This is a genomic window from Mesorhizobium sp. CU3 (genome assembly GCF_006442965.1).
In the GTDB taxonomy this organism is placed as follows: domain Bacteria; phylum Pseudomonadota; class Alphaproteobacteria; order Rhizobiales; family Rhizobiaceae; genus Mesorhizobium.
The window spans coordinates 109,774-167,444 of the sequence record NZ_VFWX01000003.1 but is presented as its reverse complement, the minus strand read 5'-3'; the positions used below and the strand labels follow the sequence as shown (position 1 = coordinate 167,444).

Here is a 57,671-nt window from a genome sequence, read left to right as displayed (position 1 = left end):
GCGCTCGCTCAACCTGTCGCCCAGTTACTTCTATGCCAGGTTCCTGAAGATAGGGGCGCTGATGCGAAGCGGTCGCAGCGACGAGGCCGTGCGGGAGCTTGCCATTTTCACGACCAGGCACCCCGATTTTTCAGAACAAAGGATACGCTGGATACCGTTCGTCGACCCGGTACGAAACAACGTGCTCATCGCCAATTTCGATCAGGCCAAGTCGGCCGCGTGATGATTGCCGTCGACGACAGATAAACGTGAGCGAATTCACATACGCCGGAGCGATGCAAACATAGGCCAGACAATCCGGCACTATAATCGACGTGGACAGCCGGGGGGCTAGAACGCGCATGATCAAGTTGAAGTATTTCGATGCTGTTCGGGCAGCCCAGAAAGCCCAGCGTCCGGTGGTCGACATGCCACCCTTCGACCTCAACCGGCTCGGCGGCTCCAAGGGCTTTGCCGCGCGTATCGCCGGCTATCTTCTCGGCGACCCGCGCTGGCTGCTGACGCTTTTGCGCCGTTTCAAGCCGAATGTCGGCTTCGGCAATTTCCTGCTCGTCACCAAGGGCGCCGACGTGCGCGACATCCTCGAGCGCGGCGACGAGTTCGAGACGCCCTACGGACCCGAGATGGCCGAGTTGGCGCGCGGCTCGAATTTCATCCTCGGCATGCAGGACGGCGCCGCCTACCGGCAGATGAAATCGGCGGTGCTGAGCGCCTTTCCGCCGGCGGAAGTCGAAGCCGCCGTCAGGCCGATCGCCGAGCGCCATTCGCGCGATCTAATGACCCGCGCCAGCCCCGGTTTCGATGCCATCGCCGGGTTGATGAAGATCGTGCCGGTGCGGATCTGCCGTGACTATTTCGGCCTCGAGATCGACGACGAAAGCGAGTTCGCGGACTGGTCGATCGCGCTCAGCGCGCTGTTCTTTTCGGATCCGACGGCGAACCCGACCACGCGCCAGCTTGCGGTTGTCGGCGGCGACCGGCTGATCAAGGTCATCGACCGCTCGATCGCTGCGATCAGGGAGAAGCAAGGCGGGGACGACCGGCCTCTGGCACGTCTTGTCGCCTTCATGGATCAGGGACGGCTGTCGCTGCCCGATATCCATTCCATCATGCTCGGCATGGTCGCCGGCTTCGTGCCGACCAACGTGCTTGCCGGCAGCAATTGCCTGGATGTTGTCCTTTCGCGCGCCGATGCAAGGCAGGCGGTTGACGCGGCGATTGCAGCCAACGATACCGAAAAGCTCGACCGCGCGATCCTGGAGGCGATGCGCTTCAAGCCGATCTGGATCGGGCCGTGGCGCTACACCGCGCGCGACGCGGTCATCGGCAAGGGCACGCGCCGCGAGCGGCTGGTGAAGGCCGGAACCGTGGTGATGCCGGCGACGCTCTCGGCCATGTTCGATCCCGAGATCGTGCAGCGAGCGGACGAGTTCGACACCTCGCGCCCGCAGCGCGACTATATGGTGTTCGGCTACGGCATCCATCTGTGCATCGGCGCCGAGATCGCGCGTATCCAGATCGGCGAATGCATTCGCGCCCTGTTCAGCAAGCCGAAGCTGGCCCGCGCGCCGGGCAGGGCCGGCAAGATGGCCAGTGTCGGCGCCTATCCGGCAAGCCTCAAGGTCGATTTCGAGCGGTCGCCGCTGTGCAGTACAGTCGACCAATCGATGGTGACGGTGGTCTGCCCGATCACGCGCACCGTGCCGCTGGACGACGTTCGTAAGAGGGTCGCAGTGCTCGGCAATCCCACCGCGGGCGAGATCCGCGAGGCGCTCGACCAGGTTGGCACCATTCATTTCACCAGCCTAGCCGTCGCCGCCACCGGCACGGATGAGAAATCGGGCGAGGAGACCGGCGCGCTGGTGTTCGAAATATCCGGCGACGGTACCGCCGAAGATGTCATTTCAGCCGTAGCGCGGGCCATCGGCCACCGGCTGCGGCCGATCTTCAGCGATGTCTGCGACCTGCCCGAAGGCGGCGCGCTTGAGGGCTTCCTGAAAAAGCACAATATCGAGATATCGCCTTCCTTCGGCAGCACCTCGGGGCTGGTTTTCGCCGGCACGCCCGGGCATTCGGTGCGCCGCATCCTGGCGGAAGCCAGGCTTGCAGACAGCGTGCGCGAGATCGCCGAGAAGCCGCGCACCGGCAACGGCAACGCGCCCGATGTGCTTGCTGAGGCGCGAAAGCATGTCCGCTGCCTCGGCCAGTTCGGCTGGGCGTTCGAGCCCGCGGAAAGCCTGCTGGAAAAGCCGCCCGGCAGTTTTGGGCGCGCGCTGATGACGACGCTGCTGGTGCCGCCGGTTTTCGTGACGGTGGCGGTCATTCTGGTGGCGTCCTGGTACATGACCTATCACCTGGTGTTTGGCAGGCCCGTCGACTTCAGCAATATCTCGCTTACCGGCATTGCCGTCGCCATAACCTCGCTGGTGCTGGCATTTGCCGGGTTGCTGGTCCTGGTGGCGCTGCTGGCACTTTTGGGCCTGTGGGCGTTGCAGCGCCTCGATGACAAGGACCAACCGCAAAACACCTCGATCGGCGTAAAAGCGCTGGAGAAGATCCTCGCCCATGAGGACCTCGCCGCTCAAAATCACCTGACTGCGATCTCGACGATGAAGGTGGGTATCTTGCGGCGGCTGGCGCTCAGGTTTTCGTTCTACGTTATCTCGATCGCGGCGCAGAAAGTGTTCCGGCCAGGCTTTCTCGCCACCATCAACACCATTCATTTCGCCCGCTGGGTGCTGTTGCCCGGCACCGACAGGCTGGTGTTCTTCTCCAACTATGGCGGCAGCTGGGAAAGCTATCTGGAGGATTTCATCGCCAAGGCGTCCGAAGGCCTGACCGGCGTGTGGAGCAACACCATGGGCTATCCGCGCACGCGCTGGCTGTTCCTCGACGGCGCGCGCGACGGCGACCGCTTCAAGCGCTGGGCGCGGCGCCAGCAGGTGCCGACGCTGTTCTGGTACAGTGCCTATCCACACCTCAACACCGTGCGCATCCGCATCAATTCGAGGATCAGGCGCGGCATTGCGTCCGCTACAGGTAACGAGGCGCGCGACTGGCTGAGCCTGTTCGGTTCGCTGCCGCGCCCGCAAGCGCGGCCGGCGGATGCAGCCGGTCCGGTCGAGCCGGTATCCACGCCGCTCGAAGAGCTGGAATCCGGAGAGATCCAGTCGATCTTCTTCGGGCCGTTCGGCGCGCTCGGCCATGCGCATATGTTGGCGCTCCAGGTGCCGGAAGGCCTGCCGTCCACCAAGCGCAAGGCATGGCTGGACTTCGTCATCGGCAAGACGAGCTTCGGCGACGGCGTGCCGGCCGGCCGCGCCATGACCGTGGCCTTCGGTCCCACCGGCCTCAACCGGCTCGGGCTGCAAGGCGGCGTCGACGACAATCCGCTCGACACATTTCCGGTCGCCTTCCGCCAAGGCATGGGCGCGCCGGAGCGCGGCCGCATCCTCGACGATACCGGCGCCGACGCCTCATTGAACTGGCAGTGGGGCTCGCCCGACAGACGGGTCGACGCGGTCATCGTCTGCTATGCCGAGACGCCGGCCATGCTGAAGGCCGAGGTCGCGGCAGTGAAGCGGCAGACGACGGGCGCTGGAATGTCCCAGGTCGCCGAATTGCCGCTGGTCGTCAAACGCACCCCGAACGGAGACGGCGCGGCAGCTCAGGCGGTCGAGAAAAGCGGCGACGGCGCCTCTCAAGGCGGCAAGCCGCAGCGCCAGCGTGCCTATGAGCATTTCGGCTTCGTCGACGGCGTCTCGCAACCGATTGTTCGCGGCACGGCGCGCGCCAATCGGGGTGCCGCGCCGATGCATCTGGTCGCGCCGGGCGAATTCCTGTTCGGCTATCGCGACGAGCATGGTTTCTACCCGGCGTCACCCTCGGTCGAGGCGGCGCAGGACCGCACCGGCATCCTGTCGCAGGTGCGGCGCAACCGGCAGGTTCCGGGCCAGCCGCCGCCGCCGCGCGATTTCGGCCGCAACGGCACCTTCCTCGTCATGCGCCAGTTCGAGCAACATGTCGAACTGTTCGACGGCTATTGCCGCAACGCGGCGGCACAGGCGGCCGCCGATACCGGGGATACCGCTATCGACCAGCGCTGGATCGCGGCAAAGATGCTCGGCCGCTGGCAGGACGGCAGCTCGCTGGTGCGCAATCCGAATGGACGCCCCGGCCGCAGCATCGACAATGATTTCGCGCTCGGCGCGGAGGATCCGCAAGGCCACGCCTGTCCGCTCGGCTCGCATATACGCCGCTCCAATCCACGCGATTCGCTCGGCGAGGACCGCGAAACCCAGATCATGATCGGCAAGCGCCACCGTATCCTGCGCGTCGGCCGCACCTATGAGAAGAAGGAGAAAGGCGGCAAGACCGAGAAGGGGCTGCTGTTCATGTGCCTCAACGCGGATATAGAGCGGCAATACGAGTTCATCCAGCAGACGTGGGTCTCGTCGAACTCGTTCCAGGGACTTGTCGGCGAGAAGGATCCGACTATCGGCGCGCGCGACGGCGGCGGCCGGTTCTCGATCCCGTCATGGGAAAAGGTGACGGTGCTCCAGGACATGCCGAAGTTCGTCACGACCAAGGGCGGCGGCTATTTCTTCATGCCGAGCCGTTCGTCGCTGCGCTATCTGATTTCGCGGCTCTGACCGGATCGAGTACGCTTTGGGCGCGGTTCTCGTTGTTTCAGAGGAACGAGGAACCGCACGCTTTTGCTCAGTCGTCGTCCTGCGATTCGGCGATGTGGGTGAGCGCCGCGGCATTGGTGATGCGCAGTCCGCCGCGCTTGATGGCGATCATCTGCCGGTTGCGCCATTCGTTGAGCGTCTTATTGACAGATTCGCGCGTGGCGCCGAGGAACTCGCCGAGTTCCGATTGCGAGATCGGAATCCAACCGGCGGAATCGGCCATGACGCCGCTCAGGAACACCAGGCGCTTGGCCAGGCGGGCCTCGATGCCGAAGAAGGCTTGATCGCCGAGTTCGCCGCTCACCCAGCGCAGCCGGGCGCACAGGAGTTCGATCATGGCGCGCGCCAGCGAAGGATTTTTCTCAATGCGGTCAAAGAGCTGTGTCCGGCTGAGCGAGACAAGCTCGCAGGCGGTGAGGCATATAGCGGTCGCCGTCCGGGGACGTCCGTCCAGTGCGCCGATCTCGCCGACAAGGCTGCGCGACAGCTCGATATTGGCCACCAGCTTCTGTCCGCCCGGCGAATAGATCGAGATCTCGACGGTTCCGTTCATCACGCCATAAATGCGGTCCGAGGCATCCTCCTGAACGAACAGATGCTGGCCGGCGGCGTAGCGTTCGACCTTGCAGCCCGCGAACAGGGTATCGAACTGGCGCGGATCGATGCGCGCCAGGCGCGGCAGGTTCGCGTCGTCCGCGCCGATTGGTGACATGATACGATTCCGCCTCTCGTTAGGCGGAAACTGTAGGATAAGTGCGTGCTCTATCATAGCGTCGTCTCCTTCCGTGTTGGCTAATCCGGACGCGACAGGCAAATGGCGGAGATTTCATGCCACTGCTGTCATGCCGAATTAGTTTAGCCGGCAAATTGCAGGAGACCGGGCGCACTGGCGGTTACGGGCCGATCCTAAGTCAACAGATAGAGCACGATGTCACCCGAAAGTCGCTTCACTTTTCGGCAATCATGCTCTTGAAACGCCGTCCGCGCGCGTGGGAGGGAGGTGCCCATGCGCGCAGACAGCAAATCTGAAAATGGCTAGGTGATCGAAACCCCTTCCAAAACCATAGTCATTCCAGTCCGGTAGCGGCCTTCGAGCCTGTAATCAGGCAGGGGCTTTATGCTGCCGTCGCAATATCTGCGCGCGAATCCGTCCAGGCGTATGTGAAGGTACTCACAGATGCTCAGGCCAGCTGGCGCGATTGTTATTTTCGAGATTTATGAAGCTTATGTCGGAAGCTATTCGGCGCGATTTCCTAGCTGGCAAATAGATCGATCGAAGCATGGCCGGGACCTGGCTTGACTGGTGCTTACAGTCCGCCATGGTTCCACGGGGAGGACATTGCTCATGGTGGCTGCGAAGGGACTCCTGATAAAAGTTCGCGGCGACGGCGCCGGCCTTGCGGCGCAAGGCGGTTCGCCCCGGATCGGCGGGATCGACGCCGAGCCGATCCTTTCCCTGCCGCCGGGCGCTGCCGGCACAAATCCGGCCGCTGCAGCGGATCGCGGCGCCACCTGGCTGCGGCTGGCCGCGCCGGCTTCCGACTCGGGCAATCCCTGGGACCATGCGTATGAGTTGGTAACCGGGAATCCGGGCCTGCTGGCCAGCGGCGCCGAAGTGCTTGCGGTCGAACCCGATATCCAGCAATCCTGGGACTACAAGGACGGCAGCGGCGACCGCGGTATGGCGCTAAGTGCAGCGCCAGCCTGCACTTTCGACGATCAGGATCCGAGCGGCGGGCAGGCGACGGTACCGGGCAAGGTCGCCTGGAATGCGGCCGCGGCCTTCAGCCAGTTCGCCACAGCACGTGCCAAGGTCGGCGCCAAGCAGGCCAACATCACGATTGCGCATCTCGACACGGGTTTCGATCCCGGACACCGCACCTTGCCGGGCGGGCTTCTCACGGCGAAGCAACGCAATTTCGTCAATGACGGCACGGGCCCGAACAACGCGACCGACCATGCCCCGGCCGGCACGCTGACCAGCAATCGCGGCCACGGCACCGGCACACTCAGCCTGCTGGCCGGCAACAAGCTCGACGGCAGCTCGCCGCACTGGCCCGGCTTCACCGATTTCGTCGGTGGCGCGCCGCTGGCAAAAATCCTGCCGGTGCGCATCGCCGACTGGGTGGTGCGGCTGACCACCGGCACCATGGTGCAAGGCATCGACTATGCCCGCCAGCAGGGCGCGCAGGTGCTGTCGATGAGCATGGGAGGGCTTCCCTCGCAGGCTCTCGTCGATGCCGTCAACCTTGCCTATGACAACGGTCTGGTCATGGTCACCGCCGCCGGCAACAACTTCACCATCACGCCAAGCAGCATCGTCTATCCCGCGCGCTACAACCGCGTCTTGGCAGCCTGCGGCGTGATGCGCGACGGGCGCGCCTATGCCGGACTTTCCTTTGGCACCATGCAGGGCAATTACGGGCCGGTCTCGAAGATGAAGACCGCGCTTGGCGCCTATACGCCGAACGTGCCCTGGGCCGAGATCGACTGCCCGAAAGTGGTCGACATGGACGGCAGCGGCACGTCGGCGGCAACGCCGCAGGTCGCGGCGGCGGCGGCGCTCTGGCTGGCGCAGCATTGGGACACCGTGAAGAACTATTCACAGCCCTGGATGCGTATCGAGGCCGTGCGATTTGCACTGTTCAAGGCGGCGCAGAAGACGACGCCGAAGATGAATGCCGCCGAGACGCTGGAGAAGATCGGCCAGGGCGTGGTCCGCGCAGACGATGCGCTTGCGATTGCGCCGCCGGCGGAGAACCAGCTGCAGAAAACGGCGCCCGCAATCTACACCTGGAGCTGGCTCGATCTTCTGACCGGCGGAAACTCCCTCGCCGTGCAGTCGCCGCCGGTGCTTCGGAAGCAATGGATGCTCGCGCTGGAGCTGATGCAGATGGCGCAGACCAGCGCGACGGTTGGGCAGACGATCGCCGACCCGGATGGCGATGCCGGTACGGTCTCTTCGGCCGCCCGCAACCGCTTCCTCGAAGCGGCGCTCGACGCGGGCAATCCCTCAAAGCCGCTCAAGGCCTATCTGGAAAATCTGCTGGGACGGCTCGGCGCCGAGGCCGCAGCGCCTGTGCCAGTCCTCACGCCTTCACCGCCGATCAAGCGCAAGCCGCGGCCGCAGCCGCCGCCGCAGCGGCGGCTGCGCATCTATGCGCTCGACCCCTCGGTCGCCAAGCGGCTGGATTCGGTCTCGGTCTACCAGGCGACGCTTTCGGTGCCGTGGGACGACGAGCCGGCAACCGACAAGCCGCTGCTGCCCGGCCCGATCGGCGAATATCTCGAAGTGGTCGATGTCGACCCGGCGTCCGACCGCGTCTATGACCCGGTCGACCTCAACGACAAGAGGCTGTTGGCGCAGGACGGCCTGCCACCTTCGGAAGGCAATCCGAAATTCCACCAGCAGATGGTCTATGCGGTCGCCATGACCACGATCGGTCATTTCGAGCGGGCGCTCGGCCGGCGCGCGCTGTGGGCGCCGCATTATGCCGAGGCTCCCGGCCGCACCGGCGACATGACGGTGAAGGCGCATTACGTGCCGCGCCTGCGCATCTATCCGCACGCGCTGCGCGCCGAAAACGCCTATTACAGTCCGGAGAAGAAGGCGCTGCTGTTCGGCTATTTTCCGGCGAGCGGCAGCGAGGGCGACGTTACCACTCCAGGCACGACGGTGTTTTCCTGCCTGTCCAGCGACATCGTCGCGCATGAGATGTCGCATGCGCTGCTCGACGGGCTGCACCGCCGTTTCCAGGATGCGTCCAATCCCGATGTGCCGGCCTTCCACGAGGCCTTTGCCGATATCGTCGCCCTGTTCCAGCATTTTACGCTGAAGGAACTGGTGAGCTTCGAGATCGGCAGGGCAAGGGGCGAACTGTCGGCCGCTTCGCTGCTTTCAGGCATAGCCAAGCAGTTCGGCGAAGGCAGCGGGCGGGCCGGGCCGCTGCGCGAATATGGCGGCGCCGGCATGGCCGATCTCGACTATGACAAGACTTTCGAGGCGCATGACCGCGGCTCGATCCTGGTCTTCGCCGTCTACCAGGCCTTTCTGGCGATCGCCGACCGCCGCACCGACGACCTGATCCAGCTCGCCACCGGCGGCACCGGCATCCTGCCGGCGGGAACCCTGCATCCGAGTCTGGTCGAGCGCCTGACCGAAGAGGTCGCAAAGACCGCCAGGCAGATGCTGACCATGTGCATCCGTGCGCTCGATTATTGCCCGGCCATCGACATTACCTTCGGCGAATATCTGCGCGCGCTGATCACCGCCGACCGCGATGCCTACCCCGACGATCCGCTGCATTATCGCCTGGCTTTCCTGGAATCCTTCCGCAAATGGAAGCTGTTGCCGCGCGACGTGCGCACCATCTCGGAAGAGACGCTGGCCTGGAGCGCGCCGGACGACCCGTCGCCGCCCTGGCTGAAGGGGCTGATGAGCAAGATCGATCTCGGCTGGAACCAGAAGCTGAAGCGCGCCGAGATCTTCGCGCTCAACGACAAGAACCGTTACGCGCTGTGGCGGGCGATGCACCGGGTCTTCGCCGTCGATCCGAACCTCTACAAGCAGTTCGGCCTGCTGCCCGACCTGCCGCGCTACAAGGAGGACGGCACGGTCATGCATGCGGCCAAGGCGGGCGAGACGACCTTCGATGTCTACAGCGTGCGCCCGACGCGGCGCGTCGAGCCGGACGGCTCGTTCCGCGTCGAGGTCGTCGCCGTCATCCAGCAGCGCATCCCCGTCGCAATGGACGGCACGCCGATGCCGCAGGGCGTAAACGCCGGCGACGACTTCTTCTGGTTCCGCGGCGGCGCGACGATCATCATCGATCCGCGCGAAGGATTCGAGGAGATCCGCTACGCGATCATCAAGAATACCGGCAGCGCCGACCGCCAGAAACGGCAGGCGCAGACGGCCGCCGAAAACTATTTGTCGCCGCTGAGGGCGCTCTATTTCGGCGCGGAAGTATCGGAGCCCTTTGCCATGCTGCATGCCAGCGAGGGAGACGACGACCATGTCTAGCAAGCCAGCGGCAGCCAGGAAGCCAGCGACGGCCAGGAGGCCGCGGAGCGCGTCTGCGGCCCAGCCGCCAATGTCTCGGTCGGCATTGACGGTACGGCACTATTGCCAGGGCATCGGCGATTGCCATCTGCTCACATTCGCCAAGCCGGACGGCTCGCTGTTTCGCATGCTGATCGACTGCGGCGTCCATGTCTCGATCACCGGCGGACCGGCGCTGATCAACGATATCGTCGCCGATCTCAGACAAGAGACTGGCGGCAAGATCGACGTGCTTGTCGTCACCCATGAGCACTGGGACCATGTCTCTGGGTTCCTGACCGCGAAGGACCTGTTTTCGGGTTTCTCGATCGGCGATGTCTGGATGGCCTGGACCGAAAACGGCGCCGACCCGGAGGCGGGCGAGCTCGACAAATTCAAGGGCCAGGCGCTGGCGGCATTGCAAAGCGCCGGCCAGAAGCTCGACGGCATGCAAGGGCTCAACCCCTACATGGCGGGGATCCGGGATGGCCTGCAGGCTCTGCTCGGCTTCCAGTTCGGCGCCGTCGGCGAACGCGTGCGTTCGGCCCGTGACGCGGCCGCCAAACTGTCGCAAAAACCGTCGCCGACCTATTTCGAGCCGGGCGCCGGGCCGCTGTCGGTCGACGGCCTGCCCAATCTGCGCATCTATGTGTTCGGGCCGCCGCGCGACAGGGCGGCGCTGCGGCTGGAGGACAAAGCCAGCGAAATGTTCCCGCTGGCCGGCGGCGGCCCCCTCGCAAAGGCGCTAGCGAGCGGGCTCAAGATGAACGCCGCTGACGATCCGACCTACATCGACGAGCTCAGCCCGTTCGACCGCTATGTCGGCACGCCGCTATCTGCAGCGCTCAACGGCGACGCAGGCAGCGACCCGACCATCGATATCGGCGCCTATGTGCGCCGGCACTATTCCGGGCCGGTGTCGGGCGCAGCCCCGATGGAGAACCGCGACCAGTCCTGGCGTCGCATCGACGCCGACTGGATGGGCATCGCCGCCGATCTCGCCATGCAGCTCGACCGCGGCGTCAACAACACCAGCCTGGTGCTCGCGTTCGAATTCATCGACTCAGGCCGGGTATTCCTGTTTCCCGGCGACGCCCAGATCGGCAACTGGCTCAGCTGGAAAGACCTGAAATGGCCAATGGGGCAGGGAACCGTCGCCACCGCCGACCTGTTGGCGCGCACCGTCTATCTCAAGGTCGCGCATCACGGCAGCCAGAACGCCACGCCGGAAAAACAGGGCTTCGATCTGCTGACCAGCTCGGACCTGTCGGCCTTCATCCCCACCAACAAGCTCGACGCGGTGAAGGTGCACTGGGGCGCAATGCCCTATGACGGCATCCTGACCGCGCTCGAAACGAAGACCAAAGGCCGCGTCATCCGGGCTGATGATCCATGGCTGGCCGACAAGAACGGTAAGCCTACATTCGCCGCGCCGTCTGGCTCGATCCAGGCCGTGCGCAGCGCGCCGCGTGCCGCCGCGCGCGGTCCGGGCGGGCTGTGGGTAGAGGTGGATCTGGCTTAGACGTCTTTGCAGGGCAAGGATCGCGCTATCCGGCGTCCGCATCGAGCCCGATTGCGAAAAATCCAAAACCGCTCTATGCAGCGGTCGGCTGAATTGAGGGCGGCCGCTCAACGCATCTTACGTCTACAAGGTCGCCCCATGCCCGACGAATTCTCGCGCATCATCGCCTTCCTCGCCGTGGTCACGGCCCTGCTGTTCGCCGGGCTGCATTTCCACCAGGGACACATCATCGCCACTCTCTATTTCATGACCGGTGCCGTGTTGGTGACGGCGGTGACGCGGATGAATGTGAGACGGGGGCTGATCTGAGCGTCGCTATCAAATAAGCCCGGTCAGTCCGCCTCGTCGCCCGCAGGCATTGCGGAAACGTCCAGCCACATCGCGCCCACGGCATGACCATCGGGGTCGGCAAGGTCTCGGGTGTACATAAACCCATGGTCTTCGACTGGATTGATGTCGGCCGTGCCACCGTTCGCGGCGGCTGCGGCGGCCATGGCGTCGACGGCTTCGCGGCTATCCAGGGACAGTGCCAGCATCACCTCGCTGGAGGTTGACGGTGGGATGGGGCGGGTGGTCATCGCTTGCCATTTTTCCCGGCTGAGGAGCATGAAGTTGATTTCTTCACTCCATATCATCCCGGCAGCCGTCTCGCTGGTAAACCGGGGATTGTTCCGGAAGCCGAGAGATTCATAGAAAGCCATGGACGCCTTTACGTCAGTAACTGGCAGGCTCACAAAAATCTTCTTGCTCATCGGTCAATCCTTTCGTTGTCGAGGTGCGGTCCAGCGAGTGACGTCTGCTTGAAGACGGTTGACCGACGGCGAAGCCGACACGGCACATCAACTTTTTTGGATCGCCAGCGCGGCACAGATGATGAGCTCAGTAGCACTTCAGCTATGCGGGCGGCCTGGCCGGCTAACGCACCAGCGGTCTTTTGAGAGCATGCGATTGAGCTAAATCATCTAACCATTTCGAGAGGTTAGATGGTGGGCGATGCAGGGATTGAACCTGCGACCCCACCCGTGTGAAGGGTGTGCTCTCCCGCTGAGCTAATCGCCCGCCTTGGGCCCGAAGGCCGAAGCGAGCCGCGATATAAGGGAGGCGGGTGCGCTAAGTCAAGGCAATGTGCCGGCGATCTTTCGGGATGGTTTCTCCGGTCGGCAGACTGCCAAGAAGCCTTACCACGCGGCCGCGATCAGCTTCTGCGCCAGGGCCGGCGTCAGCGTGTCGAAATGCGAGATCACTAGCGTCGGCTCGAATTCGCGCACATGGCGATCGGTGTAGCCGAAATCGACCGCGACCACGGGAATGCCTGCCGCCTTGGCGGTATCGATGTCGGTTTGCGAATCGCCGACCATCAAAGCGTTTTCCGGGTCGCCGCCGGCCAGCCGGATCGTCTCGGTGAGGTGGCGCGGGTCGGGTTTGCGGAAGGCAAACGTGTCCTGGCCGCAGATCGCGGCAAAATAGTTTTCCAGGCCGAGCGCGCCGATCAGCGCCACGGAATTGGCCTCGTATTTGTTGGTGCAGACCGCCATCAAATAGCCGGCGGCTCGAAAACGGTCGAGCGCCGCAATCACGCCGGGGTAGGGGCGCGACTTGCCGGGTATGTTGAGCGTGTAATGGTCGAGGAAGAGTTTCAGGAGCCGGTCGTGCTCCTGCGTCGCCAGCGCCTTGTTCTGCGCGGCATGCGCGCGCTCGATCATGACGCGGCCGCCATGGCCTACAAAGCGGCGGAAGCCGGCCTCGTCGACGGCCGCCAGCTCGCTCGCCGCCAGGCTGTGGTTCAGACTGTCGAGCAGATCGGGCGCGGTATCGACCAGAGTCCCGTCGAGGTCGAACACGATGATCGGGCGGGTCATGGTCAATCCTGATGCCGTTGAATTACTGCTGCCGATACAGGCTGCATCGGCTTCAAGCAAGAAGGCTCGATCGGTCCACAGCTGAGCCTTTGACGGCGCTGGCAAAAATGCTAGGAGGCGCGCGAAACCGGCGAAATCGGAACCCCGCATGGATGCAAGGCAGTTGAAGGTCGAGGCGGCGCGGGCAGCGCTCGCCCATGTCGTCAGCGGCATGCGGCTCGGCATCGGCACCGGCACCACGGCGGAAGAGTTCGTGCGGCTGCTGGCCGAGAAGGTCGCGACCGGCCTCGAGGTGATCGGCGTGCCGACTTCGGAGCGCACCGCAGCACTTTGCCGCGAGCTCGGCGTGCGGCTGTCGACGCTGGAGGAGACGCCCGAACTCGATCTCACCATCGACGGCGCCGACGAGGTCGATCCGGACCTGACCCTGATCAAGGGCGGCGGCGGCGCGCTGCTGCGCGAAAAGATCGTCGCGGCGGCTTCGCAGCGCATGATCGTCATCGCCGACAAATCCAAGATGGTCGAAACCCTCGGGCGGTTTCCGCTGCCGATCGAGGTCAACAAATTCGGCCTGCGCGCCACCGAGATCGCGATTGCCGCGGCTGCCGCACGCCTCGGCCTGTCCGGCCCGATTACATTGAGGATGACGGCAGGCCAGCCTTTTGTTACAGACGGCGGCCACTTTATCCTCGATGCATCTTTTGGCCGCATTCCGGATACAAGAGCGCTTTCGAATGCTCTCTTCGCCATTCCAGGCGTTGTCGAGCACGGTCTATTCATCGGGCTGGCGTCAACGGCCATCATCGCCGGCGGCGACGGTATCGAAACCGTCCATGCCGCCCGAAAACCAGGGAGTTCTACCGACCATGATGTTGCATAAGCGAGTTCGCCGCCTTTCGATGTTCCTGGCGGCGTCGGCCGTCATCGCGCTGTCCTCGCCGGTATTCGCGCAGGACGTCAGCGAATCGCATTTGAAGGCCGCGCGGGCTGCCGTCGTGGCGATCCACGCAACGGACTCCTTCGACAACATCTTGCCGCAGGCGGCCGCGGCGCTCGAGTCGAACCTCATCCAGAAGAACCCGGACATGCAGGAGCTGATCAACAAGACGGTCAGCGAGAAGGCGATCGCCATGGCCGCCCGACGCGCGGACCTGGAGAAGGAAGCCGCACTCGCCTACGCCAAGGTGTTCTCCGAGAAGGAACTGAACGACATAGCCGCCTTCTACAGTTCGGATTCCGGCAAGAAGCTGCTGGACAGCGGCCCGACCGTGACGCGTGAGCTCGTGAAGGCCGCCGACATCTGGCAGAACGGCATCGCCCGCGATCTCGCCCAGCAGGTGGGCGAAACGCTTGCTGCTGCCGCCAAGGCCGCGGCACCTGCCGCTCCGGCGCCGGACGCGACGGCTCCCGCCGACAACACGGCTCCGGCGGACGGCTCAGCTCCGGCGGACAATTCCGCGAACTGACCGAGTTCAAATCTGCCAAGGTCCCTGGACCAGAAAGCCCGGCTTTGTCCGGGCTTTTCTTTTGGCGCCCGGCAGCCTACCTCTGCCTCGATATCGCTTTGTTTCGACGCAATTCCTGACGAAAAATCGCTTCACACTTTTCCTGGAATTGCTCTAGCTCAGGAGCTCCCGTCATGGCCGGTTACGACTACGATCTTTTCGTCATCGGCGGCGGCTCGGGCGGGGTGAGGGCGGCCCGGGTGGCGGCGGCGATGGGCAAGCGCGTCGCCATCGCCGAAGAGTATCGGTTCGGCGGCACCTGCGTCATCCGCGGCTGCGTGCCGAAGAAGCTCTATGTCTACGCCTCGCAGTTTCCCGAACATTTCGCCGATGCCGCGGGCTACGGCTGGACGGTGCCGGAAGCGAGCTTCGACTGGCCGACGCTGGTCGCCAACAAGGACAAGGAGATCGCTAGGCTCGAGGCGATCTACAAGCGCAATGTCGAGGGCTCGGGCGGCGAGACCTTCCATTCGCGCGCCAGGCTGGTCGATCCGCATTCGATCTATCTGGTTGGCGAGGATCGCACCGTCAGCGTTGACCAGATCCTGATCGCCACCGGCGGCCGGCCGGCTCCACATCCGGCGCTCGCCGGCCATGAACACTGCATCTTTTCCAACGAGGCCTTCGATCTCAAGGAATTGCCGAAGGCGATCATGATCGAGGGCGGCGGCTATATCGCCGTCGAATTCGCCAATATCTTCCATGGCTTGGGCGTCGACACGACGCTGGTCTATCGCGGCAAGGAGATCCTGTCGCGCTTCGACATGGACCTGCGCCGCTCGCTGCACGAAACAATGGAGAAGAAGGGCATCAGGATCCTGTGCCACTCGGTTTCGGAATGGGTGCGCAAGACACCGGAAGGCCGGTTGAACGTGGTGCTTTCCGGCGGCCAGACGCTGACCGTCGACCAGGTGATGCTGGCGATCGGGCGCATCCCCAACACCGAGAATATGGGGCTGGAAGGCATCGGCGTCGAACTCGGCAAGACCGGCGCGATCGTGGTCGACGACTATTCGCGCACCAATGTCGACAACATCTGGGCGATCGGCGACGTCACCAACCGCGTGCAACTGACGCCGGTGGCGATCCATGAGGCGATGTGCTTCGTCGAGACCGCTTTCAAAGGCAACCCGACCAAGCCTGATCACGACACCATCCCGACGGCGGTGTTCTCGCAACCGGAGATCGGCACCGTCGGCCTGTCGGAAGACGAGGCGGTCAAGCGCTTCGCGGACATCGAGATCTACCGCGCTTCGTTCCGCCCGATGCGGCACACGCTGTCCGGCCGCGACGAGAAGATGCTGATGAAACTGGTGGTCGACAGCGCGTCGAGGAAGGTGATCGGCGCCCATATACTGGGGCCGGACGCCGGCGAGATGGCGCAGCTGCTCGGCATTCCGATCAAGGCCGGGCTCACCAAGGACGATTTCGACCGCACCATGGCGGTCCATCCGACTGCGGCCGAGGAACTGGTCACCATGTACAAGCCGACCTATCGGGTGAAGAACGGCGAGCGCGTCTGATGATACAGATCATGGCGCCGCCGGCATTGTGCCAGCGGCGCTGATGGCGCTTGCGATCTACAACAGTGTGCCGCGCAGGATGACCAGCGCCACCGAGAAGTAGATCACCAGCCCGGTGACGTCGACCAGCGTGGCGACGAAGGGCGCCGAGGCACTTGCCGGGTCGAAGCCGACGCGTTTCAGCGCGAAGGGTAGCATTGAGCCCGACAGCGAACCGAAGGTGACGATGCCGACCAGCGCGGCCCCCACCGTCGCCGCGATATGCCCCCAGTGCGGGCCGTAATCGTAGAAGCCGAAATACTGCCAGAGCGTGATGCGACAGACGCCGACGATGCCGAGGATCGAGCCCAGCACAAGGCCGGTCGGCAGCTCGCGCAGAGCCACGCGCCACCAGTCGCGCAAGCCGATCTCGCGCAGCGCCATTGCGCGAATGACGAGCGAAGTCGCCTGCGAGCCGGAATTGCCGCCGGAGCTCATGATCAGCGGGATGAACAGCGTCAGCACGATCGCCTTCTCCAATTCGCTCTCATAGCTCTGCATGGCGTTGGCCGTCAGCATCTCGCTGAGGAACAGCGCGCAGAGCCAGCCGGCCCGCTTCTGGATCATGGCGAGGAAGCTCATCTTCATATAGGGCTCGTCCAGCGCCTCCATGCCGCCGAAACGATGCACGTCTTCGGTCGTCTCCTCGATCATCGTGTCGATGATGTCGTCGATGGTGACGATGCCCAGCAGCTTGCCATGATCGACGACCGGCACGGCGAGCAGATCGTATTTGGAGATGGTCTGCGCCAGGATCTCGCGGTCGGTGAGCGGGGTGACCGTAACCGGCGCGCGGTCCGGCGCCACCGACAGGATCGGATCCTCGGCATTGCCCCTGATCAGGCGGCGCAGGCCTGTCGCCCGCAGCAGGAGATGCGTTTGCGGATCGACAATATAGATCGCGTAGACGGTTTCGCGCGTGCGCTCGACCTTGCGGATGTAGTCGAGCGTGCGGCCGACGGTCCAGTCCGAAGGCACGCTGACGAACTCCGTCGTCATGATCGAGGCGGCGCTGCCTTCGGGATAGCCAAGGATGGAGAGCAGCGTGGCGCGCAGCGGCGGCGCGAGCGCGCCGAGCAGTCCGGAGCGGGCCGGTTCGTCGAGCTCGCGCAAGAGATCGGCGGCGCGGTCGACCGACATGGCGGTCAACAGCTTGCTCGCCTTGGCGCGCGGCAGGGCTTCCGTGAGTTCGGACGCGCCTTCGAGCTCCGGCTGGTCGAATATCTCGACCAGTCGCTCGAACGGCACGACGCAAAGCAGCTCGATGGCCGTCTCGCGGGATTCGTGATTGAGCGCCTCAACCACGTCGGCGACGTGATCGTTGGCAAGCACACGGGCGACGGCGACCGCTTCGTCGTCCAATACGGGTGCGAATTCGTTCATGGCTCACTCCTTGCCGTCGGCAGGACGTGAGCCTTCAGGTCACGTCAAGCGGACGGCGTTTGCGTTCGACTGTGACTGTCGCCAGGCATGGCGGGTTGACCTTTCTGCTCGCGGGTTTCGCGTTATGAATTCTGCGAGCGGCCGCAACATAGGAGCGCTTTTGGGCGTGTCAATCGTGGAGGCGCCGGAAAACGCACAAGCCGTGTGCCAATCGCGAGACTGTGAACGGCGGCGCCTCATGGCGCGGCCGTCACTACCGCAACGGTTTGGTATGGCTGCTATTTCTGCTTTATCCGGCGGAAGCGGAGCCACTTGTCCTCGGGCGGCCGCGGCGGCTGGGCGAGGATCGTCGTGAGCTCGCGCGGCAGGCTGGGGGCGAGCGGCTTCTTGGTGGCGACACCGTCGGCGATCGAGACCACGCTGTGGTAGAACTCCTCGCCGCTGAGCGAGCGCGGCGGCGTCGCTTCGTGCATCACACTGATCACGGTGACGCCGGGGCAATTGTCCTTGATCGCCTGATGGAAGGCGATCTTGCCTTCGGGATCGAGCGCGCCGGTCGCTTCGTCGAGGAAGAGCAGCCCGGGTTGCTGCAGGATGATGCGGGCAACCACCAGCTTCTGCTTCTGGCCGCCGGACAGCACCTGGTCCCAGATCTTGCCTTCGCGGCTTTCATCGGCGAGGTGCTCGATGAAGTCGCCGAGGCCGGCCTTATGCAGGGCGGCCGCGACCTGCATATCGCCATGGTCGTTCTCGGAACCCGGCAAGCAGACCAATTGCTTCAGCGAGACCTGCTGCAGCTTGACCTCCTGGGCGGCATAGAAGCTCGTCACGCCCTCGGGGAACACGATGATGCCGCGGCCATAGGGCCACAGGGCGTTGATCGCCTTGATCAGCGAGGTCTTGCCGCAGCCGGACTCGCCCTTGAGGAATGTCCATTCGCCGCGGCGGAAGCGCAGGTTCGCGGCACTGAGGAAAGGCGTCGCATCCTCGCCCTGATGCGCCAGCTCCAGCTTCTGGATGGTCAGGCCGAAGACAGGGTTCTGGCTGCCGTAGCTGAAGTCCGAGCGGCCGGTCTGCTGGTAGAATTCGCGCGGATGCTGGACGTTCTCGATGGCGTTGGCGAGTTCGGTCACGCGCTGGCTGTTGGCCCTGAGCGTGGCAATGGCCGGCATGACATGAATGAACCACGAGCACTGGCTGATGAGCTGGGCGACCATTTCGGAGCCGGTGATGTAGCCCTTGTAGTCCAGGCGGTTGTGGATGAACGACACAAGGCCCGGTCCATAGGCGACTATACGGGCGCCGATGAAATTGTAGATCAGCTCGAAGGAGGTGTAGCTGGTGTTGACGACATTGAGCCGCCCCCATGTCCTGTCGATATCGACATAAAGCTTGTCATGCATCGACTTCTGCACGCCCTCGCCATGCGAGGCGGCGACGTGGAAGCTGCGGCGCAGAAATGTCGTCAGCTCGCTGCGGTAGCTGCCTTCGGCCTGCTGCATGCGGACATTGAGTCGCTCCAGCAGGCGTCCGAGCTTGACCGCGACCCAGGTGTTCAGGGGCACGTAAGTGGCGACTGCAACGAAAGCCAGCACCGCGGTGCCGTAGCTGCCGAGGAATTCCAGGCCCTTCACCTCGACTGAAGATCCGATCAGGTTTTCGCCGATGAAATACAGCGAGGTCGCCACGCTCAGCACGCCCATGGCGAGGCCGATAGCGCCGCCGGTCATGTCCTTGATCGATTCCTGGATTCGCTGGTCGATATTGTCGGGTGCGACGATACCGCCGGCCGGCGAACCGTGCTGCGCATGGAAATGCGTGTGATTGCCGTCGAGCAGGGCCTTGTTGAACTGGCCGTTCAGCCAGCCGCGCCATTTGCGATGCAGCGTCGTCGAAACGAGCGTGCGCACGCCAGTGAAGCCCGCATCCTTCAGCACGACCAGAAGCACCAATATGCCTGCGTTGGTCAGGATGGTCTGCAGCGGGTGGGGGTTGGCGGCATCGTGGAGGAAAGCGATCGAATTGCCCAACTCGCCCAACGCCATCGCAAACCAGACGCCGGCCTTGCTGGAAAGCGCCGTCAGCAGCGCGATGACGATGGTGAGGGTCCAGGCTTCCTTCCAGCGGTCCGAGAACCAGTAGGCCCGCATCAGCCCCCAGAAGCTACGCATCGACGACACCGGCGTAAGGGGCGAGGGCTTTGCGGCCTCGCCAGTCAGTTCTGCCGGTACTGTACGCCGTGGTCTGCCGACCCGATTCACGATCCCGCCCAAACCTTTTTCTAGTTTTGTTACGGATAGTAACACCAATTGATCATTTTCTGTTAATTTTCATCTCCCGGATGTGAATGCGCCCACTCGCCGTGGCATCGAGGCAACAGAAAGCCTCCCGAAATGGGACTCGCTTCTGGCTGTTTTCCCGTTTTATTCCAGTCGGTTGAGGGTAATTGCGCCAGCTCGGCCGAGCCTTCCCTTAGGGAAGCAAAAAACACGCCTTTGTGAACGAAAAAGAGCTGCCGAACGGTCGAAACGGTTACTGCGCGTTGACCGGAATGCCCGAAAACTTACCGTCCGCGAGCTCTTCCGGCTTGCCCGATTCGTCTTTTCCGGACGCGGCGAAATGGCCGGAGATGGTCTTGGTGGGGGCGTCGTAGCTGTCGATGACGATCTCGCCGCTACTGAAGCGGACATGACCGACCATGGCGCCGGAATCGAGAATGTTGAAGTTGGCGCTGTTGGCGGGATTGCCTGATTTGAGCGGAAAGCTGCCGACCAGGTCGTTTGCATCCTTCAACGTCAGCATCGAATTGAAGGTCATGGTCGGCGAACCTTGCTCGGTCCCCGACAGGTTCAACATCGGCTTGCCGGCCATCTGCATGGTCTGCGCCGAAGTGAAGGACGCTGTCCACGGCTTGCCGTCGAAACTGGCCGACATGACGGCTTCCTGGGCGGACAATTGCTGCGACGATAGCGGTATTGCCAAGACGACGGCGCAAGACAGCAGCACTGCGCGAAGTCTGACGGCCATGTGCATCCCCCGGTTGATCAGCCCCATCGCTACTACTCTAGCGTAAAGTCCAGCTCCAAGCGATTCACCTGATCGTGTTTGTTCGTCGTGGCTGCGCAGGATTTGACAAGACTATCACTGAGGTCGAACCTGTGGGTCTGCAATTGCTCCGGGGGAAAAAAATGTCTGTACGCATGGTTCTGGCTGCATCGATCGCCGGCTTCGCCTGGCTGCCGGCGGCATTCGCCGCCAGTCAGACCATCCCCGCCAGCGCGGAAGGCCAGATCGAGTTCAACACGCCATCGGGCAACATCGGCTGCATCTACACGCCGAAGGGCGGCACAAGTACCTACCAGCCGAAGGATGGCGGGCCGGAGCTCTCCTGCTCACGCGTCGAGCCGAGCTATGTCACGGCGATTTTGGGTCCGAAAGGCCCCGCAACCCTGATCAAGAATCCCGGCGAGCAGGGCTGCTGCGGCGACGTCACCAAACTTAAATACGGCAACAGCTGGAGCAAGGGGCAGTTTTCCTGCCAGTCGTCGACGAAGGGACTAAGCTGCAGCGGCAGCAACGGTCACGGCTTCTTCCTGAGCAAGGCGAAGACGACGGCCAAATAGCTCAGGCTGTTTGTTTGAGCATGATCCCCCAAGCCAAAGGTCCGGGATCCATGCTCAGCCTGCGGCGGTCTCCAACTCGCCGCGCGCTTTGGCCTGGGCGACTTGATGGATGGCGTCGGCAAGCGCGTCAGCTTCCTGCGCGCCCATCACGGCGTATTTGCCTTCGAGCAGGAAGCAGGGCACCCCCGTGATGCCCATGCGCGACGCGGTGGCGATCTCGTTTCGGACGGCCTCGACATCGGCATCGGTCGGCAACAGCGTCTCGACCACAGAGACATCCATGCCTGCTTCGCGCGCGGCCTCGGTGAGTACGGCATGGTCGCCGATATCGGCGCCCAGCTCGAAATTCAGCTGGAACAGGCGGCGCACAAGCCGGTTCTGCAGGTCCTCGCCGGCGGCGCCCGCCCAGCGGATGACGCGATGCGCATTGAGCGTGTTGGGCGCGACCTTGATGGCGTCGAAGGCGAAATGGATGCCTTCGGCCTCGCCCAGCGGCTCGATGCGGGCGTGGATCTGGCGGATGCGCTCCTCGCTGCCGAACTTGCCGAGCATATACTGCCGGCGGTCCATGCCGCCCGCCGGAATGGTCGGATCGAGCTGAAAGGGCCGCCAGCGTACATGCACGTCGATATCGCCGACAGCGGCGATCGCCGTGTCCAGCCGTTTCTGGCCGATGAAGCACCAGGGGCAGACGACATCTGATACAACATCGACGGTGATCGAGCTTTCGGCACTCATGGTCGTCTCCTTCGTCGCGGGGCCGCGAGCTTGCCTCAGTTCGGCTTTCGCCACCAGGTCGGCAGTTGGTAGCCGAATATGGGGGTCTTTTGCGGATGTTCCAGGTAACTCCAGTAAGCCAACCACTGCTGCGTGTTGTACTGCATCGGCACGATGTAGTTGCCGGAGATCAGCAAGCGATCGAGAACCCGGACGGCGGCGACATAATCCTCCTTGGTGCGCGCATTCAGCATCGAGTCGATCGCGGCGTCGACCGCGGGGTCCGCGACGCCGGCTAGATTGAACGATCCTTCGGTTTTTGCCGCCACCGATCCCCAGCGTCCGAGCTGCTCGCTGCCGGGCGACAGTGAATTGCTGAAGCCGCTGGTGCCGATCAGCACCTCGAAATCGTAGCGTTGCTTGCGCGACTGGATCTGGTCGCCGTCGAGTGTGCGGATGCTGACGTCGATGCCGATCTTTTCCAGCGTGCGCTGGTAGATGGTGGCCAGCCGCTCTTCATCCTGCGACGAGGTCATGATCTCGAAGCTGAAGGGATTACCTTCCGGGTCGAGCAGCTTGCCGTTCTCGACATGGTAGCCTGCCCCCTTGAGCAGATCGAAAGCCGCTTTCAACACCTTGCGGTCCTGGCCCGAGCCGTCGGTGACCGGCGGGCGCCAGGTGCCGTCCATCACATCCGGCGGCACGCGGCCGGGGTAGGGGGCAAGCAGCGCCTTCTCCCGTTCGTCGGCCGGATGGCCGAGCGCGGAAAGCTCGGAATTCTGCCAGTAGCTCATGGTGCGGTTGAACTTGCCGCCGAACAGGTTCTTGTTCGCCCATTCGAAGTCGTAGAGCATGCCGAGCGCGCGGCGCACCACCGGATTGGCGAATTTCGGCAGCCTGGTGTTGAACAGAAAGCCGGTCACGACGGGCGGAATGCCGGTGTCGAAATATTCCTCCTTCACATCGCCTTTGCGGAAGGCGGGAAAGTCAATGTCGCGCTCGCGCTTGACCGGGTCGCTCTCGTCATCGAGGGCGCAAATGCCTTTCTTGAAAGCCTCCGTCTTGGCGTTGGCGTTGAGGAAATACTCGATAGTGATCTGATCGAAATTGTCGAAGCCGCGCTTCGCCGGGACATCTTTGCCCCAATAGGCCGGATTGCGCTTGAAGACGATGCGCTGTCCGGGCAGCACCTTGTCCACGGTATAAGGGCCGCTGCCGATCAGGGGTTTCAGGGTGGTCTTGTCGAACGTGTCCTTGTCGAAGGCGTGTTTCGGGACGATGGGCGTCAGCGCGACGATCAGCGGGAATTCACGGTTGGCCTTGTCGTTGAAGGTGAATTTCACGCTGTGTTCGCCGGTCTTCTCCAGCTTGGCGATCATGCTCATGCGATCGCTGTAGGGCGGACGGCCCTTGGCGGCGAAGACATCGTAGGTGAACAGCACGTCTTCGGGCGTGACCGGCTGGCCGTCCGACCATTTTGCCTCGGGATTGAGATGGAACTCGATCGACTTGCGCTCCGGGTCCATATCGGCGCTGTCGGCGAGCAACCCATAGAGGCTGAACGGCTCATCATAGTTGCGCTGCATCAGCGGCTCGAAGACCAGATTGCCGTAGACGGTGTCGATCATGCCGCGCGCCGTGGTGCGCAGGCTTTTCAGGATGAAGGGGTTGAGGTTGTCGAAGGAGCCGACGACGCAATAGGTGATATTGCCACCCTTGGGCGCGGCGGGGTTGGCGTAGTCGAAGTGCTGGTAGTCGGGCGGCAGCGTCGGCTCGCCCTGCATGGCGATGCCGTGCTTCGGAGCCGACAGGGCCGGAAGAAGCGAGAGGGCCAAGAATGAGGTCGCGGCGATCAGCTGGACGAGAACGCGGTCCATGACCGTCTCCTTGCCGGGCGGGCTTTGTGATTCGCCATGCACCCTAGAGCATTTCGCCCGCCGATTGAATCGGCTGACCCCTGGTGCAATGGCGATGATCCGTTCCAGGCAGGCCGATACATCGAAAAGCACCCAGAAAATCGCGGAAAACGGGCTGGATTCGGCGCGGCTGGCAGTGTAACACGCGCTCCGAAGTCATCCTGTTGCCTCATTTCGGCAACAGGTAGCTGGACCACACGGCACGAATAAGCCGGTCCCCGGGATCTTTTGAGAGGAAAGTGCACCATATGACGAGCAACGCGTATCGCCTTTCGGTGCTGGCCGCAGGCGTGGTCGGCGTCCTGGGCGCCGGGCTTTTCACCGCCTCGGCGCAGCAGCAACAGCAACAGCCGCCGCAAGGCTGGTACAAGGTCTGTGCCAAGCAGGAAGACGTCGACATCTGCAATGTGCAGAACAACGTCACGGCCGACAACGGACAGCTCGTCACCAGCGTTGGCCTGATCGAGATCAAGGGCAAGGTGAACCGCAAGGTGTTCCAGGTGACCGTGCCGACGGGCCGCATCATCGGCGCCGGCATCGGCCTGCAGATCGACGCCGGCAAGGCGCAGAAGCTCGAATATGTCGTCTGCTTCCCGGACCGTTGCGTGGCCGAAGTGCCGCTCACCGATCAGCTCGTGGGCTCCTTCAAGAAGGGGCAGCAGATCACGCTCACCTCGATCAACTTCCAGAACCAGCCGAACCCGATCAAGGTTGCGCTGACGGGCTTCAGCGGCGCCTATGACGGCCCGCCGCTGCAGCAGCCCGACCTCGACGACCGGCAGAAAAAGCTGAAGGACTTCGTGGCCAAGAACAACCAGGACTTCGCCAAGAAGCTCAAGGACGAGCAGGACAAGGCCAAGACCGCGAACTGATCGCGAAAGCCTTCACAGGATGACAAAAAAGCGGGGCAATCGTCCCGCTTTTTTGTTGTCCGGAATTGCTCCGGCAATCTCAGTGTTTCGAATGGCGCTTGGGCTCGTAACGGCCGTCCGGCAGCTTGTCGAACATCTCGCCGATCTGCGGATGCCGGACCGGCTCGCCGGAGCGATCCTCGAGCAGGTTCTGCTCGGAGACATAAGCGATGTACTCGGTCTCCGAGTTTTCGGCGAGAAGGTGGTAGAAAGGCTGATCCTTGCGCGGGCGCACGTCTACGGGGATCGCCTCGTACCATTCCTCGGTGTTGGCGAATTCCGGATCGACGTCGAAGATTACGCCGCGGAACGGAAACAGCCGGTGGCGAACCACTTGCCCGATCGAGAACTTGGCCGTTTTCATCGCACTCACCACTTAGCTCCCAAGGCGCCTTCAGTGGCTGCGCACGACGGCGCCTAAGGTCTTGAATTTACACGTCACGCGGCCAAAAATCGACCTCGACCTTCGGCTTGGTGCCTATTTGGCGCAGACATCGTTGCAAATCAATGCCTCGGCGCCCCGGCACCATCAAGCTACGAGCCAATGGCGGCGATGGTTTCGCCGGCGAACGCCTATTGCCCGGCCTGTTTGCGCAGGCCGCCGGCGAGCGCACGGAACCCGCTGCCGGGCCGCAGCCCCTCGCGCATGAAGAAAGCCCGCAGCGGTGCGAAGCTGCCAAGTGCATTGAGGCCGGCGCTGCGCGCGAGCTGAGCCGGCAACATGTCCGACAGCAGCGACATGTTGAGCAGGTTCACCGCGCCGCTGCGCGCCCAAATGTCGGGCCGGCGCCTGGTGTCATAGGCGGCGAGGCTCCTGCGCGAGCCGGGATCGTCGCGATTTTCGCTGGCGATTCCAACGAGATCGTCGATATCCCTGATGCCGAGGTTCAGGCCCTGCGCGCCGATCGGCGGGAACACATGCGCCGCCTCCCCGACAAGCGCCACGCGGTTCTGCGCGAAACGCCCGGGCGAGGCCGCCGACAATGGATAGATCTGACGGCCGGGCTCGACCGCTACGCGGCCGAGCATCGACTGCATCTTATCCTCGACCCGCGCCGATAGGCTCGCGTCGTCAAGGGCTGCAAGCTCTTGCACGGTTTCCGGCTCGGCCACCCAGACAAGGCTCGAGCGCCTGCCGGGCAGCGGAACCTGCGTGAATGGCCCGGTCTCGGTGTGGAATTCGGTCGAGACAAAGCCGTGGTCGCTGCGATGGCTGAAATTCAGCACAAGCGCCGACTGGTTGTAGGGCCGGGCGGAAGCCTTGATGCCGGCGGCTTCGCGCGCCGGCGAGGCGCGACCGTCGGCGGCAACGGCCAGCGAAGCGGAAAGCTCGCTGCCATCGGCAAGCGCGGCATGCGCCCGGTCGTCGTCAAGCCGCCACGTCTCGACCATCGATTTGCGCCACTCGATGCCGGCATGGCCGGCAACGGCTTCGGCGAGCACCGGGATCAGCATCCTGTTGGGCAGATTGAGCCCGAACTGTTCTTCGCCGATCTCGTTGGCGCGGAAGGTGACGGTCGGGCTGCGGATCAGGCGGCGGGTGGCGTCGACGATGCGCATGACCTTGAGCGCTGCTGCCTGGGAGCGAAGCCCGCCAAGCACGCCAAGCCTGTCCAACACCTTCAGCGCCGGATTCATCAGCGCGGTGGTGCGGCCGTCGCCGGTCGCGGCCTCCGGGCCGACCAGCGTGACGGCAAAGCCCGCCTCGGCAAAGCCGAGCGCGGCGATAAGTCCCGCCGGGCCGCTGCCGGCAACCAGGATCCGGGCATTGTCGTTCTGCTGCATGCCAGGTTTCCGCGATTAGAGGTGATCCTGTGGCAGGATAGGTCGGAGCAGCCGGCTTGATCAACGCGGCGATTCAGCCCATTCGATTTTGTATGACCGGCGAGCAGCACGATTTCAGCCATCTCGACCGCGCCGGCCGCGCGGCGGCGGAAGTGGCGCGCAGCCCGCTGCTGACGGTGACGCTGACGATCGCAGCGGGCATCGCGCTGTCCTGGTTCATCCTCCTGGCAATGGCCATCCGCGGCGCCGAAACCCGTATTGCTGGATACGCGGCGGGCGACTGGCTGCTGCGATACCTGCCGCAGTTGCCTCTGCCGGGCTTTCTCTCGCAATTCTTCAGCCTGTGCCTCGCGCCGGCGCCGCTTGCCGGCTCGGTCGGTGCGAAAGCGCTGGCGCTGGTCGCGATGTGGTTCCTGATGGCGGTTGCCGCGATGCTGCCTTCCGCGGCGCCGATGATCCGCACCTATTGCGAGATTGCAGATACGGCCAGGATCAAGGGAGAACCGGTGGTCCATCCGCTGGTGCTGGTCGCCGGATATCTTGCGACATGGCTCGCCGCTTCGGCGCTGTTCGCCGGGCTGACGCTGGCGATCTACGCCGTTGCCGGCTCGGGGCAGATGCTCGATCCGGTCGTCGGGCTGGCCGGCGGCGTCGCCTTGCTCGTCGCCGGCCTCTATCAGTTCAGCGGCTTGAAGCAGGCCTGTCTGGAGAAATGCAGGAACCCGTTCTCGATCCTGTTCGCCAATTGGAGCACCAAACCGTGGCGCATCTTCCGCCTGGGGACCGAGCAGGGCGCCTGGTGCCTCGGCTGCTGCTGGGCGCTGATGCTGGTGATGTTTGCCGTCGGGGCCATGAACGTCTTCTGGATGGCGCTGATCGGCGTCTTCACCCTGATCGAAAAACAGACTGCGGGCAGGGTGGCCAGCCGGGTGGCCGGTGCGATACTGCTTGTGTGGGCAGCCGCCCTGCTATTAGGTTCTGCGTGAGGGGGAAAATCGGATGACCGAACAAAGCTGGGCGATGAAAGGAGAGCTGGTACTCTCCTGCAATTGCACGGTTTTCTGCCCTTGCGTGCTGTCGCTCGGCAGCCATCCGCCGACCGAGGGCTACTGCCAGACCTGGGCGGGTTTCCGCATCGATGCCGGCCATTTCGGCGAGGTCGACCTCTCCGGCCTCAATCTAGGCCTGGTCATGGAAATCCCGGGCTATATGAGCCGCGGCAATTGGAGCGCGGGCCTGTTCATCGACAAGCGCGCGTCGGTCTATGCAGTGAAAGCGCTGACCAAGATCTTCACCGGCAAGGCCGGCGGCACGACCGCGCTTTTGTCGATCCTGGTCGGAAAGTTCCTCGGCGTCGAGCAGGTGCCGATCACCTATGAGACGCGCGACAAGACACGCATCTTCCAGATCCCGAAAATCATCGACGGCGCGGTGACGCCCATACCGGGCAAGGACCGAGACAAGGATACGGTGATCACCAATTCCGAATACTGGATCGCGCCTGAAATCATCGTGGCGAAGTCCGACAAGAGCAAGATGCGGGCCTTCGGCCGCAACTGGAATTTCGCCGGCCGCTCGGCCGAGATCTGCAAGCTGGACTGGCGGGGACCGTGAGCAAGAACACAGCGGCCCGAAAAGCGGCCAAGAAGATCGCGGAGCGGCTTCCGTTGCCGAAGAAGAAGGTGACGTGGCCGCAGGCCCGCGCTTTTTCCGTTCACCTGCTCACCGCATCGGGCTCGTTTCTCGCTTTTCTGTCGCTTGTCGCGGCAAGCGAGGAGCGCTGGACGGCGATGTTCTGGTGGCTTGGCCTGGCGCTCTTCGTCGACGGCATCGACGGTCCGATCGCCCGCAAGCTCGAGGTCAAGGAAATCCTGCCGACATGGTCGGGCGAGCTCCTCGACAACATCATCGACTATGTCACCTATGTGCTGATCCCGGCCTTCGCGCTCTATCAGCGCGGCTTCATGGGCGAGAACCTGTCCTTCCTGTCGGCGGCGATCATCGTCGTCTCCAGCGCGATCTACTATGCCGACACCGGCATGAAGACGAAGGAGAATTTCTTCAAGGGGTTCCCCGTGGTCTGGAACATGGTGGTGTTCACACTGTTTGTCATCGAGCCGGGGCAGTGGGTGTCTTTCGCCGTGGTCGTGGTCGCCGGCATCCTCACCTTCCTGCCAATCAATTTCATCCATCCGGTGCGAGTGGTGCGGCTGAGGCCGATCAATCTCGGTATGACGCTGCTCTGGTGCGCCTTCGGCGCGCTGGCGCTGGCGCAGGCGGCGCTCGCGGCCTTCTATGACAAGATCGGCGTTCTGGGCGAACAGGTCAGCGACTTCACCAAGATAGGGATCACCATCGCCGGTCTCTACCTCGCCTGCATCGGCGGCGTCATGCAGATGTTTCCCAAGCTCGGCGCCAAGAAGTCCTGACCCAGCCCTTTTGTGCAGCAGCATCTTTTCCGACCCGTTTTTCGGGATCATGCTCTGCGCCCCATCACTGTCCCCGAAAGAGTTGAGCGATGTCCAAGGCAATCCGTATCCACGCCCATGGCGGCCCCGAAGTCCTGACCTATGAGGACGCCGATCCCGGACAGCCCGGCGCCGGCCAGATCCTGATCCGGCACACGGCGATCGGCCTCAACTTCATCGACGTCTATCACCGCACCGGGCTTTATCCGCCGCCCGGCGGCTTCCCGCTGATCCCGGGCGGCGAGGCGGCCGGTGTCGTGCTGGCGCTCGGCTCCGGTGTCGACTGGCTGAAGCCCGGCGATCGTATCGCCTATGCGGTCAATGTCGGCGCCTATGCCGAGCAGCGGGTCATCGCCGCCGACCGCGTGGTCAAGCTGCCGGACGGTATCGGCGACGAACAGGCGGCGGCGATGATGCTGAAAGGCATGACAGCCGAATATCTGTTGCGCCGCACCTATCCGGTGAAAGCAGGCGACACGATCCTCTATCATGCGGCGGCCGGCGGCGTCGGCCTCATCCTTGGCCAATGGGCCAAGCATCTCGGCGCCACGGTGATCGGCACCGCGAGCTCCAACGACAAGATCGAGCTCGCCAGGGCGCATGGCTTCGACCATGTCATCAACTACAAGGAACAGGATTTCGTCGCGGCAGTCGCAGCGCTTACCGGCGGCAGGAAATGCGATGTCGTCTACGATTCCGTCGGCGCCGATACGTTTCCCGCCTCGCTCGACTGCCTGCGGCCGCTCGGCCTGTTCGCCAGCTTCGGCCAGTCTTCCGGGCCCATCCCGCCTTTCTCGATGTCGATCCTGGCGCAGAAAGGATCGCTCTACGCGACGCGACCGACGCTCTTCGTCTACAACGCCAGGCGCGAGGACATGGTGGCATCTGCGAATGCGCTCTTCGACGTGGTCCTGAGCGGCGCGGTCGAGATCAAGATCAACCAGCGCTATGCGCTGAAGGACGCGGCGAAGGCGCAAGCCGATCTCGAGGCGCGCAAGACGACAGGAACGACTGTCCTTATTCCATGAGCATTCTATAAGCCGGCTGCCTTGTTTTTCAGCGACTTGCCGTGCCTTCGGGCACGGCTCACCTGAAAAGCACCGTCGATTTGCCGATGTTCTCGACGGGCCTATCTTAGCCCTTGAGTTTCCGCTGAAATTCTTGAAGCTCTTTCAAGTTGGGTGCTGCTTTCCGATGGGAGCCGGCCGCGCATACCATGCTTTCGGGAACACAGAACATATCCGGTAAGCCGGATGGGAGGCACTGTGAGTGCAAATCATGACGGGGCGAACCTGCTGGAGGTTCGCGGCCTTACCAAGATTTTTGGCACGCTGACGGCGTGCAACCATGTCGATCTCAACATCGCCAAGGGCGAGATCCACGCGTTGCTCGGTGAGAACGGCGCCGGCAAGTCGACGCTGGTCAAGATGCTGTTCGGGTCGCTGGAGCCGAACTCGGGCGAGATTTTCTGGGACGGCAAGCCGGTCAAGATCACCAGCCCGGGCGTGGCGAAGAAGCTCGGCATCGGCATGGTGTTCCAGCATTTCTCGCTGTTCGAGGCGCTCACCGCAGCCGAGAACATCGCGCTGTCGTTGAATGACGGCTCGCCGATCGGCACGATCGCGGCGAAGGCGAGGGCGCTTTCCTATAGCTACGGCCTGCCGCTCGATCCGGAATCTCTGGTCGGCGACCTGTCGGTCGGCGAGCGCCAGCGCATCGAGATCATCCGCTGCCTGTTGCAGACGCCACAGCTCATCATCCTCGACGAGCCGACTTCTGTGCTGACGCCGCAGGAAGCCGACAAGCTGTTCGAGACGCTGGAGCGGCTGCGCGCGGAAGGCAAGTCGATCCTCTACATCTCGCACCGGCTGGAAGAGGTCAAACGCATCTGCGACCGCGCCACGGTGCTGCGTCACGGCAAGGTGGTCGGCCATTGCAACCCGCGCCAGGAGACGGCGGCCTCGCTCGCCCGCATGATGGTCGGCAATGAGGTCAAAGCCGTGGTGCGTGCACCGGCCGAAGGCATCGAGACCGCGCCGGCGCTGCTCGAGATCCGCGGGCTGACCCGCAAGCCGGCAACCCCCTTCGCCATTCCGCTCAAGAACATCAGCCTCGCCGTGCGCGCCGGCGAAGTGATCGGCATCGCCGGCGTCGCCGGCAATGGCCAGGGCGAGTTCTTCGAATCCGTTTCCGGCGAAGTGCTGCAGCAGGATGCCGGCTCGGTCCGCATCCGCGGCAAGGACGCCGGTGCGCTCTCGATCACCGGACGGCGGCTGATGGGCGCCGCCTTCGTGCCGGAGGAACGCCTCGGCCATGGCGCGGCGCCGCGCATGAAGCTTTCGGAAAACCTTTTGCTGTCGCGCCACGCCACCGACGGCAAGGCTTTCGTCTCAGGCGGCATGGTCAAGAACGCTTCCGTCTATAGCGCCGCGCAGCGCATCATTACCGCGATGGATGTGCGCAAGAGCGCGCCCGATCCCGAGGCCGCCGCACTTTCCGGCGGCAATCTGCAGAAATTCATCGTCGGCCGCGAGCTCGACCGCAGGCCGAGCGTCATGGTCGTCAACCAGCCGACCTGGGGCGTCGATGCTGGCGCGGCCGCGCATATCCGCCAGGCGCTGATCGAGCTGGCGCGCAGCGGCTCGGCGGTGCTGGTCATCAGCCAGGATCTCGACGAATTGTTCGAGCTCTCCGACGCGATCGCGGTCATGCACAATGGTGAGTTGTCCCAGCCGCTGCCGATCGCCGAGGCGACGTTCGAAAAGATCGGCCTGCTGATGGGCGGCGCCGAGCCCGGCCACGCCGAACACAGAATGGAGGTGGCATGATGCGCATCGAACTGGTCAAACGCCCGCAGCGCTCGGCGCTGTTTTCGGTGCTGTCGCCCTTCATCGCCTTCGCGCTGACTATCGTTGCCGGCGGCATCATGTTCGCCTTGCTCGGCGTCAATCCGTTCAGCGCCTTCGAAATCTACTTCGTCGAGCCGATCAGCCAGCTCTGGCAGTTGCATGAACTGGCGATCAAGGCGGCTCCGCTCATCCTGATCGCCGTCGGCCTGTCGGTCTGCTACAAGGCCAATATCTGGAACATCGGCGCCGAGGGCCAGTTCGTTTTCGGCGCCATCTTCGGCTCGATCATTCCGGTGATGTTCCCTGGCTTCGAGGGGCCGCTGGTGTTGCCGCTGATGCTTTTGCTCGGCATGCTGGGCGGCGCGCTCTACGCATCCATCCCGGCACTGCTCAAGACCCGCTTCAGCACCAACGAGATCCTGACCAGCCTGATGCTGGTCTATGTCGCGCAGCTCTTCCTGGACTGGATGGTGCGCGGACCCTGGCGCGATCCGCAAGGCCACGGTTTCCCGCAGACCATCCAGTTCGGCGACTGGGCCGTGCTGCCTCAGCTGATGCCCGATGACGGCCGCGCCAATTGGGGCTTCGTCTTTGCGCTCGTCGCCGCGGTGGCGATCTGGCTGATGATGAGCCGCATGCTGAAGGGGTTCGAGGTGCGCGTGCTGGGCTCAAGCCCAAGGGCAGGGCGCTTCGCCGGCTTTGGCTTCAACAAGATGGTGTTCTTCTGCTTCCTGCTGTCCGGCGCGCTGGCCGGTTTGGCGGGCATCTCGGAAGTCTCCGGCGCCATCGGTCAGCTTCAGCCGGTGATTTCGCCCGGCTACGGCTTCACCGCCATCATCGTCGCCTTCCTCGGCCGCCTCAATCCGCTCGGCATCGTCGCGGCGGGGTTGGTGCTGGCGCTGACCTATCTCGGCGGCGAAGCGGTGCAGAGCGCGCTCGGCATCTCCGACAAAGTGGCGCGCGTCTTCCAGGGCATGCTCTTGTTCTTCGTGCTCGGCTGCGACACGCTCATCCACTACCGCATCCGCTTGATCGGCCTGGCGCTGACGAAACCGAACGGCGCGGCCAAGCTCGACGCGGCGCCCAAGCTCGAGGAGGCTCGCTGATGGACATCACCATCAACATCCTTTTGACCATCGCGACCGCAGCGACGCCGCTTCTGATCGCGGCGATCGGCGAGCTGGTTGTCGAGCGCTCCGGCGTGCTCAACCTCGGCGTCGAGGGCATGATGATCATGGGCGCCGTCGGCGGCTTCGGCGCCGGCTATCTTACCGGATCGCCCTGGATCGGGCTGCTCGCGGCAATCGTCGTCGGGGCGCTGTTCTCGCTGCTCTTCGCCGTCATGACACTGTCTTTAGCCACCAACCAGGTGGCGACGGGTCTGTCGCTGACGCTGCTCGGCCTCGGCCTCTCCGGCATGATCGGCACCAGCTTCGTCGGCCAACCTGGCGTCAGGCTGCCCAATCTCGATATCCCGGTCCTCACCGACATTCCTGTGGTCGGCAAGCTGATCTTCGGCCAGGATCCGGTCTTCTACATCTCGATCGCGCTGACCGCGGCGGTGATGTGGTTCCTGTTCAAGACGCGCACGGGCCTGACGCTTCGCTCGATCGGAGACAGCCACACATCGGCGCATGCTCTTGGCATCAAGGTGATCCGCTACCGCTATCTCGCCGTGATCTTCGGCGGCGCCTGCGCCGGCCTCGCCGGCGGGCATCTGTCGCTGGTCTATACGCCGCAATGGGTGGAGAACATGAGTGCGGGCCGCGGCTGGATCGCGCTGGCGCTGGTGGTGTTCGCCTCCTGGCGTCCGTGGCGGGTGCTGGCCGGCGCCTATATCTTCGGCGCGGTCTGGATCGGCCAGCTTCATGCACAGGCTTTTGGCATTCCGGTGCCCTCGCAGTTTCTTTCTTCGCTTCCCTATCTGGCAACCGTTGTGGTTCTCGTTCTAATCTCGCGCAACAAGCGTCTGACGATGATGAACACGCCGGCTTCCTTGGGGCAGCCATTCGTTCCGGATCGTTGACAACAAGAAAAAGACGGGAAGCTCCAAGGCTTAAACTCAGAGAGGTAACACAATGAAAAAACTGCTTATTGCGCTGATGACCACGGCCGCGGCCCTGTCGCTGGCGGCAACCGCCCAGGCGGCCGACAAGCTAAAGGCCTGCTGGGTCTACACGGGTCCGATCGGCGACTTCGGCTATTCCTACCAGCACGACCAGGGCCGGCTCGAAGTCGAGAAGGCGCTCGGCGACAAGGTCGAGACCGCCTATCTCGAAAACGTGTCGGAAGGCCCTGACGCCGACCGTGCCTTCGAGCGCCTGGCGCGCGAGAAGTGCAAGATCATCTTCGGCACGTCCTTCGGCTTCATGGACGCCGAGGTGAAGGTCGCCAAGAAATTCCCCAAGGTGATGTTCGAGCACGCGACCGGCTTCAAGACCGGCGACAATCTCGGCATCTACAATGCCCGCTTCTATGAGGGCCGCTACGTGCTCGGCCAGATCGCGGCCAAGGAATCGAAGAAGGGCCTTGCCGGCTACATCGTTTCTTTCCCGATCCCGGAAGTGGTGATGGGCATCAACTCCTTCATGCTCGGCGCGCAGTCGGTCAATCCCGACTTCAAGGTCAAGATCGTGTGGGTGAACTCCTGGTTCGATCCGGGCAAGGAAGCCGACGCCGCCAAGGCGCTGTTCGATCAGGGCGCCGACATCATCGTCCAGCACACCGATTCCACCGCCGCCCTGCAGGTCGCCGAAGAGCGCAAGCTGCACGGCTTCGGCCAGTCGTCGGACATGATCAAGTTCGCGCCGAACGCGCAGCTCACCTCGCTCACCGACGAGTGGGGGCCCTATTACATCAGCCGCGTCCAGGCCGCGCTCGACGGCACCTGGAAGCCTGACAATGTGTGGCTCGGCATCAAGGATGGCGCCGTCAAGCTCGCGCCTTTCACCAACATGCCCGACGACGTGAAGGCGATGGCGGAAGCCACCGAGAAGAAGATCGCCGGCGGCTGGAACCCCTTCACCGGACCGGTCTCCAAGCAGGACGGCTCGCCCTGGCTGAAGGACGGCGAGGTTGCCGACGACGGCACGCTGCTTGGCATGAATTTCTACGTCAAGGGCGTCGACGACAAGCTGCCGCAGTAAGTGGCGGCGAGGTTTCGAAGCGGAGAGGGCGCCTCGCGGCGCCCTCTTTCGTTTGTATAATCGATCGGCAAGATTTCTCGCCAAAGGAAAAGCTGAGCCGGCTATCCGCTTGCTAATTAAGTATTCAGGTCTTGGTGCCGGATTTTAAGATAAATTCATTTCATATTTTCCATAATCTGCGCCTCTGTGAGACATTTCTAGTATTCTTTGCCGTCTCCGTGATCGCTTTCACATACAATAATACCTTTTACTTCCAATCTGATCAGGTAAATCAGGCGAAATTGGCCGACGTGACGAGCGTCCGCAGAAGGGGGTTTTATGCAATTGAATAAAAAACTTTTAGCAATTATCGGAAAACGCATCCCCGCCATTTATGACGTCATTCCGCGCGGTCCGCAGGGGCTGCTTGCGCAAGTGGCGCTCAATCCTCAGCCGCTGCCGCCGCACGAACTGGGCGCCGCGGTTGCCGACGAATTCGTCCGCTCGGCCTGGCTGGCCGAACGGGGCGGATTCGATATGAAGGCGCTGTCTAGCGATCTCGACGATTGGTGCCCGACGCGACCGAAGATCCCGAAGCTGCCGCCGTGGTGGGGACCGTTTCCGCCGGAACCCGAGCCGCGCCCCGATTGGTTCGTGGACTTCCATCTGGGGTTTGCTTCAAGGTTGTCGGTCATCGGGGCCAAGTCGGCGGGCAAGAATCTCGATGCCACCCTCAATCAGGCGATCGACCGTTCCCTGGCCGCAATCGAGGCGGTGAAGCTCTGATCGAGCTGCCAAGGCAGATAAGCCACAACAGTCTGAGGGCGCCATAGTGCGCCCTTTCGACTATTTGGTCCTAACCCTGCCGAAGATGTCGAGGCTAAACCGCGGAACCGTAAAGATCGTAGGCGTCGGCGCGGTCGATCTTGACGGTGACGATGTCGCCGGCGCGCAGCGGGCGGCGCGACTGGATGTGTACCGAGCCGTCGATCTCCGGCGCATCGTACTTGGTGCGGCCCTTGGCCGAGGTGCCGTGCGCCTCGTCGATCAGCACCGGCAGGCGCTTGCCGACCTTCTTGGCGAGCTGTGTCGCCGAAATCTTCTGCTGGCGCTGCATGAAGCGATGCCAGCGGGCTTCCTTGATCTCTTGCGGTACCTGTTCGAGGCCAAGATCGTTGGAACGCGCGCCCTTGACCGGCTCGTATTTGAAGCAGCCGGCGCGGTCGATCTTCGCCTCGTCCAGCCAGTCGAGCAGCATCTGGAAATCGTCTTCCGTCTCGCCGGGGAAGCCGACGATGAAGGTCGAGCGTATGGCCAGATCGGGGCAGACCTCGCGCCAGCCGCGGATGCGCTCCAGCGTCTTTTCGCCATGCGCCGGGCGGCGCATGTTCTTCAGCACCTGCGGCGAGGCGTGCTGGAAGGGGATGTCGAGATAGGGCAGTATCTTGCCCTCGGCCATCAGCGGGATGACGTCGGCGACATGCGGGTAGGGGTAGACGTAGTGCATGCGCACCCAGATGCCGAGCTTGCCTAGTTCCTCGGCGAGGTCGAGGAACTTCGCCCGCACCTCGCGGTCGCCGAACATCGAGGTCTGGTACTTGATGTCGACGCCGTAGGCGCTGGTGTCCTGCGAGATGACGAGGAGTTCCTTGACGCCGGCCTTGGCGAGTTTTTCTGCCTCGCGCAGCACATCCGCCGCCGGCCGCGAGACCAGATCGCCGCGAAGTGCGGGAATGATGCAGAAGGTGCAGCGGTTGTTGCAGCCTTCGGAAATCTTCAGATACGCGTAGTGGCGTGGCGTGAGCTTCACGCCCTGCGGCGGCAGGAGATCGATGTAAGGATCGTGGCTCGGGGGTGCGGCTTCGTGAACCGCGGCCATGACGCTTTCATAAGCCTGCGGCCCAGTGATGGCGAGCACATTGGGGTGCTTCTCGCGGATGACATCCGGTTCGGCGCCAAGACAGCCGGTGACGATGACGCGGCCGTTTTCCGACAGCGCGGAGCCTATGGCGTTGAGCGACTCGTCGCGCGCGGAATCGAGGAAACCGCAGGTGTTGACGACGACGAGATCGGCGCCGTCATGCTTGCGCGCGATCTCGTAGCCCTCGGCACGCAGGCGCGTGATGATGCGCTCGGAATCGACGAGCGCTTTCGGGCAACCAAGACTGACGAAACTGACGCGAGGGGCAGACATAAGATATTCCGGGCTTTTTCGGGATCGGCGGCGCAATACCACACTAATTGCGGCATTGGTATGGGCAGGCGGCTGCTGCGGCAAAACGCAATGCGAGGGCTGGCCGGTTGGGGTCCGGAAACCCGCCTCGGGTGGCGGTGTCAGCTTACCGCGTTGTTGACGTGCGGCCAGACTTCCACTGCTCCCCGGTAGACCATATCGATCGCCACATAGAGGATGATCGCCAGGCCGACATAGGCGATCCAGCGATAACGGTGCAGCAGCCTGGCGATGAAGCTTGCGGCCAGGCCCATCAGGCCGATCGACAGAACCAGCCCGACGATGAGGACCCAGAAATGATCGCGTGCGGCACCTGCCACCGCGAGCACGTTGTCCAGCGACATCGACACGTCGGCGACGACGATCTGCAGCGCCGCCTGGCCAAGCGTCTTGCGCGGCTTGCCCGTCGCCACCGTCTTATCGCCGTCGAGATCGGAATTGGCCAGCGCTTCGGTCGCCTCCTGCTCGTCGGCATGCGAGGTGCGCAGCTCGCGGTACATCTTCCAGCAGACCCACAAAAGCAGGATGCCGCCGGCGAGCAGCAGGCCGACAATGGCCAGCAGCTTGACGGTGATCGCGGCAAAGAAGATGCGCAGCACCGTCGCCGCCAGCACGCCGATGACGATGGCCTTCCGGCGCTGCTCGGAGGGCAGGCCGGCGGCCGCCAGCCCGATGACGATGGCGTTGTCGCCTGCCAGGACCAAATCGATGGCGATGACCTGGAGCAAGGCTGTCAGGCTGGCGGCGCTGAAAATATCCATCGGCTGGAGGCCCTTTGCTGTTCGCGGAGTCTCGATCGTCGATTGTCCTGACGCCTAACGTGTATGGTTCACGCGCGTCAAGAGAACAGGCCCGGACCAGCCCTTTCAGGGCGCCTGTTTCACCCGGATATCCAAGGAATCCGGATATCTAAGGAATATTGCGGGCCGACGTGTCGATTCGAGCGCAACTCGTCGCAAATCGCCGGTCAATCGTAGAGATTGTATTTTGCCCAGTCGGCCTCGGGGATTTCGTCGCCGATCTTGTAGCGGAACTGCAGCACCTGCATGTGGTCCGGCGCGGTCTCGCATTTGAACTTCAGCCGATACCACTGGCCTTTGCTGCGAAAAGCGGCGCCGGTGCTCCTGATGGCGTCGGCGCTCATCTGTGGCGTGGCGAAGGCGTAGGCCACGACGCGATCGGCTTTGTAATTGTGATCGTCGTGGCTGATCCGGTCGAGCACCTCGGCGTCGCAGCGCTGCTCGAGACGGGTCTCCGGATCGAGTTTCATCAGGCCGGCGCGCAACGCGTTGTCCATCGCCATGGCCGGCCAGGCAAGCGTCAGCGACGCCAAAACCATCAGGCATAGTTTTTTCATGGGCGCGACAAGCAGCATAATTTGACCGAGAAATCAAATAAACGCTGCTTCACCAACCGTTGACCGGCATGCCGAGGCGCCAGGATCGCTTCGGTCCACTAACCAATACAGGCGGTACACAACTCTTGCTCGCTGCGATTTGCAGAATCGCTAATGCAAACGAAGGCGCAGATCGGCACAGAGGCCATTGGGCTTCGTGCACTTTTCTGCAAAGCCGCGATATGCCCAGAAAAAGTCAGCTCTGACAGCCTGCGTCCGGCCGTCATGCAGTGGCGCAAGGGCGTCGCATGTCAGATCGACCGGCACGTCAACCGCCCGGCTTCGTTGGCAGGAAAATTCAGGAAATCCGGGCGGTTCAATACTTTTTATAGCAACCGAGCGTCAGCCAGATTACTTGCCGGAAGTAACAAATCCGTGAAGTCACTCGGGTCCTGGTAGTTGGACCCAAGTTGACAACGAGCTCCCCTTAGGTCACGCAATGCTAATACGGGGACGGGTTGGCCGGACGGCCCGGGGGGAATTGCGGCAATGAATACTATCGGTGTGCCCGCAATCGGGCTGAAGGCTCTGCGCCGTTCAGCCCGATCCAGCGTGTTCGCGATGTTGACAGGCACCATTCTGCTGCTGCCCGTGGGCAGTGCGCTGGCCGCGGTGAAGGTCGGCGACTCAATCTACAATCCCGGCACCGGCAATTTCGAAACGGTCGTCCAGATCCCGTCGCCGCCCAATGGCTGGGTGGTGACCGCGGTTTCCTCCGGCAGCGGCACCACCTTCAACGCTGTCATCGTCTCGCCGCCCGCCGTCAACAGCACCTTCGTTTCCGGTGGAACGACCTACAAGGTCCTGTCCTACACCACGACAACAGTGAGTGGCCAAAGCTATTACACCGGCATCGTGGTCGAGAACGAGACCGACTCCAACCATCCGCAATCCACGCTCAATACCTATCAACTCAACGTTCCGATCGACGGCGGTGGGGCAGGCGGCGCCGGCACCGGTGGGACGGTGAGCCAGGGGAACAGCGTGCGCTTCGTCGACCGCCAGACCGGTTCCAACGGCGCGGGCGGCTCCAATGCCTACGGCATCAAGATCGACTTCGGTATCCTCGGCAGCCTGACTATCGGCGTGAGCGGCTCCGACGGCCAGCCAGGCGGCAACGGACCGACGATCAACGACACGTTGCATGCGACCGAAAGCTACAGCTCCAACCAGGCCGGCAAGGCCGCGGTCGAAATCGCCAGCGTCGGCGGCGATGGCGGCAAAGGCGGCGATTCCTATGGCAACCAGGATGCGCGCCAGGGTGGCGCCGCTGGCCAGGGCGGCAACATCACGCTCAACACGGCCGCGACGATCACCACCGATGCGGTCGGAGCGGACGGTGTCTTCGTGATGAGCAAGGGCGGCCAGGGCGGCGCCGGCGGCAGCGGCTATATCCTCGCCCAAGGCGGCTCCGGCGGGCCGCCGACGACCGGTGGTACCGTCATTGTCAACAACAGCGGCCAGATCACCACCAAGCAGGACAAATCGGTCGGCATCTTTGCCCAGTCGATCGGCGGCGGCGGCGGTGCGGGCGGCGACAGCTTCGGCATCGTCGGCCAACCCGGCTCAGCCTCGGCCGGCGGCAATGGCGGCACCGTTACGGTGACCAATACGGGCGTCATCGAGACCCGGGGCGCGCGCTCCTACGGCATCTGGGCGCAGTCTCTCGGCGGCAGCGGCGGCAACGCGGGCGATTCAGGCGGCATCGTGGCGCTGGGCAACAAGCTTGGCTCCGGTGGCGGCACCGGCAACACCGTGACCGTCAACAACAATGCCGGCGGCGACATCACGACCTATGGTGTCGGCGCCTTCGGCATCCTGGCGCAGTCGATCGGCGGTGGCGGCGGCGATGCGGGCGGTGCCGGTGGCCTCGTCGCCATCGGCGGCGATGCCGGCTCGGGCGGCGACGGCAAGGACGTCGTCGTCACCAACGCGGCCGGCAACGTTATCCGGACGTTCGGCGGCTCGGATACGAACGTCACCAATCTCGGCCCGACCATTCAGGATGTCGGCGCCGACGCGATCGTGGCGCAGTCGATCGGCGGCGGCGGCGGCAACGGCTCGGGTAGCGGCGGCCTGGTCGCGATCGGTGGCGAGGGCAGTGCCGGCGGCATCGGCGGGTCGGTGTCGGTGACCAATGACGGTACGCTGATCACCATAGGTCCGAAGGCTCGCGGCATTTTTGCCCAGTCGATCGGCGGCGGTGGCGGCAATGGTGGCGATTCCGGCGGCCTGGTCGCCATCGGCGGCAAGGGCTCCTCCACCAGCAATGGCGGCACGGTAACCGTCAATAACACCGGCACCATCACCACCGCCGGCACCGCGATCCAGGCGGAGTCGATCGGCGGCGGCGGTGGCGATGGCGGCTCCGCGGGCGGCCTGTTCTCTATCGGCGGCTCGGGCGGGGGTGGCGGCAACGGCCTCAAGGTCACCGTAAATTCCTCCGGCCATCTGACCACCAGCGGCAATGATGCCGTCGGTATCCTCGCCCAGTCGCTGGGCGGGGGCGGCGGCAATGGCGGCGGTTCCTATACGGTCGGCGCCCCGATCTCGATCGCTATCGGCGGCGCCGGCGCCAAAGGCGGCGACGGCGGATCGGTCGAGGTCAACCACGTCGCGACGGCCGGCAATCTTAGCGGCCTGGTTGCTTCCGACATCGATACGACGGGCACCAAGGCCTATGGCGTCTTCGCCCAATCGGTCGGCGGCGGCGGTGGCCGCGGCGGTCTCGCGGTCGCCGTCGCCAATGGCACCAGCGCCGCTGTCGGCATCAGCTTCGCGCTGGGCGGCACCGGTGGCCCGGGTGGCAGCTCCAAGGACGTGACCGTCAATTACAAGGGCGACGTCACGACGCAAGGCAACCAGGCCTACGGCATTTTCGCGCAAAGCGTCGGCGGCGGCGGCGGCGATGGCGGCGGCTCGGTTGCCGTGGCCGCAGGCGGCGCCTTCAATTTCGGCCTCGCCATGGGCGGCAAGGGCGGTGTGGCGGGAGACGGCGACATCGTCACCGTCAACACCACTGGCGGGACGATCGAGACCTACGGCCTGCAGGCCTATGGTATCTTCGCGCAGAGCGTCGGCGGCGGCGGCGGCAATGGCGGCTTTGCCGGCGGCGGCACGCTGGGCGCCGTCGCGATGTCGGTCACGCTTGGCGGCGAGGCCGGCACGGGCGGACTTGCCAAGGCCGTCACGGTCAACAATCACTCGACGATCATCACCCATGAGAACGGGTCGATAGGCATCAACGCCCAGAGCCTTGGCGGCGGTGGCGGCAATGGCGGCTTCGCGATCTCGGGCGCGATCGCGGTCGGTGCGGTGTCGGCCGCTGTCGGCGGCCATGGCGGCGGCGGCAGCAATGGCGGCACCGTCACGGTGGACAACCAGGGGGATATCATCACCTCCGGTGACAAGGCCTTCGGCATCTTCGCGCAGAGCGTGGGCGGCGGCGGCGGCAATGGTGGCTCGGCGGTCGCGTTCACGGCGACGGCCTCGCCCGATCCAGCGGAAATCCCGACCGTGGCCGTCTCGATCGCCGTTGGCGGCGGCGGCGGTGACGGCAGCATTGCCGATACGGTCCACGTCACCAATGGCGGAAACATCACGACTCACGGCATCGAAGCCCATGGCATCTGGGCGCAAAGCGTCGGCGGCGGTGGCGGCACCGGCGGCTACGCTGCCAGTGGCTCGATGGCCATCGGACCGGGCGGCACCATCACGGTCGCGGTCGGCGGCACCGGCGGCAAGGGCGAGACTGCCGGTGCCGTGATCGTCGATGCGGGCAAGGACGACAACGGCAACGTCATCGCGGATTCCCTCATTACCACCTACGGCATGGGCGCCGACGGTATCCGCGCGCAGTCCATCGGCGGCGGCGGCGGCGATGGCGGTTTTGCCGTGGGCGTCAATATCGGCATCAACAACAGCGAACTTCTGAACATGAACCTCGGGGTCACTGTCGGCGGCAGCGGCGGCGTGGCCGGCGACGGCTCGACGGCGACGGTGAACAATTGGGCAGGGATCCGCACCTATGGCGACAACGCGGCCGGCATTTTCGCGCAGAGCGCAGGCGGTGGTGGCGGCGATGGCGGCAACGCCATCACTGGTGTCGCCGGCTGGGCGAACGCGACGAGCCAGAGTGCACAGACGGTCAACATGTCGGTCGCGGTCGGCGGCACGGGCGGCGCGGCAGGCGACGGCCAGGATGTGACGGTCAACAATCACGGCACGATCGAGACGGGCCTCGATACCCACACGGTGGATGCCGAGGGCAATGAGATCGTCACCGGCAACAGCGCCTACGGCATCTTCGCCCAGTCGATCGGCGGCGGCGGCGGCATCGGCGGCCGGGCCAACTCAATCAACGTGCTGGTCGGCAAGGGCGATGCCCCGCCCGGTGCCGAGACCAACATTGCAATGTCGGTGGCGGTCGGCGGCAATGGCGGCGGCGCCGGCAATGGCGGGCACGTCAAAGTCACCAACGATGGCAATATCATCACCAACGCCTCGATGTCGGACGGCATCTATGCCGAGTCGGTCGGCGGTGGCGGCGGCGCGGGCGGCAACGGTCTGCTCGGCACCGGCGAACTCATCCCCGTTCCGGCGGCGCTGATCGCCAACGTGCTGTTTGGCAAGACCAAGATCTACAGCAATATCGGCATCGCTGTCGGCGGGCAGGGCGGCAGCACCGGCACCGGCGGCCTGGTCGAGGTCACCAATACCGGCAACATCACCACGAAGGGCAGCAATTCCAATGGCATCTTCGCCCAGTCGGTGGGCGGTGGCGGCGGCGTCGGCGGCAAGGCCAATATCGGCGCCACCGGCACTGTCGGCATTGGCGGCAAGGGCACCAGCGGCGGTGATGGCGGCATTGTCCACGTCACCAACGACGGCAATGGCACGATCGAGACCTTCGGCGCGGCCTCCAACGGTATATTCGCGCAATCGATCGGCGGCGGCGGCGGTGTCGCCGGCAATGTCGACCGCGTGCTGGAAAGCAAAATGGGGCCGATCCCGGCGCTCAATCTCGGCATCGGCCTGGCCTTCGGCCAAGGCGGCGGCAATGGCGGCTCGGGCAAGGACGTCACCGTCGAGGGCAATGGCGCGATCATCACCCACGGTTCGTCCTCGGCCGGCATCTTCGCGCAGTCGGTAGGCGGCGGCGGCGGCATCCTCGGCACGCTCGGCAATGAATTGATCCCGGGCATCTCCACCGTCACCAACTGGGCTGTCGGCAGCAATGGCGACGCCGGCGATTCGGGCATCGTCCACGTCAACTATGCCGGCACGATCGACACCTACGGCAGCGGCTCCATCGGCATCTTCGCGCAGAGCAACGGCGGCAAGAAAGATACGACACAGAACTATCTAGGCACGGCCGGAAACGTCACGGTCGATCTGGCGGGATCGGTCGTCACCCACGAAGCGGGCACAGACGCCATTGTGGCGCAGAGCAAGGCGGTGGAAGGCAATGGCGACATTGCCATCAACCTGACCAGCACGACGGGCCTGGTGAAAGGAGGCGCCACCGACGCCGATCATATCGGGGTAGGCGTCTGGTTGCTGGACGGCAAGAACAACACGATCAGCAACAAGGGCACGATCACGACCGCGAGCGGCACGGCCGGCGGTTGGGCGATCCTTTCCGGTGTGGGCAACGAGGCCGTCACCAATTACGGCGCAGTCACCGGCTCTTTCGATCTTGGCGCCGGCGTCAACAGTTTCACCAACTCGGCCAACGCCATCTTCAATGCCGGCGCCAATGCCAAGCTGGGTGCCGGGAACCTCTTCGCCGACAGCGGCTATTTCTCGCCGGGCGGCGACAACAACGTGATGACGACCAACCTCGTCGGCAACTGGAACCAGGCTGCAACAGGCGCCTATAAGCTTGACGTCGACCTCGATCCGCAAGCCGACCTCATCAACGTCACGGGTACCGCCAATCTGACCGGTGCGGTCGATCTCAACATCATGGATGCGGCCGCAGCGAAGCCCGGAAGCCAAACTTTCCACATATTGCATGCCGATGGCGGTGTTTCTCACACCGGACTGGAACTCAGTTCGGTTCAAAGCGCGGTCGCGCAATATGAGCTCCAATATCAAGGGTCCAACGATGTCTATCTAGGGGTCGACATCACCTTCGCCCCCATTGGCCTGACCGGGAACGAGATTCCGGTCGCGAATGCCATCAACGCCATTCAGAGCGGCGGCCCCACCTCGCCGGATTTCCAGAAGATCGCCCAGGCGCTGTACTACATTCCGACCGTCGGCCAGCTTGGCGCCGTCTACGATTCGATCTCGGGCGAGGGCGTTTCCGGTGCCGAGCAGCCGCAGTTCGATGCCTATGAGAGCTTCTTCGCCTCGATGGGTCGCCAGGCCGATTTCTGGCGCACCGGCGTCGGCACCGATCCGACGGATCACACGGCCACGCCGCAGGCCTATGACGAACCGGCGAAACCCAAGAAGGATCCGTTCAAGGCCATGCAACCCGACCAGCGGCGCTGGAGCTATTGGGCGAGCGCCGGCGGCAATGGCGGCGAGATACGCGGCGATGCGGCCATGGGCAGTGCCGGCACCACCTATAGGGGCGGCAACCTCGCAGCCGGCATGGAGACCGTCGGCGATCCCGACACGCTGGTGGGCTTCGCGCTGGGTGGCTCCGCTGGTTCATTTGCCGTCGACGATCGCGAGACGTCCGGCAACATCGTCGGCGCCCAAGCCGGCGCCTATGTCGCGCGTAAATGGGACCAGTTCTATATCGACGGCGCGCTAGCCTTCGGCCTCTACAACAACAACATCCACCGCGCCACAGCCGTGCCCGGCTCGGCCTCGCCGATCGATCCCATAGCCGGTTTGACCACCGAGAACTGGCGGAGCAATTTTCTCAGCGCCGGTTTCGGCACCAACATCGAGGCTGGCTGGCGGCAACAGGTGGGCGAGGCCGCGATCACGCCTTTCGCGGGGTTACAGTTCGCTTTTCTGTCGATGGACGCTTTCGACGAGACTTCGCCAGACGGCGGCGCGCTGGGCCTGAGCTTCGATCACCGCGTCATCACTTCGCTGCCGACTTCGCTCGGCCTGCAGGTCGACACCACGATCGGTGTCGGCGACGGCCAGTCGTTGCAGGCTTGGGGCCGCGCGGCCTGGGTGCATGAATTCGAGACGGATCGTTCGGTGAAGCCAAGCTTCCAGGCGGCGCCCGGCACCTCATTCGTCATCCAGGGCGCCTCGGCGGCCGAGGACGCAGTTGCCGTCAATGCGGGACTGAAGATGAACTGGGGCGCAAACACATCGATGTTCGCCGCCTTCGACGGTAAGTTCGGCGACGGGTTGCAGAGCTATGGCGGCGATGTCGGCTTCAAGCTGAACTGGTAATGCCGCTCGCTCGAAGTGGCCGAAGGCGCGTTCAGTGGACGGCCAGTAGATAGTCGAAGTCCGTCTTGAGCAGATCTTTCGCGGCTTTCTCCGCGTCGTCGCCCGTCGCCTCACTTTCGAAGTGGATGTCGCCGCCGATGATGACGAATTGCGGCGACCAGATGCCCGGCAGCATTTCGACCACGCCGCTCAATGCCGGATGCAGGGAAAGCTCTCCGCCGTCCGTCGTCTTGAAGGATAAGCTCCACTGCATCTCGCTGCCAAGCGGGATGCCGGCGGCGTGGCCCTTGGCCGCTTTGGCGGCGTCAGGCTCCGTCGCGCCGACCAATGCATAGCGGAGGCCTGCTGCTTTTGCCTGCCTAACGAATTCGTCGGTGATCTCGGTGCAGGCATCGCCGGTCCAGTCGACGCTGGGCATCGATGAGCAGTGGAAGAAGATGCCCCTGAACTGGTCGATGACGCGCTTGGCGCCAGGCGCAAGCGGCGGCGGATGAGGAATAGGGGCAACCGGCCGATAATCCGCCGAAACTTTCGGCGGAGGCAGTTCGCATGGAACGCCTGTGTCTTTCCACAAACCCTCGCTCCCAGTGTTGGCGACGCCGGTGCACACGATCCAGTTGCGCGGAACGCGCGGAATGCACATGACGGTTTTCGGCTTCATCTTTTGCCCGGCGGCGCAGTCCGCGTCGCCGAAGTCGGCCGCATATGTCCAGACCGTCGAACCAAGGAAGATCGCCAAAGCGAACGCTTGTTTTTGCCGGGCCATCACAGTCGCTCCGGGGAAAATCTTGTCACCCTTCGGCCGGACTGGCTACTCCGAGACCCAAAGCCAACGGGCGACTGGAAACCATTCTTGCTATCGACGATTAGAATCTCCACACCTTGCCATCTCGCAATGTTGGTCGCGCAGGCCAAGCGATTGGTTCATCCTCCGATGAAAATTGACTGCAAAGTAATTCATTGAAACCTCCGATTGGAGATTTGGCGGCATGGCGAAAATCGTGTTTGGAATGAATCTGTCCCTGGACGGCTATGTCGACCACGAGAAATTCGCGCCGGGTGCCGCGCTTTTCCGTCACTGGATAGAACATGTGCGCGGCTTGGCGGGCAGCGTCTACGGCCGCCGCGTCTATGAGCTCATGCGCTATTGGGATGAAGACCAAGCGGAATGGACTCCCGAGTTTAGCGAGTTCGCGGCGGCGTGGCGCAGCCAGCCGAAATGGGTCGTGTCGCGCTCCTTGAGATCGGTCGGCCCCAACGCCACGCTTGTCGCCGATGACGTCGAAGCGCTCATACGCAGGCTGAAGACCGAACTTGCCGGGGAGATTACCGTGTCCGGACCGGAGCTTGCTCGCAGCCTGACCGAGCGTGGGCTCATCGACGAGTATCGGCTCTATTTCCACCCCGTTGTGCTTGGCCGCGGCAAGCCGTTCTTCGCCGGCCCGCGGCCGCGGCTCCGCCTCGTGGCCAACGATCTGATCGGCGAGGATGTGATCAGGCTGAGCTATGTTCCTGCTTGATGGCGGGCAATTCGAGCGCTGCCATGCGTCGAATAAAAATGAGATAGCCATGTCGTCGGCTTGACAACCAGCGATTGTCCAATGCATCTGGGCAACGTTAAATGGCAAGCTTGGGGAATACCGCATGAAGAAGACCTACGAAAAGCCGGTGCTGAACAAGCGCGAACGCCTAAATAGCGTCACCGCCGTCTTCCTCCCGTCGAAGGTGCCGACTTGATGAAGAAAACCTACAAAAGGCCAATCCTGCTCAAGCGTCAGCGCTTGGGCTCAGTAGTGGCCTTGGTTTCGGGGCCTCTAGGTCTCTGAACCGGGCCTATCACCTTAAAGGACGAAATGCCCGTCGGCGTCAGTCGGCGGGTTTTTTACATCTCGCTGTTGGCTATTATGCCAGCTTCGCCATCCGCAAGGTATGGGCGGGCGGGCACCTTGGCGCCCCTCAACCTTACTCCGACGCCATCGGCGGTGAAGACAACTCCCCCGGCCTGTATTGCCCTTCGAATTAATGCAATCTTGCTGGGAGCCGGGGTGCGGCGACCGCTCTCGAAATCTCGCACCGTGCCTTCGCTTACGCCGGCCTTGGACCCCAGCCTGACCTGTGTCCAATTCAGGAGGCTGCGCGCAGCCCGGCAAGTGGCCGGCGAAAGGTTCTCAGGCATCTGGCTGTCCATTGATTGGCTGTTTCTTAACAACACCGACCGATATCGAATGTTCCGCATGCCCATCTGAAACTGATCGGACGATACCGCCGTAACTGTTTCAATGACGTGAAGAAGGTACGCAGCGGTGACGTTGGGAGCGACTGGAATGATGAGCAAGACTGGGCCGTTGAAGCGTCTGCCATCACCCCCAGGCCGATGGCAAACACGAAAGAGCACGCTGATAACTGCCACCGTGCTCTTGGTTTTTCTTCTTGCCTTCGCGTTGTGGTGCATTTTTTGACGTCGGGCGCTCGCTCAGAGCGCCAAGCGGAACTTTTCGCGGCTTCTTAGCGGGCAAAAGCCCCCAAAAATGTGCCTTGCTCAAAAGATCGCTTTTAAGCAAATTCTAATTTAAGCCCTGTCCGTCCCCGGCAACAGGGCACGGCCCGGCGCATAGAGTCCTCCGCCAAAAAAGGATCGTGACGCCGGGCCGCCCTGCGAATATGCCTCTTGGCTAATATATTTCGCCTGTGTTGCCTTAGGGGTACATCGGATTTTGCTGATCCGTAATAGCTTCAGCTCAGCGTTGGGGTTCCGGGATTTTCCAGGCGGGGGCGATCTTGGAAAAGGGGCGCTGTTCGAGGGAAGAAACCCGCTGGCTTCGGTCGGCGGGTTTTTCTTTGGGGCGGCGCCCCCTAATGATCGCCGCATATGCAGATTGCCTGATCTAGCATCTTACGCATAATGCGATCACGTAAGCCTCATGGCTCCAGCAATTCGGCCGATAGATCAAGACCGTGCCGAGCCTCTTGGTATGCGTTGACCTTAGCTCATGCCGGTGAAGTAGATGGAAATGCTGGCACCTATCGCTGCAAGTCCGATGATGAAAACCATAAACGCCTCAAAACCATTGCCGCGATTGCCCATTCGGTCCATGGAACTCCCCGCATTTTATTGACCAGCCGGATCCTAACGCACTTCTCGACAGAAGGTTGCGAGGATGACCCAAGCGGCAATGTGTTCGGCTTGCCTTATAGCCGCGCGCCCAAACCGACGTTGACGATTTCGGTGAATAAGAGGTGTGGTTAGCGACGCAACAACTTGCGCATTATGAGCGACATACGTCCCGCCGACCCGTACGATGCAGGCTTACGGTCGACAACTTCAAAACCGTGCTTGTGGTAGAAGGCGAGCGCCCGGTCGTTTCCCTCGAGCACTTCGAGCGTGATGCTGGGGAGGCAGGCGTGGGCCGCGAGCACGGCCTGTAGCAAATCGGCCGCCAAGCCGTTCCCGAATTCACTTCTTTCGATGTGTAGGCGGTCGAGCATGACGTCGCCTTGGGCATCCATCTCCGTCATCGCATAGCCGGCCAGAGAGCCATCCGACCGTTCGGCAACAAGCGCTACCTTGTTGGTGTCCGCCAGTTCCTCCGCGAGCCGCTTTGGTGAATGATGGAGGTTGGAGATCTTGGTCGTCTCCGCCAGACCTACGATTGGCCCATATGTGCGGCGCCAGGACTCAGCAAGCAATTGCGATACGAGAGGGACATCCTGTTCGATCATGGCTCTGATTCGCATCGCGTTACTCGCAGGTTGCCGCGGTGGTTATGGCAAGGATCGGTTCGGTTGGCCTAACTGTTTGATGTTATTGACATTGTGGCGGAGGGAGTGGGATTCGAACCCACGGTGAACTTGCGCCCACGCCGGTTTTCAAGACCGGTGCCTTAAACCGCTCGGCCATCCCTCCGCTATGGTTTTTCAACCACTTAGGATTTTCGCGAGCGGTCGTCTTTGAGCGGTTGGCACCGAATTGGCACCGAAGGCGTTCTCGACCAGTTCGCGCTTCATTCCTGTAGTGCGGCTGTCAGGGCCGCGTCAACCACCGCCGCCGCACCTTCCTGCTGTCCTGGCAGCAAGTGCGCATAAATGTTCAACGTAACCGACGGGTTGGCATGGCCGGCCCGGGCTGAGACGACATGAATGCTATCAAGCTGGCGCCGGCCGGGCGGTCCCGATCCTGGATGGGGCGACCTCTTTTGGAGATCGCGCTTTGGGCAAGGAACTTCCGTTCGTCGAAAACACTCTTGGCAAGAAGCTTGAGGCAGGCACCGGCCTCTCAGTAAGCGCCGTGCGATGCTCGACGTGGCCGCGCTGGCGAAGCGGTTCGGGCCTGATCACTCGTGCATGCTGGGGCTGATCGAAGTAATCTTTTGTCACGAATGCCGCGCCGCCGGCCGCGACGATCGCAACCTGCAGTTCACCAATCACGCGCTGACGCCAGAACAGAGCAAGGGCTGGAAGCCTTGCCTGTAGGTCCGCAGAACCTGATCTGTGTCAAGTCGGGAATTTGGGCGCGGCGCAGAACTTGCAGGACTCTTAATATTAGTCAGGGTGGCCGCACCATCCCTGGCTATGCCCTTTCACCAGGGGGCGCCCACCGCTGCCGTGAATGGGGCGGTGGGCAACCTGACCGGCGGTATAGCCTGGCGGGCACCGGCCGACGGCGACCATAGGTCATTTCAGGCAATCAATGAGCCGGCAAAAAGGCGGATAAGCGACCCGTCGCACGATACGTCCTAGTGACTAGCGACTCCGAGGGGAGACAGCAAGCGGGTCGAGGCGAGGGGTTGAGGTCTCGTAATCTCGGCCCTAACCATCGCCCAACCGGGGTAGGGTTTGAGGCGCGGCTTGGTTGAATCTAAACTCGCCTTATCAGCCCCTCAATTGAGACTGAGTGCCCATAGGTGTTGGGCCTTGAGGGGCTGTCAGTTGCTCGACGGAAGGAGGCGAGCGCTGAATATTTCGCCTTGTTGCAAAAGTGGCGCAGACTCTTGGCGAAAAAATGTACAAATTCCAGACGTTGGCGATTTGGAGACGACGGCATGAAACTCGCGCTCATCTTTTCTGCTGCGTTTCTGGCAGCCTCTTCCCAAGTCCTGGCGGCCGACCTCGTTCAGCCGGTTGCCGCAATGCCGTACTCGTGGACGGGCTTCTATGCCGGTGCCCAGGTCGGAGGTGCATGGAATGACAGCCGTTGGTCGCCGACAACCCCTCCTGGCTTCAACCCCTTCAATACAAACGGGTCCGGAGCCGTGTACGGCGGACAGATCGGTTACAACTATCAGATCAATCAATTCGTCATTGGCATCGAGGGCGACTTCGCAGGCTCAACCGTAAAAGGCGATACTCAATGTCCGGCCACGCCAGGGTCGATCTGCCAAACCAAGCAGGACTATCTGGGTTCGGTGCGCGGACGCCTTGGGTACGCAATCGACCGGTTGCTTATCTATGGCAATGCCGGCGTTGCATTCAGCAAGTACAAGTTTGCGGAGACGCAGCTTTTTCTGCAATCATTTGGGGGCGGATCTCGGGTAGGCTGGACCGCCGGCTTGGGCGCTGAATATGCTTTTACCGATCACTGGACCGCTGGTGTAGAGTGGAACTATTACGATTTCGGCTCGAAGGATGGCGCGAGTAGCGTTAATCCCACCTTCGTAATCAAAGCTCGCGAGACGGAGAATACTGTCGTCGCTAGAATCAACTACAAATTCTGACAGAGTTCGCCCGATGATCCAGGAGGCCGAACTGCGCGTGCTGGCCCTTATGGAGCGCACAGGCAAACGTATGAGCGGGCTGGACATGTCGGCGGTGTAGGACAGCGTCCCTTACATCGGTGCCGTGCCGCGGACTTGCCACCGCAGAAAGAAACGAAGGTAGGGATCGGCCACGCTCACTTCTCGCCCCACTTCGTCCTAATCGATGGCCGAGGACAGGCCGCCCTTATGTGAGATGTTCGCCAGATGCTTCAACGCCGAAGTTATCTCGTGTTTCTGTGGCGTCATCTCTGTGAGCAGGGTGCTGAGTTTTGACCTCAGATCATCGTAGCTGATCGAAGCCAGCGGACCTGTTTCCGCAATCGCCAGCAGTGTCGCTTCGTAGATGTCCGCTTGATCGCCGCTCTTGAGCAGTCGCTTCAGCCGCTCTTTCCGCGCCTGCGGGCCGGCGACATGTTTCTGATAGATCGGGAGGCTGGCGTCTTGCGCGATGCCCCCTCGGGCGAGCTGGCTTCCCAGCGCCCAACGGGAAAGGGCGTGACGGCTCTGGTTTTTCCGCAGCCTGCTAGTGCGCCGCGCAAAGATCCTTCAATCGCTGGAAAGGTCGCAACGATCCTTGCCGAGGCCGTGGGGGGCACCAAGCGCAGTCCTCGCATTGACAATGCGGCTAAAGCTCCGTCAGCGAATGCTCTAAAGTGGAAAAAATCGTGAGAAGCTACGAAAAGCCGGTCCTGATGAAGCGTGAGATACTGTCTCGTGCAACGGCTCAGCAGGCGTCGTCCGAACCGCCTCCGCCGCAATAACGGGCAAACCGCTGTTGCGCTGTGGTTTTGGTACGTCGACGGCTTTGCCTATGGGCGTCGATCTTGCCAGCTAAGTGTTTTGGAGCAGAGCAGGGGAATTGCGATGCGAGTGATCCGCTGTCTCTGCCATAATCTCGCCCTGTTGCGGCCATAATCGATTAACATCGTGATAAGCAATTCCTGTGCAAAAGGGATTGGGGATCAAGGTGTTGGCCTGACGGGCGACTTCTGGCTCCGTCGGGTGGCAGCACGGTAGGGGACAATCGGAATCATGCAGGCTTCGGCGCGCCCGCGTCTTCGTCGCGCTTCTGCTTTCGCCCTGTGCGCCCTTTCGGGGCTGCTTTTGGCCGCTTGCGCCTCGCAGCCCGAGCCGAAAGGCATGGTCTACAAAAAACAGCGCTCCAAGGAATATTTCTCCGAGGCTGAATATGGCGTGAAGGCCAGCCCGCGCGTCCAGTTCATGCGCCGCGGCGGCGGCCGCGACCAGCTCGGCAAGCCCTATCAGGTGCGCGGCAAGTGGTATTATCCGAAGGAAGACAGGAAGGGCTTCACCAAGGTCGGACTGGCATCCTGGTACGGCGATGCCTTCCATGGCCGGCTGACCGCCAATGGCGAGGTCTATGACACGATGCAGCTCACGGCGGCGCATCCGACGATGCCGCTGCCGAGCTATGCCCGCGTCACCAACCTCGAAACCGGCAGCTCGATCATCGTGCGCGTCAACGACCGCGGCCCATACCATGAAGGCCGCATCATCGACGTCTCGCAGCGCGCCGCGCAGATGCTCGACTATGGCAGGGCCGGTACCGCCAAGGTGAAGGTCGAATATGTCGGCCGGGCGCCTCTCGACGGCAATGATGACCAGTATCTGGTCGCCTCCTACCATCCCGGCAAGAACCGGCCGGATCCGTCGGACGGCCTGCCGACCGGCGTGATGGTGGCGATGGCAGGCCCGTCGCCGACTATGGCCGCAGGCGCGCCGCCAGCCGCTGTGCCGTTCCCCGGACAGTTGACCAATTCGGGCCAGGCTCTTGACCAGCAGCCCGACCAGCCGGAAGAGCCGATCGTGCAGCCGGCTGCATTCGTGCCGGGCGACGGCGACGTCGTGCTGCCGGATTTCGGGCCGATCGTGCCGTCGCGGCCCGAGCTCACCTTGCCGGCGAATTCGCCTTTCGCCATGGCCTCGCTGTCCTATGCCGACGAACGGGTCAAGCGCGCCGACGTCTTTGCCGCGCTCGACGCCAGCGGCATGTCGCCGGCCGACATCCTGCAATCGTGGAAGAAATCGAACCGGCAGAGCGAGGCGCCGGCATCCGACTATGTCGCTGCCGGCTCGTTCGACAACGCCGCCGAAGCAAAGCGTGTCGCCATGGCCCTGAAACCGTTCGGCAGGACCGAGATCCAGCGCACGGAACTCGACGGCAATGACTGGTACGCGGTCAATGTGTATCCAGACGGCCATGGCAGCATCGACGACGTGCTCAAGGCCGCATGGTCGCATGGCGCACCGGATGCGCTGGTTGTTCGGGACTGATCAATTTTTAACTGCCCGTTGATCCGGCCGAAAGAAGCCTGATAGCTTGGCCCGGGTCATGGGTGGTCGATATTTCATGCAATTCCGCGTTCTTTCGCCTTTCGCCAGTTTTCTGGGGTTGGCGCTGCTCTTCGTCTGCCTGTCGCCTGCGAGCGCCCAGCTTTTCGAGACCAAGGCGGCGCAAGCCTTCATGATCGATGCCGATACCGGCACGGTGCTGTTCGCCAAGGATCCCGACAAGCCGATCCCGCCGGCATCCATGGCCAAGCTGATGACGCTGGAGATGGTCTTCAACGCCATCAAGTCGAAGCGCATGACGCTCGACGACACGTTCGTTGTCAGCGAAAACGCCTGGCGCACCGGCGGCGCGCCGTCCGGCACCTCGACGATGTTCGCCAAGCTGAAATCGGCGGTCCGCGTCGAGGACCTCATCCAGGGCGTGGCGGTGCAGGCTGCCAATGACGGCTGCATCGTGCTCGCCGAAGGCATGGCCGGCTCGGAAGCGAATTTCGCCGCGCAGATGACAGACCGCGCCCGCCAGCTCGGCCTTTCGAAATCGACCTTCGTCAACTCGACCGGCCTGCCGGCCGATGGCCAGCAGACGACCGTGCGCGAATTGACGCTTTTGGCGCTGCATATCTGGCGCGATTACCCGGAGTTCTTCCACTATTACGGCCAACCGGACTTCACCTGGAACAAAATAGCGCAGCGGAACCGCAACCCGCTGATCGCCATGGGCATCGAAGCCGACGGCTTCGTCGCCGGTGCGAGCGAGCAGGCGGGCTTCGGCCTCGTCGGCACGGTCAGCCACAACGGCACGCGGGTCATCGCTGCCTTGAGCGGGCTGGCCAGCGACAAGGAGCGTTCCGAGGAAGCGCGCAAGCTGCTCGACTGGGGCTCGCGCTCTTTCCAGAAGACCGAGATCTTCGCCAAGGACGAGGTGGTCGGCGAAGCACAGGTGTTCGGCGGTGCCAAGTCCGGCGTGGCCTTGAAAGCCAAGGGGCCGGTGGACATATTTCTGCCGATCGCCAACCGCGACAAGCTGACAGCCAGGATCGTCTATCAAGGTCCGGTGTCGGCGCCGGTGGAGGAGGGGCAACCGGTCGGAGAACTGCGCGTTTGGATCGGTGATACGCTGAGCCAGCAGACGCCGCTCTACGCTGCCGAGTCGGTCACGGTCGGCACGCTGCCACAGCGCGCGCTTGATGCCGCCAAAGAACTGGCTGTCGGCTGGCTGCGGCAGAAGCGTTTGTGATTGGGTTGGTTCGTGGACCTTTTGTCGGACGAGAGCTATGACAGCCTGCACGAACAAAGGCAGCCTCGATTGAGCGGATTTTTCATCACCTTCGAGGGCGGCGAGGGCGCGGGCAAGTCGACGCAGATCGAGCGGCTGGCGCGGCGCATGCGCGCCAAGAAATATCAGGTGGTGGTGACGCGCGAGCCGGGCGGTTCGCCGGGCGCCGAAGCGGTTAGGCATGTGCTTTTGTCGGGCGCCGCCGAGCCTTTCGGCCCGAAGATGGAGGCGATTTTATTCGCCGCCGCGCGTTCCGACCATGTCGAGCAGGTCATCCGGCCGGCCGTCGAGCGCGGCTCGGTCGTGCTGTGCGACCGCTTCATCGATTCCTCGCGCGTCTACCAGGGCGTGACCGGCGGCTTGGATCCCGATTTCATGCAGGCGCTGGAAGCGGTCGCCATCAACGGCATGATGCCGGACATGACGCTGATCTTCGATATCGATCCCGCCGAGGGACTGAGGCGCGCCACCGCAAGGCGTGGCGCCGGCAATGTAGCCGACCGCTTCGAGAAGGAGACTCTGGCCATCCACCAGCGCCGCCGCGAGGCATATCTGGCGATCGCGGCGGCCGAGCCGCAGCGCTGCATCGTCATCGACGCTTCGGCCGATCCGGACACGGTGGAGCATGTCGTCACCGCTGCCGTCTTCGCGGCGCTGGAAGAGCGGATGCCAGTGCCAAGGATTGAGACGGCGTCCGCATGATCTTCGAACGCATTGCGCCTGAGCAACACGATACGCTGGACGGCGTGCCGGAGCCGTCGGAAACGCCGCGGCTAATCGGCCATGCCCAGGTGGCGGCGATGCTCGCCACCGCCTACCGGTCGGGCAAGCTGCCGCATGCGCTGATCCTTGCCGGGCCGCACGGCATCGGCAAGGCGACGCTGGCCTTCCATCTGGCGCACCACCTTCTGAAGCATCCGGACTTCAGGGCCGCGCCCGAAACGTTCGCCGTTCCAGATCCCGCGTCGTCGCTGTTTCGCCAGATCGCAACCGGCGCGCATCCCTCGGTGCTGCACCTGACGCGGCCGGCCAACGACAAGACCAAGAGCTTCAAGACGGTGCTCACCGTCGACGAGATCCGCAGGGTCAACCGCTTCCTGTCGATGACCTCGCATGACGGCAGTTACCGGGTCGTCATCGTCGATCCGGCCGACGACATGAACACCAATGCCGCCAATGCCTTGCTGAAGAATCTTGAGGAGCCGCCGGCGCGCACCTTGTTCATCCTGATCGTGCACGCGCCGGGCAGTCTGTTGCCGACGATCCGTTCTCGCTGCCAGATGGTGCGGCTGGCGCCGCTGGCCGAAAACGAGCTGATGGCGGTGCTGCAAGGCATCGAACCGCCGCCGCCGGAGGAGCCCGCGGCGCGCGCGGCGCTGGCCGAGCGGGCAGGGGGCAGCGCCCGCAACGCCATCCTGCTCACCCAATATGGCGGGCTGGAGATCGCCGGCGCGCTGGATACGCTGGTGGCGGGCAACAAGCCGGACGTTGCCGGAGCGCATCGCTTGGCCGAAGCGGTGGCCGGCCGCGACCAGTCGATCCAGTTCGATATCTTCAACCGCCGCGCGCTCGACATTCTGTCGGTGGCGGCCAGCGAGGCGGCGCTTGGCGGCGATCTCGCCAGGGCCAAAACGCTGTCCGAGGCTTGGCACGAGGCGCTGAACACGATATCTGAGGCCGAGACCTACAACCTCGACAAGAAGCAGCACGCCTTGACCATGATCGACCGCTTGAAGTCCGCGATGCGAATGTGACGGTTTTCCCGGGATGGCAATCGCCATGCCGATAGGATATCCACCGCCACAACTCACATTCAGACATTCATGACGGTTCATTCATGTTACGCGAAAAATTCTATCTGACGACGCCGATTTTCTATCCGAACGGCAAGCCGCATATCGGCCATGCCTATACGGTCATCGCCAGCGACGCGCTGGCCCGTTTCCAGCGCCTCGACGGCAAGGACGTGTTCTTCCTCACGGGAACGGACGAACACGGCCTCAAGATGCAGCAGACGGCCGAGAAGGAAGGCATCACGCCGTTGGCGCTTGCCGACCGCAATTCGGCGATCTTCCGCTCGATGGCCGAGACGCTCGGCGCCTCGAATGACGACTTCATCCGCACCACCGAGCCGCGCCACTACGCATCGTGCCAGGCGATCTGGAAGGCGATGGCCGCCAATGGCGACATCTATCTCGACCGCTACAGCGGCTGGTACTCGGTGCGGCAGGAGGCCTATTTCGAAGAGAGCGAAACGACGCTGGGTGAGGACGGCGTGCGCCGCGAGCCGCTTGGCTCGCCGGTCGAATGGAACGAGGAGGAAAGCTACTTCTTCCGGCTGTCCGCTTATCAGGACAGATTGCTGGCGCTCT

At 63.2% G+C, this 57,671-nt stretch carries 46 protein-coding genes and 2 tRNA genes (2 of these 48 only partly in view); 30 read left to right on the top strand and 18 right to left on the bottom strand.

From position 1 onward, the window contains the following. Together FJ988_RS06925 and FJ988_RS06920 are read left to right on the top strand one after the other, a co-directional pair. On the top strand, positions 1-223 hold the final stretch of the coding sequence (locus FJ988_RS06925; RefSeq protein ID WP_140816001.1) for an adenylate/guanylate cyclase domain-containing protein. 1,559 nt of this gene lie to the left of the window's left edge; only the last 223 of its 1,782 coding nucleotides appear in the window; its start codon lies beyond the left edge, outside the window; it ends in the stop codon at positions 221-223. A 118-nt stretch (positions 224-341) separates the two neighbouring features. Then, the gene (locus FJ988_RS06920) at positions 342-4,652 is read left to right on the top strand and encodes a cytochrome P450 (protein ID WP_140816000.1); all 4,311 of its coding nucleotides are present in this window, start codon (positions 342-344) and stop codon (positions 4,650-4,652) included. Between the two features lie 67 nt (positions 4,653-4,719). Here FJ988_RS06920 and FJ988_RS06915 read toward each other — a convergent pair whose 3' ends face one another. Next, on the bottom strand, positions 4,720-5,403 hold the full coding sequence (locus tag FJ988_RS06915; RefSeq protein ID WP_140816162.1) for a Crp/Fnr family transcriptional regulator: 684 nt from the start codon (positions 5,401-5,403) through the stop codon (positions 4,720-4,722). 633 nt (positions 5,404-6,036) lie between these two features. On the opposite strand from FJ988_RS06915, the gene FJ988_RS06910 reads away from it, so the two are divergent. From FJ988_RS06910 to FJ988_RS30760, 3 genes are all read left to right on the top strand, one after another. Further along, positions 6,037-9,714: a S8 family serine peptidase gene (locus FJ988_RS06910; protein ID WP_140815999.1), complete on the top strand. Its 3,678-nt coding sequence runs from the start codon at positions 6,037-6,039 to the stop codon at positions 9,712-9,714. A gap of 70 nt (positions 9,715-9,784) precedes the next feature. After that, positions 9,785-11,254 carry an MBL fold metallo-hydrolase gene (locus FJ988_RS06905; RefSeq protein ID WP_140815998.1) on the top strand — a complete coding sequence of 490 codons (1,470 nt, stop codon included), beginning with the start codon at positions 9,785-9,787 and terminating at the stop codon, positions 11,252-11,254. 138 nt (positions 11,255-11,392) lie between these two features. Further along, a complete protein-coding gene (locus FJ988_RS30760; protein ID WP_181183445.1) occupies positions 11,393-11,563 on the top strand; it encodes a hypothetical protein in 171 nt (56 codons plus the stop codon). A gap of 23 nt (positions 11,564-11,586) precedes the next feature. Here FJ988_RS30760 and FJ988_RS06900 read toward each other — a convergent pair whose 3' ends face one another. The 3 genes from FJ988_RS06900 to gph form a co-directional block, all read right to left on the bottom strand. Then, complete coding sequence (locus FJ988_RS06900) at positions 11,587-12,006, bottom strand: VOC family protein (protein ID WP_140815997.1); 420 nt, start codon at positions 12,004-12,006, stop codon at positions 11,587-11,589. Between the two features lie 232 nt (positions 12,007-12,238). After that, a tRNA-Val gene (locus tag FJ988_RS06895) sits at positions 12,239-12,313 on the bottom strand. Positions 12,314-12,432: 119 nt separating this feature from the next. Continuing rightward, positions 12,433-13,113, bottom strand: coding sequence for a phosphoglycolate phosphatase (gene gph, locus FJ988_RS06890; RefSeq protein ID WP_140815996.1), 681 nt, complete (start codon positions 13,111-13,113; stop codon positions 12,433-12,435). 148 nt (positions 13,114-13,261) lie between these two features. Between gph and rpiA the strand changes: the two genes are divergently transcribed. The 3 genes from rpiA (at position 13,262) to gor (ending at position 16,141) form a co-directional block, all read left to right on the top strand. Next, a complete protein-coding gene (gene rpiA / locus FJ988_RS06885) occupies positions 13,262-13,993 on the top strand; it encodes a ribose-5-phosphate isomerase RpiA (protein WP_140815995.1) in 732 nt (243 codons plus the stop codon). Continuing rightward, complete coding sequence (locus FJ988_RS06880; RefSeq protein WP_140815994.1) at positions 13,980-14,579, top strand: DUF2059 domain-containing protein; 600 nt, start codon at positions 13,980-13,982, stop codon at positions 14,577-14,579. The genes rpiA and FJ988_RS06880 overlap by 14 nt, the downstream gene beginning before the upstream one ends. 173 nt (positions 14,580-14,752) lie before the next feature. Next, positions 14,753-16,141, top strand: coding sequence for a glutathione-disulfide reductase (gene gor / locus FJ988_RS06875; RefSeq protein ID WP_140815993.1), 1,389 nt, complete (start codon positions 14,753-14,755; stop codon positions 16,139-16,141). Positions 16,142-16,198: 57 nt separating this feature from the next. Here the strand turns inward: gor and mgtE are convergent, their stop codons facing one another. The 3 genes from mgtE to FJ988_RS06860 form a co-directional block, all read right to left on the bottom strand. Beyond that, positions 16,199-17,563 carry a magnesium transporter gene (gene mgtE, locus FJ988_RS06870; RefSeq protein ID WP_140815992.1) on the bottom strand — a complete coding sequence of 455 codons (1,365 nt, stop codon included), beginning with the start codon at positions 17,561-17,563 and terminating at the stop codon, positions 16,199-16,201. 278 nt (positions 17,564-17,841) lie between these two features. Further along, entirely contained in the window at positions 17,842-19,734 is a 1,893-nt protein-coding gene (locus FJ988_RS06865) for an ABC transporter ATP-binding protein/permease (RefSeq protein ID WP_181183444.1), read from the bottom strand. Between the two features lie 361 nt (positions 19,735-20,095). Beyond that, a complete protein-coding gene (locus FJ988_RS06860) occupies positions 20,096-20,590 on the bottom strand; it encodes a DUF6252 family protein (protein ID WP_140815990.1) in 495 nt (164 codons plus the stop codon). 161 nt (positions 20,591-20,751) lie between these two features. On the opposite strand from FJ988_RS06860, the gene FJ988_RS06855 reads away from it, so the two are divergent. Beyond that, positions 20,752-21,186 carry a hypothetical protein gene (locus FJ988_RS06855; RefSeq protein WP_246688453.1) on the top strand — a complete coding sequence of 145 codons (435 nt, stop codon included), beginning with the start codon at positions 20,752-20,754 and terminating at the stop codon, positions 21,184-21,186. A 54-nt stretch (positions 21,187-21,240) separates the two neighbouring features. Here the strand turns inward: FJ988_RS06855 and FJ988_RS06850 are convergent, their stop codons facing one another. Together FJ988_RS06850 and FJ988_RS06845 are read right to left on the bottom strand one after the other, a co-directional pair. Next, positions 21,241-21,924, bottom strand: coding sequence for a DsbA family oxidoreductase (locus FJ988_RS06850; RefSeq protein WP_140815989.1), 684 nt, complete (start codon positions 21,922-21,924; stop codon positions 21,241-21,243). A gap of 35 nt (positions 21,925-21,959) precedes the next feature. Beyond that, entirely contained in the window at positions 21,960-23,780 is a 1,821-nt protein-coding gene (locus FJ988_RS06845) for an extracellular solute-binding protein (RefSeq protein WP_140815988.1), read from the bottom strand. Between FJ988_RS06845 and FJ988_RS06840 the strand changes: the two genes are divergently transcribed. Both FJ988_RS06840 and FJ988_RS06835 read left to right on the top strand, forming a co-directional pair. Further along, entirely contained in the window at positions 23,779-23,961 is a 183-nt protein-coding gene (locus tag FJ988_RS06840) for a hypothetical protein (RefSeq protein ID WP_140815987.1), read from the top strand. The genes FJ988_RS06845 and FJ988_RS06840 overlap by 2 nt on opposite strands. Positions 23,962-24,067: 106 nt before the next feature. Beyond that, on the top strand, positions 24,068-24,691 hold the full coding sequence (locus FJ988_RS06835; RefSeq protein ID WP_407067703.1) for an invasion associated locus B family protein: 624 nt from the start codon (positions 24,068-24,070) through the stop codon (positions 24,689-24,691). A 79-nt stretch (positions 24,692-24,770) separates the two neighbouring features. On the opposite strand, the gene hspQ is transcribed toward FJ988_RS06835, so the two are convergent. Together hspQ and FJ988_RS06825 are read right to left on the bottom strand one after the other, a co-directional pair. After that, on the bottom strand, positions 24,771-25,094 hold the full coding sequence (gene hspQ / locus FJ988_RS06830) for a heat shock protein HspQ (protein WP_181183456.1): 324 nt from the start codon (positions 25,092-25,094) through the stop codon (positions 24,771-24,773). Between the two features lie 209 nt (positions 25,095-25,303). After that, a complete protein-coding gene (locus tag FJ988_RS06825) occupies positions 25,304-26,515 on the bottom strand; it encodes a UbiH/UbiF family hydroxylase (RefSeq protein WP_140815984.1) in 1,212 nt (403 codons plus the stop codon). Between the two features lie 92 nt (positions 26,516-26,607). On the opposite strand from FJ988_RS06825, the gene FJ988_RS06820 reads away from it, so the two are divergent. The 9 genes from FJ988_RS06820 (at position 26,608) to FJ988_RS06780 (ending at position 35,743) form a co-directional block, all read left to right on the top strand. Beyond that, on the top strand, positions 26,608-27,501 hold the full coding sequence (locus FJ988_RS06820; RefSeq protein WP_140815983.1) for a DUF2182 domain-containing protein: 894 nt from the start codon (positions 26,608-26,610) through the stop codon (positions 27,499-27,501). Positions 27,502-27,514: 13 nt separating this feature from the next. Next, complete coding sequence (locus FJ988_RS06815; RefSeq protein WP_140815982.1) at positions 27,515-28,129, top strand: DUF1326 domain-containing protein; 615 nt, start codon at positions 27,515-27,517, stop codon at positions 28,127-28,129. 53 nt (positions 28,130-28,182) lie between these two features. Next, on the top strand, positions 28,183-28,944 hold the full coding sequence (gene pcsA / locus FJ988_RS06810) for a phosphatidylcholine synthase (protein ID WP_210242748.1): 762 nt from the start codon (positions 28,183-28,185) through the stop codon (positions 28,942-28,944). An 89-nt stretch (positions 28,945-29,033) separates the two neighbouring features. Then, positions 29,034-30,011, top strand: coding sequence for a quinone oxidoreductase (locus FJ988_RS06805; RefSeq protein WP_140815980.1), 978 nt, complete (start codon positions 29,034-29,036; stop codon positions 30,009-30,011). Between the two features lie 225 nt (positions 30,012-30,236). Next, positions 30,237-31,811: an ABC transporter ATP-binding protein gene (locus tag FJ988_RS06800; protein WP_181183442.1), complete on the top strand. Its 1,575-nt coding sequence runs from the start codon at positions 30,237-30,239 to the stop codon at positions 31,809-31,811. After that, entirely contained in the window at positions 31,808-32,938 is a 1,131-nt protein-coding gene (locus tag FJ988_RS06795) for an ABC transporter permease (protein ID WP_140815978.1), read from the top strand. The genes FJ988_RS06800 and FJ988_RS06795 overlap by 4 nt, the downstream gene beginning before the upstream one ends. Then, positions 32,938-33,858 carry an ABC transporter permease gene (locus tag FJ988_RS06790; RefSeq protein ID WP_140815977.1) on the top strand — a complete coding sequence of 307 codons (921 nt, stop codon included), beginning with the start codon at positions 32,938-32,940 and terminating at the stop codon, positions 33,856-33,858. Before FJ988_RS06795 ends, FJ988_RS06790 begins: the two co-directional genes overlap by 1 nt. Positions 33,859-33,910: 52 nt before the next feature. Then, positions 33,911-34,978 (top strand): BMP family ABC transporter substrate-binding protein, encoded by a 1,068-nt coding sequence (locus FJ988_RS06785; protein WP_140815976.1) that lies wholly within the window; start codon positions 33,911-33,913, stop codon positions 34,976-34,978. Between the two features lie 318 nt (positions 34,979-35,296). Next, entirely contained in the window at positions 35,297-35,743 is a 447-nt protein-coding gene (locus FJ988_RS06780) for a hypothetical protein (protein WP_140815975.1), read from the top strand. 94 nt (positions 35,744-35,837) lie between these two features. Here the strand turns inward: FJ988_RS06780 and rimO are convergent, their stop codons facing one another. From rimO to FJ988_RS06765, 3 genes are all read right to left on the bottom strand, one after another. Beyond that, positions 35,838-37,151: a 30S ribosomal protein S12 methylthiotransferase RimO gene (rimO, locus tag FJ988_RS06775; RefSeq protein ID WP_140815974.1), complete on the bottom strand. Its 1,314-nt coding sequence runs from the start codon at positions 37,149-37,151 to the stop codon at positions 35,838-35,840. A 140-nt stretch (positions 37,152-37,291) separates the two neighbouring features. After that, complete coding sequence (locus FJ988_RS06770) at positions 37,292-37,951, bottom strand: TerC family protein (protein WP_140815973.1); 660 nt, start codon at positions 37,949-37,951, stop codon at positions 37,292-37,294. 206 nt (positions 37,952-38,157) lie between these two features. After that, positions 38,158-38,565 carry a DUF930 domain-containing protein gene (locus tag FJ988_RS06765; RefSeq protein WP_181183441.1) on the bottom strand — a complete coding sequence of 136 codons (408 nt, stop codon included), beginning with the start codon at positions 38,563-38,565 and terminating at the stop codon, positions 38,158-38,160. A gap of 510 nt (positions 38,566-39,075) precedes the next feature. Between FJ988_RS06765 and FJ988_RS06760 the strand changes: the two genes are divergently transcribed. Beyond that, a complete protein-coding gene (locus tag FJ988_RS06760; protein WP_140815972.1) occupies positions 39,076-45,957 on the top strand; it encodes a hypothetical protein in 6,882 nt (2,293 codons plus the stop codon). 31 nt (positions 45,958-45,988) lie between these two features. Here the strand turns inward: FJ988_RS06760 and FJ988_RS06755 are convergent, their stop codons facing one another. Beyond that, positions 45,989-46,723 (bottom strand): hypothetical protein, encoded by a 735-nt coding sequence (locus FJ988_RS06755; RefSeq protein ID WP_140815971.1) that lies wholly within the window; start codon positions 46,721-46,723, stop codon positions 45,989-45,991. A 223-nt stretch (positions 46,724-46,946) separates the two neighbouring features. On the opposite strand from FJ988_RS06755, the gene FJ988_RS06750 reads away from it, so the two are divergent. Continuing rightward, positions 46,947-47,477, top strand: a complete 531-nt coding sequence (locus FJ988_RS06750) for a dihydrofolate reductase family protein (RefSeq protein WP_140815970.1) — start codon at positions 46,947-46,949, stop codon at positions 47,475-47,477. A 362-nt stretch (positions 47,478-47,839) separates the two neighbouring features. Here the strand turns inward: FJ988_RS06750 and FJ988_RS06740 are convergent, their stop codons facing one another. The 3 genes from FJ988_RS06740 to FJ988_RS06730 form a co-directional block, all read right to left on the bottom strand. After that, entirely contained in the window at positions 47,840-48,133 is a 294-nt protein-coding gene (locus FJ988_RS06740; RefSeq protein ID WP_140816159.1) for a DNA-binding transcriptional regulator, read from the bottom strand. Between the two features lie 1,067 nt (positions 48,134-49,200). After that, positions 49,201-49,677 carry a GNAT family N-acetyltransferase gene (locus FJ988_RS06735; RefSeq protein ID WP_246688452.1) on the bottom strand — a complete coding sequence of 159 codons (477 nt, stop codon included), beginning with the start codon at positions 49,675-49,677 and terminating at the stop codon, positions 49,201-49,203. Between the two features lie 94 nt (positions 49,678-49,771). Next, positions 49,772-49,861, bottom strand: a tRNA-Ser gene (locus FJ988_RS06730). 386 nt (positions 49,862-50,247) lie between these two features. Between FJ988_RS06730 and FJ988_RS06720 the strand changes: the two genes are divergently transcribed. The 8 genes from FJ988_RS06720 to metG all read left to right on the top strand — a co-directional run. Next, entirely contained in the window at positions 50,248-50,427 is a 180-nt protein-coding gene (locus FJ988_RS06720; protein ID WP_140815967.1) for a hypothetical protein, read from the top strand. Between the two features lie 569 nt (positions 50,428-50,996). Continuing rightward, on the top strand, positions 50,997-51,668 hold the full coding sequence (locus FJ988_RS06715; RefSeq protein WP_140815966.1) for an outer membrane protein: 672 nt from the start codon (positions 50,997-50,999) through the stop codon (positions 51,666-51,668). 393 nt (positions 51,669-52,061) lie between these two features. Next, positions 52,062-52,379 (top strand): hypothetical protein, encoded by a 318-nt coding sequence (locus FJ988_RS06710; RefSeq protein WP_246688451.1) that lies wholly within the window; start codon positions 52,062-52,064, stop codon positions 52,377-52,379. A gap of 363 nt (positions 52,380-52,742) precedes the next feature. Continuing rightward, positions 52,743-54,005, top strand: coding sequence for a septal ring lytic transglycosylase RlpA family protein (locus FJ988_RS06705; RefSeq protein ID WP_140815964.1), 1,263 nt, complete (start codon positions 52,743-52,745; stop codon positions 54,003-54,005). Between the two features lie 76 nt (positions 54,006-54,081). Further along, entirely contained in the window at positions 54,082-55,260 is a 1,179-nt protein-coding gene (locus FJ988_RS06700) for a D-alanyl-D-alanine carboxypeptidase family protein (protein WP_140815963.1), read from the top strand. 69 nt (positions 55,261-55,329) lie between these two features. After that, positions 55,330-56,001 carry a dTMP kinase gene (gene tmk / locus FJ988_RS06695; RefSeq protein WP_181183440.1) on the top strand — a complete coding sequence of 224 codons (672 nt, stop codon included), beginning with the start codon at positions 55,330-55,332 and terminating at the stop codon, positions 55,999-56,001. After that, entirely contained in the window at positions 55,998-57,053 is a 1,056-nt protein-coding gene (locus FJ988_RS06690; protein ID WP_140815962.1) for a DNA polymerase III subunit delta', read from the top strand. Before tmk ends, FJ988_RS06690 begins: the two co-directional genes overlap by 4 nt. An 83-nt stretch (positions 57,054-57,136) precedes the next feature. Then, positions 57,137-57,671 carry the 5' end (the start) of a methionine--tRNA ligase gene (gene metG / locus FJ988_RS06685; protein WP_140815961.1) on the top strand. 1,013 nt of this gene lie beyond the right edge of the window, so the window shows 535 of its 1,548 coding nt (coding positions 1-535); its start codon is at positions 57,137-57,139; the stop codon falls past the right edge of the window.

Coding starts and splice junctions, on each gene's coding strand:
- FJ988_RS06920 (WP_140816000.1), top strand. CDS start 342: ATGATCAAGTTGAAGTATTTCGATGCTGTTCGGGCAGCCCAGAAAGCC.
- FJ988_RS06915 (WP_140816162.1), bottom strand. CDS start 5,403: ATGTCACCAATCGGCGCGGACGACGCGAACCTGCCGCGCCTGGCGCGC.
- FJ988_RS06910 (WP_140815999.1), top strand. CDS start 6,037: ATGGTGGCTGCGAAGGGACTCCTGATAAAAGTTCGCGGCGACGGCGCC.
- FJ988_RS06905 (WP_140815998.1), top strand. CDS start 9,785: ATGTCTCGGTCGGCATTGACGGTACGGCACTATTGCCAGGGCATCGGC.
- FJ988_RS30760 (WP_181183445.1), top strand. CDS start 11,393: ATGCCCGACGAATTCTCGCGCATCATCGCCTTCCTCGCCGTGGTCACG.
- FJ988_RS06900 (WP_140815997.1), bottom strand. CDS start 12,006: ATGAGCAAGAAGATTTTTGTGAGCCTGCCAGTTACTGACGTAAAGGCG.
- gph (WP_140815996.1), bottom strand. CDS start 13,113: ATGACCCGCCCGATCATCGTGTTCGACCTCGACGGGACTCTGGTCGAT.
- rpiA (WP_140815995.1), top strand. CDS start 13,262: ATGGATGCAAGGCAGTTGAAGGTCGAGGCGGCGCGGGCAGCGCTCGCC.
- FJ988_RS06880 (WP_140815994.1), top strand. CDS start 13,980: ATGATGTTGCATAAGCGAGTTCGCCGCCTTTCGATGTTCCTGGCGGCG.
- gor (WP_140815993.1), top strand. CDS start 14,753: ATGGCCGGTTACGACTACGATCTTTTCGTCATCGGCGGCGGCTCGGGC.
- mgtE (WP_140815992.1), bottom strand. CDS start 17,563: ATGAACGAATTCGCACCCGTATTGGACGACGAAGCGGTCGCCGTCGCC.
- FJ988_RS06865 (WP_181183444.1), bottom strand. CDS start 19,734: ATGCGTAGCTTCTGGGGGCTGATGCGGGCCTACTGGTTCTCGGACCGC.
- FJ988_RS06860 (WP_140815990.1), bottom strand. CDS start 20,590: ATGGCCGTCAGACTTCGCGCAGTGCTGCTGTCTTGCGCCGTCGTCTTG.
- FJ988_RS06855 (WP_246688453.1), top strand. CDS start 20,752: ATGTCTGTACGCATGGTTCTGGCTGCATCGATCGCCGGCTTCGCCTGG.
- FJ988_RS06850 (WP_140815989.1), bottom strand. CDS start 21,924: ATGAGTGCCGAAAGCTCGATCACCGTCGATGTTGTATCAGATGTCGTC.
- FJ988_RS06840 (WP_140815987.1), top strand. CDS start 23,779: ATGACCGTCTCCTTGCCGGGCGGGCTTTGTGATTCGCCATGCACCCTA.
- FJ988_RS06845 (WP_140815988.1), bottom strand. CDS start 23,780: ATGGACCGCGTTCTCGTCCAGCTGATCGCCGCGACCTCATTCTTGGCC.
- FJ988_RS06835 (WP_407067703.1), top strand. CDS start 24,068: ATGACGAGCAACGCGTATCGCCTTTCGGTGCTGGCCGCAGGCGTGGTC.
- hspQ (WP_181183456.1), bottom strand. CDS start 25,094: ATGAAAACGGCCAAGTTCTCGATCGGGCAAGTGGTTCGCCACCGGCTG.
- FJ988_RS06825 (WP_140815984.1), bottom strand. CDS start 26,515: ATGCAGCAGAACGACAATGCCCGGATCCTGGTTGCCGGCAGCGGCCCG.
- FJ988_RS06820 (WP_140815983.1), top strand. CDS start 26,608: ATGACCGGCGAGCAGCACGATTTCAGCCATCTCGACCGCGCCGGCCGC.
- FJ988_RS06815 (WP_140815982.1), top strand. CDS start 27,515: ATGACCGAACAAAGCTGGGCGATGAAAGGAGAGCTGGTACTCTCCTGC.
- FJ988_RS06805 (WP_140815980.1), top strand. CDS start 29,034: ATGTCCAAGGCAATCCGTATCCACGCCCATGGCGGCCCCGAAGTCCTG.
- FJ988_RS06800 (WP_181183442.1), top strand. CDS start 30,237: ATGGGAGGCACTGTGAGTGCAAATCATGACGGGGCGAACCTGCTGGAG.
- FJ988_RS06795 (WP_140815978.1), top strand. CDS start 31,808: ATGATGCGCATCGAACTGGTCAAACGCCCGCAGCGCTCGGCGCTGTTT.
- FJ988_RS06790 (WP_140815977.1), top strand. CDS start 32,938: ATGGACATCACCATCAACATCCTTTTGACCATCGCGACCGCAGCGACG.
- FJ988_RS06785 (WP_140815976.1), top strand. CDS start 33,911: ATGAAAAAACTGCTTATTGCGCTGATGACCACGGCCGCGGCCCTGTCG.
- FJ988_RS06780 (WP_140815975.1), top strand. CDS start 35,297: ATGCAATTGAATAAAAAACTTTTAGCAATTATCGGAAAACGCATCCCC.
- rimO (WP_140815974.1), bottom strand. CDS start 37,151: ATGTCTGCCCCTCGCGTCAGTTTCGTCAGTCTTGGTTGCCCGAAAGCG.
- FJ988_RS06770 (WP_140815973.1), bottom strand. CDS start 37,951: ATGGATATTTTCAGCGCCGCCAGCCTGACAGCCTTGCTCCAGGTCATC.
- FJ988_RS06765 (WP_181183441.1), bottom strand. CDS start 38,565: ATGCTGCTTGTCGCGCCCATGAAAAAACTATGCCTGATGGTTTTGGCG.
- FJ988_RS06760 (WP_140815972.1), top strand. CDS start 39,076: ATGAATACTATCGGTGTGCCCGCAATCGGGCTGAAGGCTCTGCGCCGT.
- FJ988_RS06755 (WP_140815971.1), bottom strand. CDS start 46,723: ATGGCCCGGCAAAAACAAGCGTTCGCTTTGGCGATCTTCCTTGGTTCG.
- FJ988_RS06750 (WP_140815970.1), top strand. CDS start 46,947: ATGGCGAAAATCGTGTTTGGAATGAATCTGTCCCTGGACGGCTATGTC.
- FJ988_RS06740 (WP_140816159.1), bottom strand. CDS start 48,133: ATGCCTGAGAACCTTTCGCCGGCCACTTGCCGGGCTGCGCGCAGCCTC.
- FJ988_RS06735 (WP_246688452.1), bottom strand. CDS start 49,677: ATGATCGAACAGGATGTCCCTCTCGTATCGCAATTGCTTGCTGAGTCC.
- FJ988_RS06720 (WP_140815967.1), top strand. CDS start 50,248: ATGCTCGACGTGGCCGCGCTGGCGAAGCGGTTCGGGCCTGATCACTCG.
- FJ988_RS06715 (WP_140815966.1), top strand. CDS start 50,997: ATGAAACTCGCGCTCATCTTTTCTGCTGCGTTTCTGGCAGCCTCTTCC.
- FJ988_RS06705 (WP_140815964.1), top strand. CDS start 52,743: ATGCAGGCTTCGGCGCGCCCGCGTCTTCGTCGCGCTTCTGCTTTCGCC.
- FJ988_RS06700 (WP_140815963.1), top strand. CDS start 54,082: ATGCAATTCCGCGTTCTTTCGCCTTTCGCCAGTTTTCTGGGGTTGGCG.
- FJ988_RS06690 (WP_140815962.1), top strand. CDS start 55,998: ATGATCTTCGAACGCATTGCGCCTGAGCAACACGATACGCTGGACGGC.